Source organism: Streptomyces sp. CB01580 (assembly GCF_001905795.1).
Taxonomy (GTDB): Bacteria; Actinomycetota; Actinomycetes; order Streptomycetales; family Streptomycetaceae; genus Streptomyces.
The window spans coordinates 207,834-265,504 of record NZ_LIXJ01000002.1 but is presented as its reverse complement, the minus strand read 5'-3'; the positions used below and the strand labels follow the sequence as shown (position 1 = coordinate 265,504).

Sequence of the window (57,671 nt, the reverse complement as noted above, 5' to 3'; positions counted from 1 at the left end):
TACATGCTCGCCCTCGACCAGGGGATGATCGCCGCCGCACTGGCCCAGGCACTGCGGCCGGGTCTGCTGCAGAGGCCGTTCCGTACGGGTGGCTTCCGGTCGCGGGTGCGTCCGCTGCTCGTCAAGGAGCGCTTCTCCATCTGACCGCACGCGGGGCGGCGCCGCCCGTGACCACACGGTCGCCGGGGCGCCGTCCGCGTGGTCACGGGCGGCGTCTTCGCCCGGTCGCGGGCCGCCGACAGTGGACATAGCCTCACAAAGGTGAGATCACTCGCGAGCCGTAGCCGAATACCCTCCCGGACCGGGCGGTCCGGCCGATCCGCCCGGTGCGGACGATCCACCTGGTCCAGAGGGTCCGGACCGGGCGGAGCCCCGCTCACCGTGCTGTCGACGACGTGCTTCCCGGCCCTCCTCCGGACGGCTCACGCCGCCGTCCCCGCCGTCCCCGGGCCCGGGGACGGGACCGGGACCAGCGACTACGGCGGGGCGGGTGCCGTGGACCTGATCGTGCCGCTGGCCGTCCTCGCCGGCACCGCGGCGACCGCCGCCTTCGCTCGCGTCCGGCGCCGGCGGCGCACCGCTACCCGTACCACCCCCGGGACGACAACCCGCCGACGGCCGTACGAGGGGGCGTAGGCCCTCCTCCCGCCCGGTTCAGTACATGCTGAGCAGTTGTTCCAGCGTGGGCTCGGCAGCCGGTGCCCCGTCGGGCAGTGCCAGCTCGAACCACACGGTCTTGCCGCGCGGCGTCCGCCTGGACCCCCAGCCCGTGCTCAGCATCCCGACCAGCTGCAACCCGCGCCCGCCCTCGTCGGTGTCGCGGGCCCGCCGCCGTCGCGGCTGGACCAGGCCCGCGTCCCACACCTCGCACACGAGCGTGCGGTCGAGCAGCAGGCGGAGCCGGATCTCGCCCTCGCCGTACCGCAGGGCGTTCGTGACCAGTTCGCTGACCAGCAGTTCGGTGGTGTCCACCAGCTCTCCGAGGCCCCAGGCGAGCAGCTGTTCACGGGCCAGTTCGCGGGCGCGGCCGACGGAGCGGGGCTCGCGGGGCAGCCGCCAGTCGCCGACGGCGTCGGCCGGAAGTCCCCGGATGCGTGCCATGAGCAGGGCGATGTCGTCCTCGCCGTGCCGGGTGTCGAGCGTGGCCAGGACGTGGTCGCAGACGTCCTCCAGCGGCCGCCGCGGCACGACGAGCGCCTCGCGCAGGGCCTTGAGCCCCTCGTCGAGCGGATGGTCGCGGGACTCGACGAGACCGTCCGTGTAGAGGGCTAGCAGGGCACCCTCCTTCAGTTCGACCTCGACCTCCTCGAAGGGCTCACCGCCGACGCCGAGCGGCATCCCGGGCGGGACGTCGAGCATGACGGCCCGTTGGCCCGGTTCGACCACCGCCGGGGGGAGGTGACCGGCGTTGGCGAAGGTGCACCGCCGGGTCACCGGGTCGTAGACCGCGTACACGCACGTCGCCAGGTACACCTCGGAGAGGTCCGCCTCACGGGACTTGTGGGCGGCCCGGGAGGGCCACTGGGCTCCGCCGCCGGAACCCCCGGGGAAGGCACCGGTGGCGCGGCCGGGGGTGCCGAGCCCCCGCGCGACCTCGTCGAGCGCGGCGAGCACCTCGGCCGGCTCCAGGTCGAGCAGGGCCAGAGTCCGTACGGCGGTGCGCAGTTCGCCCATGGCCACGGCGGCGCGCAGGCCACGCCCCATCACGTCGCCGACGACGAGGGCGGTGCGATGGCCGGGGAGTTCGATCACGTCGAACCAGTCGCCGCCCACCTCGGTGGCGGTGTTGCCGGGAAGGTACCGGCAGGCGATGTCGAGACCGGCGGCCTCGGGGTCACCGGGCGGCAGCAGACTGCGCTGGAGGATCAACGCCCGCTCGTGCTCACGCCGGTAGAGACGGGCGTTGTCGATACAGACAGCGGCACGGGCGGCGAGTTCGACGGCCAGGCCACGGTCCCGTTCACCGAAGGGCTCGCTGCCCTTGGTGCGGGAGAACTGGACGAGTCCGACCACCGTGTCGTGGGCGACCATCGGCACGGCCAGGGTCGACTGGACGAAGCCGCGGTCGTCGCCGGGGACGTCCTCCACGTGCCCGGTGCGCAGCGCGATGGCGCAGGGCGAGTGGTACGGGAACCGGTGCACGGCTCCGAGCGCGGGCGGGCCGTCGCCGGGGGCGGGTGCGGTCCGGTCCGCCGATGTGGTGGGCAGGGCGTCCGACACGGCGCTGGCGAAGGCGACCCGGCGCAGTTCGGCCGAGCCGCCGACGGACACCTGGCGGAGCGAGTCCCAGCTCCCGGGCGGCGCGTCGTCACCGGTGAGCAGCCCCTGGTAGAGGTCGACGGAGGCGAGGTCGCAGAAGCCCGGCACGGCGACGTCGAGGAGTTCGCGGGCGGTGGTCTCCAGGTCGAGGGAGTTGCCGATGCGGGCGCTGGCCTCGTTGAGCAGGGCGAGGTTGCGGCGGGCACTGGCCGCCTCCCGGGCGGCGATATGGCGCCCCGTCACGTCGGTGGCCAGCCCGGCGATGCCGACGGGCCGGCCCGAACCGCTGTGGACGCGGTAGAGGTTCATGGACCAGTACCGGCGGTCCGGGTCGCCGGGGGCGTGGCCGACGAGTTGGAGGTCGGTGACGGACGTACCGGTCTCCAGCACCCGCTTCAGGGTGGCGGTGAGACGGTCCGCCTCGGTGCGGGAGAGGTAGTCGTCGACGGTGCGCCCCCGGTGGTCCTCGGCCCTGCCGCCGAAGACGGTGGCGAAGCGCTCGTTGGCACGCACCACCGCGAGGTCCGTACCGAACAGCACGAAGCCGAAAGGAGATTGGCCGAATATGGCCTGTGAAGCGGCGAGGTCCGTCTCGATGCGGCGCAGGGCGCGGACGTCCACGACGATGCAGAGCGCGGCCCGTTCCCCGGTCTTGGTCTCGCTCGGCATCACATAGAGCTCGGCGAGCCCGCGGACGCCCCGCTCCCCCGGTATCCGGAACGGGACGAGGCCCGTCCACTCCCTGCCGTCGAGGATCTCGCCGACCCGACGGTGACCGTCCCGCCGCAGCTCGGCGGGCATGAACGCCTCGACCGGGTCCATGCCCACGGCGACGTCCGCGGCGATCCCGAACAAGCCCGCGGCCCGTCGGCTCCACTGCTCGATCAGGCCATCGGCGCCGATCGAGAAGGAGGCGACCCTGATGTAGTCATAGATCGAGCCGGGCGGACTGTTCTGCCACACGATGCCGCCCGCCGTCCCAGGTATTTCGCTCACGCGACCGTCCCCTCCAGCTCACACACCGGACCGGCCCTGACCGCAGTATTCAGCACTCCGGCCCCGACCGACACGGCGTTCACGATCACAGCACGGTCTCAGTCCGTTTCGGACAGGTTCTGCTCGACCAGGTGATCGCCGTGCGCGTCGTCCCACCCCACTCCTAACCAGGCAGCGCCAGCTCGAACCACACGGTCTTGCCGGTCTTTCCACGCCTGGTCCCCCAGCGACGAGCGGAGCACGCCACCAGTTGCAGCCCCCTGCCGCCCTCGTCGTCGGGCCCCGCAGGGCGTTCGGTAGGCGGATCCGGAAGCGGATCGGAGACCTCCACGAGCAGGCCGGAGTGGGCGGAGGCCGCGTCACCGTTGGGATGGGGGCGCTGCAACCGTACCCCGATGGGACCCGATGTGTACTGCAAGGAGTTGGTGACCAACTCGCTGACCAGCAAAACCGTCACATCCCCGACAGCTGCGTCGAGCCCCCAGCCGCGCAACGCCTCGTGAACGGCGCGCCGCGCGGTGCGCACCGCGCCGGGCACAGCGGGAAAGGTCCACTCGGCGCAGTCGCCTTCGGTGTCGATCACGCCGATCACTTCCCAAGACCAGCAACGGGTACGCCCTGCTTACACGGGATAATCAGCTCATACCCGATATTCGGGGCGAACTATCGCCGGGATCGACACGTGGGGCGTACGGGTGTATGACCCCGCACGCGAACAGATGTACACAGAGAGAGGGGCGCACGGGGAGAGCACCGCGCGCCGGAACGGCGGGAACCGGCGCCGACCGCCGCCCGACTCCGCGTCAGCGGCGCACACCGTACCCACCGGCTCGCACCACTCCCGGCGCCGGTCCGCCCCCGGCGCCGTACCGGTCCCCAGGGGGCCGGGATCCGGGCCCCGGCACCGCGAGCGGCGCGACGTCAGATGTCGGCGGGGGCGCCGCCCGGCACATCGACGGGGGCGCCGTCCGGCAGGCATCGCACTGCTGCCGCGACGGCGGGCAGATCCTGATCCAGCCAGTCGACCGAGTAGATCTCGTCGGGCCCGAGCCAGCACAGTTCGTCATGGTCCTCAAGCGGCTCGGGCACACCGGACACCAGCCGCACCGTCCACACCCTGAGCACGTACCCCGGCTTCAGCGGCCACTCACCGGGAACGCGCTCCAGTGGGCGCACTTCCACGCCGAGCTCCTCCCGGAGTTCCCGTACGAGCGCCTGCTCACCGGTCTCCCCCGGCTCCAGCTTCCCGCCCGGCAGCTCCCAGCGGCCGGCCAGCTCGGGCGGGGCGCTGCGGCGCGCGGCCAGCAGGCGGCCCCGATCGAAGACGGCTCCGGCCGCCACCACACGATTGCTCATGAGCCGGAGCGTAACTCCGAGGGCCCGGACGAGGTGCGGGAAAGTGCGCCCACGGATGCCCTCGCACGACACCCCGGCCCCGCGCCGCACCCGGGCGCTCCACCGCCCTCGGCCCGGCGCCACGGTCGGCACATCACCACGGCCGGTCGGCATTCCCGGGCGGACACATCACCACGGCCGGTCGACGTCCCGGGCGGACACATCACCACGGCCGGTCGGCATTCCCGGCGGGTGCATCGCCACGGCCCGGTGCGCCCCGGCCCCGTCACGTCAGAGACCGGCGCCTTCACAGGCCCGGCATGTCACGGCCGCGTGCGCCGGTCGGCGCGCTCCACCCAATAGAGCTGCTCGTGGCCGTGGATCTCCAGCTTGTCGGCCATCTCCTGAGCCTCGCCGCGTGTGGCGTATCTGCCGACGCGATAGCGATTGCCGTTGTCGTCCTGCCGTATCACCAGCCAAGGGAGCTCGGCACCACTGTCGGTCATCGCGCCCCTCCCAAGCATCGCGCCCCTCCCCCGAACGGCTCGCACGTCTTCAACGGCTCGTTTAAGAATCCCCAGGAAACCGCGGTACGCATATGCCGGACCCTACGCCAGACCTTTACTGAACGGATACGTAATTACACAAAGAGATACCGATCCGGCCACACAAGAGGGGCGCATCCCCTCGGATGCGCCCCCACGACGACGTCGACGACGACATCGGCCGGCCGTGCGGCTCCTCGGCCGACTACCCCCACAGGCTTTCCAGGGCATGACGGGCAAGACCGGCGGCGGCCGCTCGCCGGTCAAGGAACCCGGCCCTGCGGCGGCCCGGCGAACGGCAGCATCCTCCGCGCGCCGCTCACCTGACCGGGAGGTGGTAGGCGATCCGGAAACGGTCGGCGGGCACCACCACGTCCGCCGTCTCGACGGGGCGCCCCGACGCATAGAACGTACGCTCGATCACCATCACGACATGGCCCGGAACACCGCCGAGCGCCAGGAGCTCCTCCGCCAGCCCCGGGCGCGCACCGACCTGCTCGACCACGTTGTCCACGACGACATCGATCGCGGCCATCCGCTCGACCACCCCGCAGCCGCCCAACGGCCCTTCCTCCGGCAGCATCACGGGCGTACGCCCCGTCAGCGCGAGCGGCTCCCAGGACGTGGAGAGCATCATCGGCTCCCCCGCCTCGCGGAAGGTGTAACTCGTACGCATCACACGGTCGCCGGGCTCGATGTCCAACCGCTCGGCGACGGGACCGGTCGCCTCCTCCTGCTCACTGCGAGACTCCCACGTACCTCGCGCGCCGCCCGCCGTCTGTTCCTGACGGAACGAACTGGCCCCCGAAACGGGCCGGTACCCCGAGCGGGCGATCCGGCGCGGAACCGGCCGCTCTCGCACATACGTACCGGAACCGGAGCGACCCTCGACCAGCCCCTCGGCCATCAGCACCTTGCGCGCCTCCAGCGCGACGGTGTCCGACACCCCGTACTCCTCGCGGATACGGGCCTGGGACGGCAGGCGCGTACGCGGCGGCAGCGAACCATTGACGATCTTCTCTCGCAGATCGCTCGCAACACGCAAATAGGCGGGCTGCTCACCGAAAGTCACAGGCCTCTCCCAACAGGTTGACGGTCTGCAACAGATTGACAACGGTCGGTTGCCCATCGCAAGCAAAGGCCAGAGATTCACTCGAAGTGATGATCCATTGGAGCGGCGCGCATGACGCGCTCCGCGCGCAGGGATAAACCGTACATGCGTCCGTACATCATGCATCCGCGCAAGGGGCGAGGAGCGGCCACGACGGCGGCCGTCCCTCGCCCCTCCCCGACCCTGCTCACGCCTCCGTGGCCCGACGGCCGACGGGGCATCCCGGCGAGCCGTCCGCCGACCAGGGCATCGACCGGGCCATCGAGCGAATCGTCGAACGATCCGTCGGGCGGACCACCCGGGAAGCCGCACGGTCCGCCCGACGTGACGTCATCAGAACTGCAGGCCCCAGGAGTTGATCCGCCCGGTGTCGCCCGCCGCGCTGTCGGTGACGCGCAGCTTCCAGGTGCCGTTGGCCACCTCGGACGAGGCGTTCACCGAGTAGGTGGTGACCACGTCGTCGCTGCTGCCGCCCGTTCCGCTCGCCTTCAGGTTGTAGACCGAACCATCGGGCGCGACCAGGTCGATCTTCAGGTCGCCGATCCAGGTGTGCGTGATGTCGACGGGCACACCCAGCGTGGCCGGAGCGTTCCCGCTGACACCGGAGACCGTGATGGGCGACTCGACGGTGGAGTTGTCACGGATGGTGTACGCCGTCGCGTTCTCGAACTTCGGTCCCGGCGGGGTCGTGGTGCCGCTGCCGACGTTCAGCAGCCGGTTCGGGGAGCCCGTGCCCGGGCTCGTCACCACTCCGGTGCTCGCCGCGGCGACCAGTCCGGCGGAGACCTGTGCGGGACTCTCGGCCGGGTGGTCGGCCAGGTAGAGGGCGGCCGCACCGGCGACGTGCGGGGTCGCCATCGAGGTGCCGGAGATCGTGTTGGTGGCGCTGTCACTGGTGTTCCACGCCGAGGTGATCGACGACCCCGGGGCGAAGACGTCCAGCACACTGCCGTAGTTGGAGAAGCTGGAGCGGGCATCCGTGCTGGTCGTCGAGCCGACCGTGATGGCCTCGGTGACCCGCGCGGGAGACCGGGTGGAGGCGTCGGTCGACTCGTTGCCCGCGGCCACCGCGTAGGTCACGCCGGACGCGATCGACTTGCGCACGGCGGCGTCGAGCACGGAGTCCGCCCCGCCGCCCAGGCTCATGTTGGCGACGGCCGGCTTGACGGCGTTCGCCGTCACCCAGTCGATGCCCGCGACGACTTGATCGGTCGTGCCGGAGCCGCTGTTGTCGAGGACGCGGACGCCGACGACCTTCGCCTTCTTGGCCACGCCGTACGACGAGCCGGCGACGGTGGCGGCCACGTGCGTGCCGTGACCATGGCCGTCCTGCGCGGTGTTGTCGTTGTCGATGGCGTCGTAGCCGTACGAGGCCCGGCCGCCGAAGTCGTTGTGGGTGATCCGGACACCGGTGTCGATGATGTAGGCGGTGACACCCTCACCGGCCTTGTCCGGATAGGTGTAACTCTGGTTCAGCGGAAGGTTCTTCTGGTCGATCCGGTCCAGCCCCCATGAGGGCGGCGAGGGCTGCGTGCCGGTGATCCTGAAGGTCCGGTTCTGCACGACGGACTCGACGGCCGGGTCCGCGGCGAGCTTCTTCGCCCGGTCCTCCGAGAGTTCCACCGAGTAGCCGTTGAGGGCCGCGCGGTAGGTCCGCTTGATCTTCGCGCCGTACTCCCTGGCGAGGGCCTTGCCCTTCGCCGATCCCGCGTCGGCCGCCGACTCGTCGAGCGTGACGATGTAGCTGCCGCTGATGGCGCCCGGGGCACCCGCGTTCTCGATCCGGCCTTCCGCCGCCGGACCGGCCGCGGTGGCGGGGAACGCCGCCGCGGTGGAGAGCGCGAGGGCCGCACCGGCTATGACGCTCGCGGCGGCGGCTCTTCGCCGGGCGTGGGGGGTGTGACGCATCACTGACATCCGAGGGTTCCTCCTCGATCGCGGTGCACTGGTGTGGGGTCCAGGGGTCATGGAGGTGAAGGTGGAGCGGTGCCGGGCGGGCCGAGCCGAATGAGCTCGAATAGCATGGACATGACAATCCACTGCTTCGGATTCCGCGCCGTCCAAGGCCCGGCCGACAGCGAAAGGTTGACCGATCCTTGGGATTCGCACAAGGGTGCGTTGACGCATGCCATACATTCGCCATTCAGCCGCCATACACCTGACACGCTGACGGGCATGGCTTCCTATCTCTGCCCGCGGGACGGCACCCGCGCCGACACGACCTCCCTGACCTGGTGTTGCACCCTCTGCGGCGGCCCCCGGGACCTCAACTTCGAGCCTGCCGGACCGATGTCCCTCAACTCCCTGACCGGTCGCGTCAATTCACTGTGGCGTTACGAAGAGGTGCTGCCCCTCGCCTCTCCCACGACCAGCCTCGGAGAGGGCCGCACCCCACTCGTCCCGCTCACCGACACGGTCTCGGCCAAGCTCGACTACCTGATGCCGACGCTCTCGTTCAAGGACCGCGGCGCGGTGATGCTCGCCGAACTCGCCCGGCGTCTGGCACCCGAACGGGTCGTCGCGGACAGCAGCGGCAACGCGGGCACGGCCGTCGCCGCGTACTGCGCCCGCGCCTCGCTCCCCTGCACGGTGTACGTCCCCGAGGGCACGTCACCGAAGAAGACCGAGCAGATCCGGGCGCACGGCGCCCACCTGGAGATCGTCCCCGGCGACCGCGAGACCACCGCGCGAGCGGCCCGAGCCGCCGCCGACGCCCCCGGCACCTTCTACGCCTCGCACGTCTTCAACCCGTACTTCCTGCACGGCACGAAGACCTATGTGTACGAACTGTGGGAGGACCTCGGCGGCCGTCTGCCGGACGCCATCGCCGTACCGGTCGGCAACGGCACCCTTCTCCTCGGGGCCGCCCTCGCCACCGCCGAACTCCACGCCCAGGGGCTGATCGACGAACGCCCCGCGCTGATCGCCGTCCAGGCCGAGGCCGCATCGCCGCTGGCCACCGCCTTCCACACGGGCTCCGACGACCTCCTCGGCGCCCCGACCGGCACGCCCGCGCCGACTTCGCCGACCCTCGCGGAGGGCATCGCCATCCCCTGCCCGCCGCGCGCCCGCGCCGTCCTGGCGGCGGTGCGCGCATCGGGCGGCACCTTCCTCACGGTGACCGAGGCGCAGATCCGTGCGGCCCAACTGGACCTGGCCGCACGGGGCTTCTACGTGGAGACGACGGGCGTCGCCTGCTGGGCGGCGGTCGGCGGCCGGACGGACCTCGAAATCGTCGTACCGCTGTGCGGCGCGGGCCTCAAGACGGGCCTCGCCCCCTGACACAGGAAGCCGAACACGGGGCACAGGGACAAGGAGACACGGGACACGGGACACGGGACACGGGACACGGGACACGGGACACGGGGCCAAAGCACTCACCGGAACGAAACACCACCAGGACGAAGCTCTCACCGGGACGAGGCGCCCGGCCCGGCGTTCACCCGTGCGCCGCGCGCCGTGCCCCTGTGCCCGGAGCGCACTTCCCTACGTTCGTACGGTGAGCCTCTCCCGCATCTGTCTCCTCACGTCCCTGGCATCCCTGACGTCCCTGGTCGCGGGTGTCCTGATCGCACCGCCGCCGCCCGCCTCCTACGCGGCCGTGCCCCGCTCGCCCGCGCCCACCGACTGCGACCACGACGCCGACCCCGCCTGGGCCCTGTCCTCCACACGATTCGGGGAGGCCGGCGGCTACACCCCGTACGTCGGCAACGGATACCTGGGCCACCGGGTGCCCGCCGCGGGCGCGGGATACGCGGCGACGGGCGAGAAGACCGGCTGGCCGCTGTTCACCCCGCGCTACGACGGCGCCTTCGTCTCCGGCCTGTACGGACGCGACAAGAACCTCGCCGCCGGCCGCGAGGTGATCGCCGCCCTGCCGAGCTGGACGACCCTCGACGTACGCGTCGGCGACGAGACCTACGGCTCCGACACGCCACCGGCCCGGATCTCGCGCTACCGCCAGACGCTGTTCCTCCGCTGCGGTCTGGTGCGCACGTCGCTGCGCTGGACCACGGCCGACGGACGCGCGACGGACCTCACGTACGAAGTGCTCGCCGACCGGTCCGACGCGCACACCGGCGCCGTACGGCTGCGCATGACCCCGCGCTGGAACGGCACCGCGACCGTCACCGCCCGGCTGGACCCACAGGGCGCGCGCCGCATCGACCTGGAGCCCGACGGCACGTTCCGCACCCGGGGGACCGGAACGACGGGCGCGATCGCCCAGACCCTGCGCACCTCCGGACCGGGTACGACGCACGGGTCCGGCAACCCACGGGCAGACAACCCACAGACCGGCAGCCGACAGACCGGCACCTCGCCAACCGGCGCGCACCGGACGAGCACGCGCCAGGTGCGCGCCGGGCGCACGTACACCTTCGAGAAGTACGTCGGCGTCGACACCACGCTCACCTCGTCCGACCCGCGCACCACCGCCCGCGCGGCGTCGACGCGCGCGGCCCGGCGCGGCTGGACGGACATACTCGCCGCGAACGCCGCGGTCTGGCGCAGGGCATGGGCGGCCGACATCTCCGTACCGGACAGCCCCGAGCTGCGGAAATGGCTGCGATCCGCGCAGTACGGCCTGCTCACCGCCACCCGGTCCGGCTCCCTTGACAGCATCGCCCCGACCGGGCTGACCAGCGACGACTATGCCGGCCTGATCTTCTGGGATGCCGAGATCTGGATGTACCCCGGGCTGCTCGTCACCCGTCCCGAAGCGGCCCGTTCGATCGTGGAGTACCGCTACCGCACCCGCGCAGCCGCCCGCGCCAACGCCCGCAAGCTCGGGTACCGGGGCCTGTTCTACCCGTGGACGAGCGCGAGCCGGGGCGACCTGTGGAAGGAGTGCCACAGCTGGGACCCCCCGCACTGCCTCACCCAGATCCACCTCCAGGGCGATGTCTCGCTCGCCGTCTGGCAGTACTACCTGGCGACCGGGGACCGCGCCTGGCTGTCCGGACACGGCTGGCCGCTGCTCCGAGGCATCGCCGAGTTCTGGACCTCCCGGGCCACCGCGAACGGCGACGGCAGCTATTCGCTCAAGGACGTCGCGGGCCCCGACGAGTACAGCAACGGCGTCACCGACGGGGTCTTCACCAACGCCGTCGCCGCTACCGCCCTGCGCAACGCCGCCCGCGCCGCGCGCCTGCTCGGACACCCCGCACCGGCCGAGTGGACACGGGTCGCGGACGGTCTGCGCATCCCGTACGACCCGGCGCGCAAGCTGTTCCTCCAGTACGCGGGCTACAACGGCTCGACGATCAAGCAGGCCGACACGGTGCTGCTGCTCTATCCGCTGGAATGGCCGATGGAGCCGGGCGCCGCCGCGGCCACGCTCGACTACTACGCCACCCGCACCGACCCGGACGGTCCGGCCATGACGGACTCGGTCCACGCGATCGACGCGGCCACGATCGGGGAGGCCGGCTGTGCGACGTACACCTACCTCCAGCGGTCCGTGCGCCCGTTCATGCGCGGCCCGTACGCCCTGTTCAGCGAGGCACGGGGCGCGAAGGCGGGCGCCCAGGACCCGCTGGCCGGGGCCCCCGCCGAGGACTTCCTCACCGGGAAGGGCGGTTTCCTCCAGGTCTTCACCCACGGGCTGACGGGGCTTCGGCTGCGCGAGGACGGGGTACGGCTCGACCCCCTGCTGCCCCCGCAGCTCGGCCGCGGCGTCACGCTGACAGGCCTGCGTTACCGGGGCCGCGTCTTCGACATCGCTATCGGCCCCCTGACGACCACGGTCCGTCTGACCTCCGGCACCCCGTTCACCCTCCACACCCCCACCGGCCCCCGCCTCCTCACGGGCACCCTCGCCCTCCCCACCCGCCGCCCCGACCTCGCCGCCACGACGGACGCGGCCCGCTGCCGTCCGGTGACAGCGACCTCCGAGTCCCCCGGCCTGTATGCGGTGGCCGCCGTCGACGGCAGCCCGGCCACCTCCTGGTCCCCGGACGGCGCGACGGGCTCACTGACGGTCGACCTGGGACGCGCCGCCCCGGTGACCTCCGTCCACCTGGAATGGACGGACGCGCGCTCCGTCCCGTACCGCCTGGAAACCTCGACGACCGGCACCGTCTGGCACCCGTACCACCCGGGCGCGACGGCCCGCCTGGTGCGCCTGACGGTCACCGCACCGGACCCGGAGAAGCCGGCGAGCGTACGGGAACTGACGGTCAGACAGCCCTGATCGGCGGGTGCGCGGATCCCTCCGACGGCCGTCCCGTACGTCTGGCGTACGAGGCGGCCCGGCGCACCCGAACACCTGAGTGCTGCTCACCTGAACCGAATGCTCGCGAACCGCCCGGCCGCCCGCCCCTGCCGACCTGCCGATTCACCAGGCCGGTGACATGGCGCCATCTCACCCACCACGCACTGAACCGGCGGACCTTCGCCGGCTGGACATACCTGACGCCGGAGCCGACCGGTCGGCCGATGAGACTGCGCGGATGGGACCCACCGCCCCTACCCTGCTGCGGACATCCCGGGTCGGACGGCCTTGCACCGGCCAGGTCACACGTTGGCGCGGAACGTCCTCCACAGGGCTGCGCGCACGACTGCCCGAGCCAGGCCGTGCCGAGTTGTCAGTGGCGGATGCTTGCATGGCGCCATGAGCACTGTGCACGAGACCGCCGCCCATCTCCCTGGCCCCGCCGAACTCCGCGCTCATCTGCACGCGTTGGCGCTTCTGGACGCCACGATCGGCGACGATCCGCGGTTCTGCCGCCACACCTTCGACACGGCCTGGGGCCCTGGTGAAGAGGCAGCCCTGATGAAGAACGGCTCGGGAGACGACTTCTCCGTACTCTTCACCCTGGCCGGCGTGCTCATACGCGGCTTCGACCACGAGTCGGAGATGAGCCCGTACGGGACGGACGACGAGCAGGTCTGGCCCGGCGTCATCGACGAAGTACCTGCCGCGCTGAGTCCGCTCCTGAACGAACCCGCCTTCCGCGACGAGGGTATCGACGCCCCTCGCGTCACCGCCTGTCTGTGGCGGGAAACCGGCGACACGGCCTGGCGCACCGGCTCGGCCATCGCCTTCCCGCCGGGCAGTGACGACCCGGACGGCTCCGGCTTCCTCTTTCGCCTCCTGGCCGACCGCTCCCCCGAGACCGTCCAGGCCCACTTCGAGGATTACTACGAACGTCCCATCCCCCTCGACGCCGTCCGCCACGTCCTTGCCGGAAGCCCCCTCACTCCTGCGATCGCCGCGGCCCTCAACCCGGCCGCTCTCTCGGACGCCGCCCTGCTCCGCAGGATCACCGCGCATCCCGAGGTCGCCTCCTACCTGGCCTGCGACGGCGAGTTCGACCTCGCCCGCACCGAGCCGATCGAGTCGATCGCCCTGCCCAACAGCCTGCCGGTGGAGCCCGTCGCCGGCTGTAACGCGGGGGGCACCCACTACCTCTGCGGCCCGGCCGTCTCCGACGGGCCCCGCCCCGTCCTCTACACCGACTCCGAGGGCCAGGCGTCATTGATCGCCGAGTCCCTGGCCGAGGCCCTCACCCTCGCCATCGTCCTCCCGTCCTGGCACGACGCCCTGGCCGGCTTCCGCCCTCCTGCTCTCAACTCCGACTACCTCGACGACCACCCGGACCACCCCACCGTCCGCGACCGACTGCTCGCCACCCTTCGGCTCCCCCCGGCCACCGAGCGGGAAGTCCTGGCCCGCCTCCTCGCCACTGCCGCCCGTACCGTTCCCGACGGCTTCCTCCCGTACGCCTCCGACGAGGAGGACTCCTCCTTCCAACCGATGCTCGAACCACTTGCCGACTAGTGCCGTGACCGCCAAGGTTTGCCCGGAAGGAACGGCGTCCGGTACGTGCGATCGCAAGGCGGCCGAAAGCCCTCGGATGGGGTCTCCCCTGCTCGAACGAAGTCGAGAGCTTAGGGAAGGGCTACGTGGGCTCTCGGCCAACGCCGAAGGGGGTCCCCCCTGGCCCTTAAGGCCTTGGGGGAGTGCGTGCCGGATGGTGCGACGGGGCAAACGTTGCCGGGAGCGGCACTAGGGTCTCGGAGACCTCATGGGGAGGGCCGACACACCGGGGCGGTTCCGCGTGCGCGTCCCGTCAGCCGCCAACGCCCCCTCGGCGCCGCCTTCCAGCCATGTCCAGATGACCATGCGTCAGGAAGTCCAGCACCCATCCAGCACGCAAACCGGCAAGGGGCCGACTCCCGAAAGAGTCGACCCCATCTCACCTGCATGTTTTGCCAGGCCGGCCAATGCGGTGCTGCTTCATCCGCTCACACGTTGAAGCGGAACTCCACCACGTCGCCGTCCTGCATCACGTAGTCCTTGCCCTCCATGCGGGCCTTGCCCTTGGCGCGGGCCTCGGCGACCGAGCCGGTTTCGACCAGGTCCTCGAAGGAGATGATCTCCGCCTTGATGAAGCCCTTCTGGAAGTCGGTGTGGATCACACCGGCCGCCTCGGGGGCGGTGGCGCCCTTCTTGATCGTCCAGGCCCTGGCCTCCTTGGGGCCCGCCGTCAGGTAGGTCTGGAGGCCCAGGGTGTCGAAGCCGACGCGGCCGAGGGTGGCGAGGCCGGGCTCGTCCTGGCCCATGGACTGGAGGAGTTCCAGGGCCTCGTCGTCGTCGAGCTCGATCAGCTCGGACTCGATCTTGGCGTTGAGGAAGATCGCCTCGGCGGGGGCGACCAGCGCGCGCTGCTCGTTCTTGAAGTCCTCGTCGACCAGCTCGTCCTCGTCGACGTTGAAGACGTAGAGGAAGGGCTTGGTGGTGAGCAGGTGCAGCTCGTGGAGGAGCCTGCCCTTCTCGGTGCCCGCCGTGATGCCCGCGGCGAAGAGGGTCTGGCCGGACTCCAGGATCTTCTGGGCCTCCTCGACCGCGGCGAGGACCGCGACCTTGTCCTTCTGGAGGCGGGACTCCTTCGTGAGGCGCGGGACGGCCCTCTCGATGGACTGGAGGTCGGCGAGGATCAGCTCGGTGTTGATCGTCTCGATGTCGTCCTTCGGCGAGACCTTGCCGTCGACGTGGACGACGTTCTCGTCCTTGAAGGCTCGGATGACCTGGCAGATCGCGTCCGACTCACGGATGTTCGCGAGGAACTTGTTGCCCAGACCCTCGCCCTCCGAGGCGCCGCGCACGATGCCGGCGATGTCGACGAAGTCGACCGTCGCGGGCAGCAGCCGCTGGGAGCCGAAGATCTCCGCCAGCGTGTTCAGACGCGCGTCGGGGACGCCGACGACACCGACATTGGGCTCGATCGTGGCGAACGGGTAGTTGGCCGCCAGCACGTCGTTCTTGGTCAGGGCGTTGAACAGGGTCGACTTGCCGACATTCGGCAGACCGACGATTCCGATCGTGAGCGACACGTTGGCGACTTCCTGAAGGATGGGAGGGCGGGGTGGCCTCGGCCCGGGTGGGCCGATTCTCCAGTTTACGGGCGGGGGCGAGCAGCCGGTCCGGCAACCGGGCTCCGGCAGGCACGGCCCGAGGCTCCGACGGGCCCGGCCCGGTCCCCGGGGCCCGCCGGTCACGGGTCGGCGTCCCGGCGGGCACGGACGGCCGGGCGGCCCAGGGGCCCCGCGGGCATCGACGGCCCGGGTTCCCGTGGGCGCGGCCCAGGGGTCCCGCAGGCACGGACCGCCCGGGACCTCCGGGACCTCCCGTAGGCGCGGCCCCGCGTTCCGAGGGCCGTGGAATCCGATGCGAAACCGACGGGAAGCCGGTGGGAAGTCGGCCGTTCGGGCCGGGAGCGGACCCGGCTCGGTCAGGAGTGGTTCGGTTCCCGTTCGGCCGTGTGGCATCGAACTCACCCCCGACGTCACCCAAAGGGCGTGTCCCGCACCCGCTTCCTGCCGTCCGGCGACCTACGTTGTCACGGTGGAGCAGCCCAGAACACGTCCCCCGCAGCGCCCGCAGCGCGGCCAGTCCCAGCAGGCCCCGCCGTCCCCGCAGGGCACCATCGACGAAGCCGCCACCGCCTACCGGGTGGTGGACGCGAAGCCGGGAGGCCGGTCCCGGCCGGTGCCGCCCGTCGTTCTCGCGCTCCGCAGGCTGCCCAATCCCCGGCTGACCGGCATCGGCGCGGGGCTCTTCGCCGCCGCCGTCATGTTCGTGCTGGCGTGCCTCGACTCGCTGCTGTTCGACGGCTCGGCGACCGTGTACGGCGTGCTGTTCCTGCCGGTCAGCGCGCTGACCGCGCTGTGGGTGCGGCCCGCAGACCTGGTGACGGCCCCGATCATCGTGCCGATCGCGTTCGCCGTCGGGATCATCCCGATCTCCGGCGGTGACGGAGGTTTCGCCGGTCAGACCATGGCGCTCGTCACCGCCCTCGCCGTGCACGCGGGCTGGCTGTACGGCGGCACGCTCGTCGCCGGGCTCATCACGACCGTGCGGAAGGTACGGATGATGCGCCTGCGGCAACGGCAGCGCCGGGAGATGTCCGCCGCGCAGGCGCCCCGCGACCCGAGGGAGACGCGCCGTCCCCGGCGCTGACCACGGCGGCGGCCGGTGCGGAGAGCCTCGGGCCGTTGCCGAGTCCGGGCCCTCGGGCCCCCCGAGGCCGGGGCGGAGCCCCCGAGCCGGGCTCGGGGGCTCGTTCGCAGGTCGGTGCGCGCTCCTTGCCGGGGCGTACGCACGCAGGGTGTACGTCTGCGTGGGGGCGCTTGCGTATGGCTCACGGCTCGTACACGGCCGCCCGGCGGACAGGCACTGTACGCACGCCCCCGCGGCCCTTCCGGCTTCCGCGCCTCTGCGCCCTGTCCGATCTACGCCCTGTCCGACGCCGCCATCGCCGCGCCCACGATGCCCGCGTTGTTCTGCAGCTCCGCCGGCACCATCTCGGCCCGGACGTGTTCGATCAGTGGCAGGAACTTGTCGGCCTTGCGGCTGACCCCGCCGCCGATGATGAAGAGCTCGGGCGAGAACAGCATCTCCACGTGCATCAGATACTTCTGCACCCTGCGCGCCCAGTGGTGCCAGCCGAGGCCCTCGTCCTCCTTGACCTTGGTGGAGGCGTGCGTCTCCGCGTCGCGGCCGTCCAGCTCCAAGTGGCCCAGCTCCGTGTTGGGGACGAGCCTGCCGTCGGTGAACAGGGCGCTGCCGATCCCCGTACCGAACGTCAGCATGATCACGGTTCCCCCGCGGCCCCTCCCCGCGCCGAACGCCATCTCCGCGATGCCCGCGGCGTCGGCGTCGTTCAGGAGGGTGACGGGCAGGCCGAGCCGGTCGCTCAGGATCCGGCGGGCCTCCGCGTCGATCCAGCTCTTGTCGACGTTGGCCGCGGAGCGGGTGCACCCGTCGGTGACGACGCCGGGGAACGTGATGCCCACCGGCCCCGACCAGCCGAAGTGCCCGACCACCTCGGCCACGTGGTCGGCCACGTCCTTGGGCGTGGCCGGGTGCGGTGTGAGTACTTTGTAGCGCTCCTGCGCCAGGTCTCCGCGCTCCAGGTCAACGGGAGCGCCCTTGATCCCGGATCCGCCGATGTCCACGCCGAAGATCTCCATGGAATCCACGGTACGGGCAGGCGGCCCGGCCCACTTCCCGGAGCGCGAAACCGCCACAGCCGCCGCGGTCGCCCTGCGCCTGTGGGCGGCTGTGACGGCTGTGACGGTTCCGAGCGCTTCTGCGACCCCACCCTCATCGGTGGCTCCGGCGCTTCGGCGGGTCCGACCGCATCGGTGACTCCGCCGCTTCGGTGGCTTCGTCGGCTTCGGTCGGAGCTACTTCCCCTCGACCAGTTCAGCGGCTTCGGCCCGCAGGTCGCGGCGGAGTTCCTTCGGCAGCGAGAACGTGATGGACTCCTCGGCCGCCTTCACGATCTCCACGTCCTCGAAGCCGCGCCGCGACAGCCACTCCAGGACGCCGTCGACCAGCACCTCGGGAACGGACGCGCCCGAGGTGACACCGACCGTGGAGACGCCCTCCAGCCACGCCTCGTCGATCTCATCGGCGAAGTCGACCAGGTGGGCGTCGCCGGCACCGGCGCCGAGGGCGACCTCGACCAGGCGGACCGAGTTCGAGGAGTTCTTGGAGCCGACGACGATCACGAGGTCGGCGTCCGCGCCCATCTGCTTCACCGCGGTCTGCCGGTTCTGCGTGGCGTAGCAGATGTCGTCGCTGGGCGGCGAGACCAGGAGCGGGAACTTCTCCTTGAGCGCGCCGACCGTCTCCATCGTCTCGTCGACGGAGAGCGTGGTCTGGGAGAGCCACACGACCCTCGACGGGTCGCGCACCTCGACGTTGGTGACGTCCTCGGGGCCGTCGACCAGCGTGATGTGGTCGGGGGCCTCGCCTGAGGTGCCGATGACCTCCTCGTGGCCCTCGTGGCCGATCAGGAGGATGTCGAAGTCCTGCTGCGCGAAGCGGACGGCCTCCTTGTGGACCTTGGTGACCAGGGGGCAGGTCGCATCGATCGTGGCGAGCTTCCGCTCGGCCGCCTCCTGGTGCACGGTCGGCGCGACGCCGTGCGCGGAGAACATCACGATCGAGCCCTCGGGGACCTCCGCCGTCTCCTCGACGAAGATCGCGCCCTTCTTCTCCAGGGTCTGTACGACGTACTTGTTGTGGACGATCTCGTGGCGTACGTAGACCGGGGAGCCGTACTGCTCCAGGGCCTTCTCCACGGCGATCACGGCACGGTCCACGCCCGCGCAGTAGCCACGAGGAGCGGCGAGCAGGACGCGGCGGGGTGTCGGAGCAGTCATGGGCCCCATCGTAAGGCCGCGCCGGACGGGCGGAAGATCGACGGGGTCGCCAGACTGATGCGTACGCGATCTGGTGCGTGCGCGATCGACGGAGGGCTCATGTCGGGGACCGGAGGCGGCAGCGGCGACGGCGGGGACAGCGGCGACGTGGGCACGGAGGTGAAGGGCGCGCACCAGGAGCCGGGCCGACTGCGGCGGACGCTCGGATTCCGGGATCTGGTGGTCTACGGACTCCTCTTCATCGCGCCGATGGCGCCCGTCGGGGTGTTCGGAACGCTCGACGCGAAATCGGGCGGCGCGGTCGCGCTGGTCTACGTCGCGGCGACGGTCGTGATGGCGTTCACGGCCTTCAGCTACGCCCAGATGGTGCGCGTCGCCCCGCTGGCGGGTTCGGTCTTCGCCTACGCGCGCAAGGGGCTCGGGGAGGGGGCGGGGTTCGTCGCGGGGTGGATGGCGATGCTCGACTACCTCCTGATCCCGGCCGTCGCCTACCTCTTCTCCGGGATCGCGCTGAACGCGCTCGTGCCGTCGGTGTCGCGATGGGTGTGGACGGCGCTCGCCGTCGTCGTGACTACGCTGCTCAATCTGTGGGGCGTACGGGCCGCCGCCCGGGTCGGGTTCGCGGTCCTGTTGATGGAGATCTTGGTGCTGCTGGTATTCCTGGTGTCGGCGGTGGCGGTGCTCCTACGGGGCGGGGCGCAGCGCGGCTGGTTGACCCCGTTCACGGGCGACTCCGGTTTCGCCCTGTCGGCGGTGCTGGGCGCGGTGTCGGTCGCGGTGCTGTCGTACCTGGGCTTCGACGCGATCGCCTCGTTCGCCGAGGAGGTGACGGGCGGCTCGGCGAAGGTGGCGCGGGCGGTGCTGTTCTGTCTGGTGCTCGCAGGCACGCTGTTCGTGGCGCAGGGGTACCTGGCGGCTCTGCTGGAGCCGATGACGTCGGCGGAACTGGCCACCGATCCGGCCGCGCAGGGGTCGGCGTTCTACGACACGGTGGACGCGTCGGTCGGAACCTGGCTGCACGATCTGGTGGCGGTCAGCAAGGCGGTCGGGGCGGCCTTCGCGGCGCTGGCGGGGCAGGCGGCCGCGGGACGTCTGGTGTTCGCGATGGCCAGGGAGCGCCGGTTGCCGTCGCTGCTGTCCAGGGTCGATCCGCGGTCGGGAGTACCGCGGTTCGCGATCCTGCTGGCGGCGGCGATCACGCTGGTGGCCGCCGTGTGGGCGGCCCGGCGCCCCGACGGTCTCGACCATCTGGTGTCGGTCGTCGACATCGGGGCGCTGACGGCGTTCGTGCTGCTGCACGCGTCGGTGGTCGGCTGGTTCGCCGTACGCCGGATGGCGGGGCCGCCGAGCTGGTGGCGGCATGTGCTGGTGCCGGTGGTGGGTGCGGGGGTGCTGGTCGCGGTGATCATGGCGGCGACCGCGAGCGCCCAGGTGGTGGGGGTGTGCTGGCTGGGAGTGGGGTTGGTGGTGCTGGCGGTGCAGTGGGGGCGGCGACCGGCGTGACGGAGCCGCACGCCCCGCTCCCGGCGGATGTACGTCCCGACAGCAGTGCGTCCCGACAGCTGTGCGTTCCGGCGGACGCGCGGTGCGGGAGCGAGGTGGGGGACGGCGACGGCGTGGCCGGTTCGGGGGCGGCCGATTGTCGGTGCCGGCGGATACGCTCACTCGCATGGCTCTCCAAACGTCCGCCGAAGCTCCGCTGCCCGTCGGCGAGGTGTCGCGGCTCATCGGTGGCTGGATCGACCGGCTCGGGGCGGTCTGGGTCGAAGGACAGATCACCCAGCTGTCACGGCGGCCCGGCGCCGGTGTGGTCTTCCTGACGCTGCGCGATCCCTCGCGGGACGTCTCGGTGGGCGTGACGTGCTTCCGGCAGGTCTTCGACCGGATCGCCGACGTGGTGACGGAGGGGGCGCGGGTCGTCGTCCTCGCGAAGCCCGAGTGGTACGCGCCCCGCGGGCAGCTGTCGCTGCGGGCCACGGAGATACGGCCGGTCGGCGTCGGTGAGCTGCTGGTCAGGCTCGAACAACTGAGGAAGTCGCTGGCCGCCGAGGGCGTCTTCGCGCTCGACCGGAAGAAGCCGTTGCCGTTCCTGCCCCAGCTGATCGGGCTGGTCTGCGGGCGGGCCTCGGCGGCCGAGCGCGATGTGCTGGAGAACGCCCGCCGCCGGTGGCCCGCCGTGCGGTTCGAGGTGCGGAACACGGCGGTGCAGGGGGTGCACGCGGTCAACCAGGTGATCCAGGCCGTGAAGGAGCTGGACGACCTCCCGGATGTCGACGTGATCGTCGTGGCCCGGGGCGGCGGCAGCGTGGAGGACCTGTTGCCGTTCTCGGACGAACAGCTGATCCGTACGGTCGCCGCGTGCCGTACGCCGGTGGTGTCCGCGATCGGTCATGAGCCGGATTCCCCGCTGCTCGACCTGGTCGCCGACCTGCGCGCCTCGACGCCGACGGACGCGGCGAAGAAGATCGTGCCCGATGTGGGCGAGGAGCTGGACCGGGTGCGACAGCTGCGGGACCGGGCGTTGCGGTCGGTCCGGGGGCTGCTGGATCGGGAGGAGCGGGGGCTGGCGTACGCGCTGGCCAGACCGTCGATGGAGCACCCGCAGCGGATGGTGGACGAACGGGAGTCGGAGATCGACGCCCTGGTCGGACGGAGCCGGCGGGTGCTGGGGCATCTGCTGGACCGGGCCGACTCGGAGCTCGCCCACACCCGGGCGCGTGTGGTCGCGCTGTCGCCCGCGGCGACCCTGGAGCGCGGATACGCGGTGCTGCAGCGTGCGGACGGCCATGTGGTGCGGGCTCCCGAGGACGCGGGACCGGTGGGTGAGGTGCTCCGGGCGCGGGTGTCGGGAGGCGAGTTCGCGGTGCGGGTGGCCGAGTGAGCCCCGGCCGTGCCGCGCTACGAGGGACCACGCCACGCGGGCCCGCACCACGACGGGCAGGACAGCACCGCACGCCCTCGGCGCGGTGCGCGGACGGCGGCGATGACGGACGACGAGGTCGAGGGCCCGAGGCGGGCCGGAACGTAGGGTGAGGCATATGACGGACGACGGGGCCGCGACGGCCGGTGCCACGGGCACGCTCGGATACGAGCAGGCCCGTGACGAGCTGATCGAGGTGGTACGCCGCCTGGAGGCGGGCGGTACGACGCTGGAGGAGTCCCTCGCTCTCTGGGAGCGGGGCGAGGAGCTGGCGAAGGTGTGCCGGCACTGGCTGGAGGGCGCCCGCGCGCGGCTGGACGCTGCCCTGGCCGGACCGACCGGCCCCCAGAAGGCCGACGACGCGCCCCTGCGGGACGGTGGCGGCGCGGCGGGCGACGACGACTAACTCCGGTGTCCGAGGACGTCCAGGGGCGACCGAGGACGTCCGGGGCCGCTGCGGATTCCCGGATGCCCCACGCCGACGCCGCCCTGCCCGGTCCTGACGCACTGACCCGTCCCACGGACGTTGCCTGCGTCCTGTGGAACGGATCACTCCCCTCCGGGTTTAGTTGAAAGTTAATACACCTCTGCCTTACGGTGTTCCGCGTTGCACGAACCACGCGCACAATCCGGAAGGCAGTACCGCACCATGTCCCTCGTTCTCGACCCCGCCGCGCAGGACCTCCTCTTCCGTGAGGCCCGTACCGCCAACACCTTCACCGACGAGCCGGTCACCGATGAGCAGGTCCAGGCGATCTACGACCTGGTCAAGTACGGCCCCACCGCGTTCAACCAGTCGCCGCTGCGCGTCGTCCTGGTCCGCTCCGACGACGCCCGCGCGCGCCTCGTGAAGCACATGGCCGAGGGCAACCAGCCGAAGACCTCCACCGCCCCGCTGGTCGCGATCCTGGCCACGGACAACGAGTTCCACGAGGAGCTTCCGGCCCTGCTGCCGCACTTCCCGCAGGCCAAGGACGCCTTCTTCTCCGAGCGCCCGGTCCGCGAGTCGTCCGCCGCGCTCAACGGCTCGCTGCAGGCCGCGTACTTCATCCTGGGTGTCCGCGCCGCCGGCCTGGCCGCCGGCCCGATGACCGGCTTCGACGCCGCGGGCATCGAGAAGGAGTTCCTGGACGGCGACCACAACGTGCTGATGGTCGTCAACATCGGCAAGCCGGGCGAGGACGCCTGGTTCCCGCGTCTGCCGCGCCTCTCCTACGACGAGGTCATCACGACCGTCTGATCGCGCGACGCGGACAGGAAGAAGGCCCCGGAGCAGCGCCGCTCGCTGCCGATCCGGGGCCTCTTCCATGCGCCGTGACGCGCACGGGGACCACCGCCCGAAGCGCGCCTCGGGGCACCCCGGGCGCTCCGTGCGCCGGGACGCCCCGAGGGCGACGCGCCTGAAATCCGGCGGGTCGGGAATCCTGACGGGTCGGGGATCCGGCGGGTCAGGGATCCGGCGGGTCAGGGATCCGGCGGGTCAGGATTCCTTGAGCGCGGCGGCCATCTCCGCCAGCCGTTCCGTCGGGGCGGACCCCGTCACCACCGTGGTCCCGTCCTTGCCCCGGAGCACGAGGGCGTCGTACTTGTCGCCCTTCCAGTGCTGCCACGCCTCACCGGCGACCTGCCGGGTGCGCCCGGTGTTCTTGGCGTTCTGGCTGACCTCGGTCACGTACTTCTCCGCCAGGGAGGTGGACTGCTCCACCGCGACGTACTTGCCGTCCGGGTCGAGGAAGCCCAGGTGCCAGCTGTCGCCGTTCTTGCGGTCGTAGCTGACCGAGGTCGGCTTCCAGTCCTTGGCGAGCCCGTCCGGGGCGGCCACCGGGTACGGCGCCGCGCGCCGCGCCGTCACCAGCTCCACCCGGTAGTCGATCGCCTCGACCGGGTTGGCGTTCTCGTCGTGCGGAACGAAGATGTAAACGAGCCCTGCCGTGCCGGTGGCCACCGCCATCGACAGGAACATCCCCCGCACCGTCTGCTTGCCTCGCTTGCTAGCCACGGGTCCATGGTCGCATCAGAGACGGCGGGCCCGTCGCTCGGGTCAAGCGCTCAAAAGTGACCCGGTCTGCTCATTTTATCGACCTGGCGATAGAGTCATTGCACCCTCTTCCGGTCGTCGCCGTACAGAAAGGTGCGCTCCGATGTCCGAGCATCATCTGCCGTCCCAGCTCGAGGTCTCCCCGGAGGCCCCCGACCGCAACCTCGCCCTGGAGCTGGTCCGGGTCACCGAGGCCGCCGCCATGGCGGCGGGGCGCTGGGTCGGCCGCGGAGACAAGATCGGCGCCGACGGGGCCGCCGTGAAGGCCATGCGTACCCTCGTTTCCACCGTGTCGATGAACGGCGTCGTCGTCATCGGCGAGGGCGAGAAGGACGAAGCCCCCATGCTGTTCAACGGGGAGCGCGTCGGTGACGGCACGGGCCCCGAGGTCGACATCGCGGTGGACCCGATCGACGGCACGACGCTCAACGCCAAGGGCATGCCGAACGCGATCGCCGTGCTGGCCGCCGCCGACCGCGGCGCCATGTTCGACCCGTCCGCGGTCTTCTACATGGACAAGCTGGTCACGGGACCCGAAGCAGCCGACTTCGTCGACATCAACGCGCCCGTCTCGGTGAACATCCGCCGTGTCGCGAAGGCGAAGAACTCCTCCCCCGAGGACGTCACCGTCGTCGTCCTCGACCGCCCGCGCCACGAGGGCATCGTGAAGGAGATCCGGGAGACCGGCGCCCGCATCAAGTTCATCTCCGACGGCGACGTCGCGGGCTCGATCATGGCCGCCCGCGAGGGGACCGGCGTGGACCTGCTGATGGGCATCGGCGGTACACCGGAGGGCATCATCTCGGCGTGCGCCATAAAGTGCCTCGGCGGTGTCATCCAGGGCAGGCTCTGGCCGAAGGACGAGGCCGAGCGGCAGCGCGCCCTGGACGCCGGGCACGACCTGGACCGGGTGCTGTCCACCGACGACCTGGTCAGCGGCGACAACGTGTTCTTCGTCGCGACCGGCATCACGGACGGCGAGCTGATGCGCGGCGTGCGGTACCGCGCGGAGACGGCGACCACCGAGTCGATCGTCATGCGGTCCAAGTCCGGCACCATCCGGAAGATCGACTCGACGCACCGGCTCTCGAAGCTCCGCGCCTACAGCGCGATCGACTTCGACCGCGCGAAGTAACCCCCTTCCCCGCGGACCGGTGGGTCCGGCCCGTGGGCCCGTTCCCGAGCGCAGGGGACGTATGCGAAGAGGCGCCCCTATTGTGCGGTGGGGCGCCTCTTCGCGTGCACGAGGGCGCCCGCGCGCGTGGACGGGCCCGCTCCCCGGCCGTCCGCTCGCCGGCGCTGCGCGGCCGTGTGCCCGTCAGCCCGCCGCGGCGACGCGGTTCGGCGCCCCGGTGGACGCCGCCGAGGCCTTCAGCTCCATCTCGCGCCGCCTGCGCCGGGCGAGCACCACGCGACGCTCGGCGGCGGTGAGGCCGCCCCACACGCCGTACGGCTCCGGCTGTATGAGCGCGTGCTCCTGGCACTCGACCATCACCGGGCAGCGCGCGCAGACCCGCTTCGCGGACTCCTCCCGCGCGAGCCTGGCGGCGGTCGGTTCCTTCGACGGAGCGAAGAACAGCCCGGCCTCGTCGCGGCGGCACACCGCCTCCGAGTGCCAGGGGCCGGCCTGGTCCTCCCGAGCGGGAATGCGCTGGGGAGGAACGGCGGCGACCTGCAGGGGCTGATGCGGCAGTTGCAGCACGGTCTACTCCTGACGACGGCTTCGGAGCGAGAAGACGATGCAGCAGTCCCTACCCGCTGTGCGTGCGCCTATGCACTGAGTGGCCCTCGGTTCCGGGCCCCACAAGTGCCTCTGGTCAGGGATTTGGCTGAATTTCGAAGGCGATTCGAAGGCGATTCGAAGGCGATTCGAAGGCGATTCCGGGGCGGTTCGAGGAGGGTCCGAAGTCGGTTCCGGGGCACTTCCGAAACGGCCCGGAAGCGGCTCGAAGGCGACCCGGAATCGGTTCGGGGGCGCCTTGGAAACGCCTTGCGAGCCGCTCGGAGGCAGCCCGCGATGGTTCGGAGGTGGCGCACCGACGTCCGGGAGGAGTTTCGGGAATTCCGAACGGATCCTTCCCGCACGCCCCGCGCCGCCGCCTCAGCCCAGGTGTTTGCGCATCTGCTTGCGCAGCCGGTCCTGGAGGTCCTCGATGAACTTCCCGCGCTTGGGCTTGGCGTCGACGCTGCCGAACACCGAATACCCGTTGACGACGACCACGGGCGCCTCGGGGTCGGCGGATTCCAGCGTGGAGACCTCGAAGCTGCCGAAGACACCGGTGCCGCCGCCGCGCAGCGAGATGTTCTCGGGGACCCTGATGTCGACGCTGCCGAAGACGGAGGTCGCGTTGATCACCGTGAGCCTCTGGCCGAAAAGTGCCTCCGTCAGATCGATCTCCACACTGCCGAAGAAGGCGAAGGCGTTCGTACGGCCGCCGACCCGCCAGCGCCCCCTGCGGGTCGAACTGCTGAAGATCGCCACGAGGCTCTCCGCCGGGCCGCCCGGGCCCGCCGCGTCCTCCTGGCCCTGGACGCCGGGGGCGACGGTCGGGCGGGCGCCGCCGGGCGCGGGCAGATCCCGCACCAGCGGTTCGAGTTCACCCACGGTCTTGGCGCGATAGACCGCGTCGACCCGCTCGGAGTGTTCCTCGGCGGTGAGCCGGCCCTCGGCCATGGCCTCGCGCAGGATGTCCGCGATCCGGTCACGGTCCGCGTCGGAGGCACGGATACCGGCCGGCTCGGCCGGGGCTACGGGCTTCTGGGGGTGCTTTTCGAGGTCCACCGCCCCAGCCTACCGAAACGCGATAGATCGCGACTACCCCTGGCTGCGCCCCGCCGCGTCGCGCCCGTGCCCACATCCATGAAACCCCTGGCCGGCCGCACCACGTGCGCGCCGCCCGGCGACGTCCCCGCCGGCAGCCGTTTCGCCAACACCGCGCCCGCACCCGCGCGCCCCCTCTCGGACAGACACCCGCACGAGCACCCTCGGGCAGACGTCCGGACGAACCCCTTCGGGCGGATGCCCGGACTGAGCCCTACCTCACAGCTTCGGTGTCCGTACGGGGTTCTACCCTGGTGGATGCGCTGCCCGAGGGAGGCCAGCCGCCGTCTGCCGAGTGAGGAATGGCCGTAATGCCAGAGTTTGCGTACTCCGATCTGCTCCCCCTGGGAGAGGACACCACGCCTTATCGTCTGGTGACCTCCGAGGGTGTCTCCACCTTCGAGGCCGACGGCCGTACGTTCCTCAAGGTCTCCCCGGAGGCGCTGCGCACCCTGGCCGCCGAGGCCATGCACGACATCTCGCACTACCTGCGCCCCGCCCATCTCGCGCAGCTGCGGCGGATCGTGGACGACCCCGAGGCGTCGTCGAACGACAAGTTCGTCGCGCTCGACCTGCTGAAGAACGCGAACATCGCCGCCGCGGGCGTCCTGCCGATGTGCCAGGACACCGGCACCGCGATCGTCATGGGCAAGCGCGGGCAGAACGTGCTCACCGAGGGCGGTGACGAGGAGGCGCTGTCGCGCGGCGTCTTCGACGCCTACACCAAGCTCAACCTGCGGTATTCGCAGATGGCTCCGCTCACCATGTGGGAGGAGAAGAACACCGGCTCCAACCTGCCCGCGCAGATCGAGCTGTACGCCACCGACGGCGGCGCGTACAAGTTCCTCTTCATGGCGAAGGGCGGCGGCTCGGCCAACAAGTCGTTCCTGTTCCAGGAGACGAAGGCCGTACTGAACGAGACCTCCATGATGAAGTTCCTGGAGGAGAAGATCCGTTCACTGGGCACGGCCGCCTGCCCGCCCTACCACCTGGCGATCGTCGTCGGCGGCACGTCGGCCGAGTTCGCGCTGAAGACCGCGAAGTACGCCTCCGCGCACTACCTGGACGAGCTGCCCGCCGAGGGCTCCCCCACCGGCCACGGCTTCCGGGACAAGGAGCTGGAGGAAAAGGTCTTCGAGCTGACGCAGAAGATCGGCATCGGCGCCCAGTTCGGCGGCAAGTACTTCTGCCACGACGTACGCGTCGTCCGCCTCCCCCGCCACGGCGCGTCGCTGCCGGTCGCGATCGCCGTGTCCTGCTCCGCGGACCGCCAGGCCGTCGCGAAGATCACCGCCGAGGGCGTCTTCCTGGAGGAGCTGGAGAAGGACCCGGCGCGCTTCCTGCCGGACACCACGGACGCGCACCTCGACGAGGCGGGTGCCCGCGACGAAGCCGCTGAACGGCAGAGTGTGAAGATCGACCTCAACCGGCCGATGGACGAGGTCCTCGCCGAGCTGACCAAGTACCCGGTCAAGACCCGGCTCTCGCTGACCGGTCCGCTGGTCGTGGCCCGCGACATCGCGCACGCCAAGATCAAGGAGCGGCTGGACGCGGGCGAGGAGATGCCGCAGTACCTGAAGGACCACCCGGTCTACTACGCGGGCCCGGCGAAGACCCCCGAGGGGTACGCGTCCGGCTCCTTCGGCCCGACCACAGCCGGCCGCATGGACAGCTACGTCGCACAGTTCCAGGCGGCGGGCGGCTCCAAGGTGATGCTCGCCAAGGGCAACCGCTCCAAGCAGGTCACCGACGCCTGCGAGGCGCACGGCGGCTTCTACCTCGGCTCGATCGGCGGCCCGGCGGCGCGCCTCGCGCAGGACTGCATCAAGAAGGTCGAGGTCGTCGAGTACGAGGAGCTCGGCATGGAGGCGGTGTGGCGGATCGAGGTCGAGGACTTCCCCGCGTTCATCGTCGTCGACGACAAGGGCAACGACTTCTTCACCGAGCCGGCCGCCGCGCCGACCTTCACCAGCATTCCGGTGCGGGGCCCCGGCCTCGCCTGACGCCCCGGGAAGAACACGCGCCCGGACGCGGAGGAGCACGCCCCTTCGCGCGAACGCGACATGCGAGCCCGAGTGCCACGTTCGCGCGACAGGGGCCGTCCCCGCGTGCGGGCACGGAGCCACGAAGGTACGGAAGTACGGCACACGACCGCCGCGTACCCCGGTCATGAGCGCGCACGCCCCCACGACCGGGTGCGCGGCGGCGCGCGTTCCGGGGCGCGCGGCTGCATGCGTTCCGGCGTACGCGTGTTCGGCGTGGGTTCCGGCGTACGCGTTCGGCATGCGTTCCGGCGCGCGTGTTCGGCATGCGTTACGGCGTACGCGTTCGGCATGCGTACGCCCTCCGTGGGCCCGGAGGATTCCGGGGGCCGGCCCGCGGGCCCCGGTCGCGGCCGGAACACGGCCCATGTGGCGAGAGCCCGACGGCGCGACGCCGTCCCGCACACCCCGAACCGGCCATGAGGGGTGGGCGTGACCAGCGATCACGTACGGCAAGTTTCAGCCAATTTCGCGGCGGTCCACGCGGGACCGGTCACCCGGCCCAGCACAGGGGCGCGCGTCCGGTACGCGCGCCCCCCGCCCACCTTCGGGACCCCCCTCGAACCCCCTCCGTACGGGCGCCGCGCGCCCTTGCACGCCCCGGTCCCGGACTCCCGGGAGGCCGGTCCGGCACCGCCGCTTTCACGCAGCGGAGCGTGCCGGGGACTTGCGCCGCACCGGGCCCCTGCGGTGGGTTGTCGAGGGCCCCGACGTGCTCGGCGCTCCGCGGTCGCGGGGGACCGAGAGCCCTCGCCGGGGACCCGTAGCCGGAAGAAGTCCCGGAAAACAGCAGCCCAGCCGCCACCCCCCACGCCCCGGACCGCACCCGACCCGCACCGAGCGGCCGGACGCGGCCCGGGCACTGTCACCTCACCGTCGAACACCGGAAAGGCGGACGCCGTATGACGCCGCTTCCCCACCGCAGCCACGCCGACGACCTGCTGTCCTTCATCAAGGCCAGCCCCTCCCCGTATCACGCGGTGGCCTGCGCCGCCCAGCGCCTGGAGAAGGCCGGCTTCCGAGAGCTGCACGGCACGGACGACTGGACGGGCACGACCGGTGGCTGCTTCGTCACCCGCGGCGGCGCCCTGATCGCGTGGTACGTCCCCGAGGGCGCTCCCGCCCACACCCCCTTCCGGATCGTCGGCACGCACACCGACTCGCCCAACCTGCGGGTCAAACCCACACCCGACACCGGGACGGCAGGCTGGCGGCAGGTCGCCGTGGAGGTGTACGGCGGCGTCCCGCTGAACACCTGGCTCGACCGCGATCTCGGCATCTCGGGGCGGCTGGCGCTGCGCGGGCCCGGCGGCACCGTCGAGTCCCGGCTCGTCCAGATCGACGAACCGCTGCTGCGGGTGCCCCAGCTGGCCATCCACCTGGACCGCACGGTCAACGAGGGGCTGGCCCTCGACCGGCAGCGCCATCTCGCCCCGCTGTGGGCGCTCGGGGCGCCCGAGGAGGGTGCACTGCTGCGCCGGGTCGCGCGGGCCGTGGAGGCGGACCGGGAGGACGTGCTCGGCTGGGACCTGATGCTCCACGACGTCCAGCCGCCCGGATACCTGGGCGCGGACCGGGAGTTCGTGGTGTCGGCGCGGCTGGACAACCTGGTGTCCGTGCACGCCGGTGTGACGGCGCTGGCGGCCGCGGCGACCGCCCCCGACGAGCCCGCGTACATCCCCGTCCTGGCCGCGTTCGACCACGAGGAGGTCGGCAGCGGTTCGGAGACGGGCGCGCAGAGCCCGCTGCTGGAACGGGTGCTCAACCGTTCGGTCGCCGCGCGCGGCGGCGGCTCGGAGGACTGGGCCAGGGCCCTGTCCGGCGCGTTCTGCGTGTCCTCCGACATGGCGCACGCCGTGCACCCCAACTACGCGGAACGGCACGATCCGGGTCACCAGCCGCTGCCCAACGGCGGCCCGACGGTGAAGGTCAACGTCAACCAGCGGTACGCGACCGACAGCACGGGCATGGCGGTGTTCGTGGCGGCGTGCGAGCGGGCGGGCGCGCCGTGGCAGCCGTTCGTCTCCAACAACGCGATGCCGTGCGGTACGTCCATCGGCCCGCTCACCGCGGCCCGGCTGGGCGTCACGACGGTCGACGTCGGGGTGCCCGGCCTGTCCATGCATTCGGCGCGCGAACTGTGCGGGGCCGCCGATCCCGGTCATCTGGCCGCCGTCCTGGGCGCGTTCATGGCGTCCGACTGACATCTGGCGATCGACCGCGAGGACGGCCGGCGCAGGGCCCGGCACGGGCCCGAAGGGCCTGCGGCGCCCGGTCGACGCACGGGAGGGGTGGGACGGTCCGGACCGTCCCACCCCTCCCGCCGCTGTCAGCGCGTCACGGCGTCATCGCCCCACGGCGTCACGCGAACCGCTGGTTCGCGCTCCCGTCGCAGTTCTGCAGCCGCAGCGTGTCCCTGGCCGACGCGAGCATCAGGCAGAGCCCCGTCGCGGCGGCCGGACGCAGGGTGCCCGCCTCCTCGACGAAGCGCTGGTTGGCCGCGCCCGAGCAGTTCCACAGGATGAGCCGGGCGCCCGCCTTGTAGTCGGCGGCCGGCACGTCCAGGCAGCGGTCGTGGCTCAGCTCCGTGCGCAGGGTCTTCGTACCGGAGTCGTACCACCAGCCCTGGTTGCGGCCGCCGTGGCACTCCCAGCCCGCGATCGTGGTGTCGTTGCGGGTCACCGAGGCGGGGACGTCCACGCAGGCCCCCGTGGCCTGGTTCTTGAGGGGCTCGAAGACGTCGTCCCACGCCACCGGCTGGAGCGCCGGCTTGCCGGTGCTGGCCGGGTCGGCGCAGCTCGCCTCGCGCAGACCCGAGTCGTAGAGCTGGGTCAGGCAGGAGGCGAAGGCGGCGTGGCCGCGCGCGTTCGGGTGGAAGGACTGCCGGACGGAGTTGGCGTCCGGCGGGAAGTGCCCCAGGTCGATGTACAGACCGCGGGCCCAGGTGTCCTCGCTGCACACCTCGTGGCCGTGGAACAGCCGCGAGTTGTCGAGGTAGACCGCCCCGGTGTCGGCCGCGACCTTTCGCATGCCGCGCTCGAAGGCGGGCACGGCGACGTTGCGGCCCCAGGCGGCGTCGGAGTCGTAACCCGCGCAGCCGCCGGGCAGCTTGCCGGGGAAGTTCGGGTTGTCGTAGAAGTCGGGACCGATCGGGCTCGGGTATCCCATGACCACGAGCTTGTAGTCGTTGTCGCGGTACCCGGCGCCGGACATGACGGTCCGCAGGTCGCGCACCGTCTTCTCGGCCTTGGGGACGAGTCCGTCGACGCGCTGCTGCCAGCCGCCCTCGTACGTCGGCCGGCAGGTGCCCTTGGAGAGGATCCAGCGCTCGACGCAGTCGGTCATGACCGGGCCGAACTGGAGGTCGTCGTTGGCCCCGGCGACCAGCAGGATCATCTTGATACGGGTGTTGCGGGCCTTGATGGCGAGGTTGTCGCTCTGCACGAGTTCGTCGGCGTACTGCTTCGACCCGCCGATGACGATGTTGCCCGTGTACGCGCCCGAGCAGGCGACGTTGTACGTGACGTCGGCCGCGATGCCGGTGCGGTGGATGGCGGAGTCGGGCGAGCGGTGACACCAGTTGTCGGGGCCGTTGGTACCCGACTCGTACGTGCCGACGCCCTCGCCGGAGATCTCGCTGTCGCCGAGCGAGATCAGTCCGGTCCTGCGCTCGGCGAGCGGGCGCTCGGCCGGGTCGCCGTACAGCTTGACGGCCTCGGCGGCCCGGACGGCCTCCAGTTCCGGGGAGAGGGGGGTGGATGCGGTGGTGCCGGCGGCGGACCGGTCCGCCGCGCCCGCCGGCCCCGCCGCGACGGCCAGGCCGCCGAATGCCGCTGCCATGGCCGCGGCGGTCGCGACCATGCGGCGGAGTGTGTGTCTGGTGCGCTGCACTGCGCCTCCCGGGGGTTGTTGTTACCCCCGGTATTTACTGGCCGGTAGCCGTCTTGGGAATAGACGGAACAAGATAAGTGCTCACCTTCTTCAGGAGGTTGCACTCATGGACGACGCACAGACCCCGGCACCGGACCCCGCGCGGGCGCCCGCGCAAAGCCCCGCGGAGAGGGCTGCGCAGGCCCCCGCCGACGGCACCGGCTTCCGTGTCGAGCACGACTCGATGGGCGAGGTGAGGGTGCCCGCGGACGCCAAATGGCGGGCCCAGACGCAGCGCGCGGTGGAAAACTTCCCGGTCTCCGGGCAACGCCTGGAACGGGCCCACATCGAGGCCCTGGCCCGGATCAAGGCGGCCGCCGCCGAGGTCAACGCCGAGCTGGGCGTGCTCGACCCGGACATCGCCCGGGCCGTACGGGAGGCCGCCGAGGAGGTCGCCGAGGGGCGCTGGGACGCGCATTTCCCGGTCGACGTCTTCCAGACCGGGTCCGGCACCTCGTCCAACATGAACACCAACGAGGTCGTGGCCACCCTCGCCACCGAGCGCCTGGGCCGCCCGGTCCATCCGAACGACCACGTCAACGCCTCGCAGTCGTCCAACGACGTCTTCCCCTCCTCCATCCACATCGCCGCGACCGCCGCCGTCACGCACGACCTCGTCCCGGCCCTGGACCACCTCGCCACCGCACTGGAGCGCAAGGCCGCCGAGTTCGCGACGGTCGTGAAGTCGGGGCGCACCCATCTCATGGACGCCACGCCCGTCACTCTGGGACAGGAGTTCGGCGGCTACGCGGCACAGATCCGGTACGGGATCGAACGGCTGCACGCCTCCCTCCCCCGCCTCGCCGAGCTGCCACTGGGCGGCACGGCCGTCGGCACCGGCATCAACACCCCGCCCGGCTTCTCCGCCGCCGTCATCGCCGAGGTCGCCCGCGTCACCGGGCTGCCGCTCACCGAGGCCCGCAACCACTTCGAGGCGCAGGGGGCGCGGGACGCCCTCGTGGAGACCTCGGGCCAGCTGCGCACCATCGCCGTCTCGCTCACCAAGATCTCCAACGACCTGCGCTGGATGTCCTCCGGGCCGCGCACCGGCCTCGCCGAGATCGCCCTGCCCGATCTCCAGCCGGGTTCGTCGATCATGCCGGGGAAGGTGAATCCGGTCGTCCCCGAGGCCGTCCTGATGGTCGCCGCCCAGGTGACCGGGAACGACACGACGGTCGCCGTCGCGGGCGCGGCGGGCAACTTCGAGCTGAACGTCATGCTCCCGATCATCGCGAAGAACCTGCTGGAGTCGGTCCGGCTGCTGGCCAACGCCTCGCGGCTGCTCGCGGACCGCACGGTCGACGGGATCACCGCGAACGTGGAGCGGGCCAGGGAGTACGCCGAGTCCTCGCCGTCCGTCGTCACCCCGCTCAACAAGTACATCGGCTACGAGGAGGCGGCGAAGGTCGCCAAGAAGTCCCTGGCCGAGCGCCGGACGATCCGCGAGGTGGTGCTGGAGTCGGGCTACGTCGAGCGGGGCGACCTGACGGTGGAGCAGCTCGACGAGGCCCTGGACGTACTGCGCATGACCCGTCCGTGAGGTCCGCGGCGGACGGGTCCGTCGCGCCTTCGAGAGGGGCCGGCGGCGGGCGGCACCTCTAAGATCTGCCCATGGCAGGCACCGCATACAACGAGCACTGGGCGCCGGGGGACCAGATCCTGTGGCGCTACCGCGGCAACGTCCCACCGCCGCGGGACGGGAACGGGGGCGGCGGGATGGACCGCGTCCCCGGGCCGGTCCACATCTGCCGCCCCGTCACCGTCGTGCAGGACACCGACGAACTGCTCGCGGTGTGGGTGGCGCCCGGCACCGAGTGCGTGAAGCCGGTCCTGACGGACGGCACCGACGTGCACGACGAGCCGCTCGCCACCCGCTACACCGCCCCGCGCACCACCGCGCGCTCGCCCTGGCTCGGCAATGGTGTGCTGAAACTCGCCCGTCCGGGTGAACCCTGGTCGATCTGGCTGTTCTGGGAGAGCGGCTGGCAGTTCCGCAGCTGGTACGTGAACCTGGAGGAGCCGCGCACCCGCTGGGCCGGCGGCATCGACTCCGAGGACCACTTTCTCGACATCTCCGTCTACCCGGACCGCAGCTGGGTCTGGCGCGACGAGGACGAGTTCGCCCAGGCGCAGCGGGTCGGGCTGCTGGCCCCCGGAACCGCGCGACGGGTACGGGAGGCGGGTCTGGCCGCCGTCGAGGTGATCCGGGACTGGGGCACGCCGTTCCGTGACGGCTGGGAGCACTGGCGGCCGGATCCGGGCTGGCGGGTTCCGGCCCTCCCGGATGACTGGGACCGTACCCCCACGCACATGGCGTCATGAGACCCTTGTCGCACCCCAGGGGGGCAACCGTAGGATCGTCCTCCGAAGTGCCGCACGACTCCAACCGGAGCGCGCGGCACCGGACCTGACCACAAGTCACCGCACGGGCATCACGCACTGCATGAGCTGTATGGGCCACATCAGTCGGATGAATCGTATGAGCCACTACGAGGGGGTGGAGACGTGCCCGGTGTCGCCCGCCCCGTCGCCGGAAACGTTGTCACCGGACCACTCCGCGAGTATCCGGTTTCGGCCCCTCGTTCGGGGGCATCCGGTGACAGCCGTTGTTTTCGCCGCTCTTGCCGGGGCAAAGTAGCGCCCCACGAGGTAATTGCCTCATACAACCGGCCCGGACGGACGGAATCCCACGCGTGACGGAGCATCCCACCTCCCACGAAGGCCGGCAGCCTCTCGCCGCACGGCCGCAGGAACGCACCCGGCCGCGGCAGCAGGACGCCGCGCCGGCCGCTTCCCATGCCTCCGCCGCGATCCCCGGCCCGGCCGGCGCACCGGGCGCGGCCGGGAATCCGGTGGCCGCCGCGGCGGCCGGACCCGACCCGCAGGCCGCCGCCCGCCGCGAGGGCGACCGGTTGCGTTTCGTCGGGGCCGCCACCCGGCGGATCGCCCGCGGCATCGATCTCGACGAGATCGTGCTGGGACTGTGCCGGGCCAGCGTGCCGACGTTCTCCGACGCCATACTGGTCTACCTCCGCGACCCGCTGCCGGTCGGTGACGAGCGGCCGGTCTCCCCGTTCGTGCTGCGGCTGCGCCGCTCGGACCGGCTGCGGCTGCACGAGGACGAGACCGACACCCCGTCCGAGATCGAGCGGCTGCGCCTGCCGGTCGTCGACCCGCACGGCGATCTGCCGCCCGCGGCCGAGCTGTGCGAGGTCCGCTCGGGCGGCGCGCTGGCCGAGGTGCTGCGCGGGGTGCGGCCGGTCTTCGGGGACTCCGCGGCGGCCCGCGCGGCGCTTCCCGAGCTGCTGGGTGCCGACCGGTCCGTACCCACCGGACATCGCGCGATCCTGGCCCCGCTGCGCGGCCGGCGGCGGGTGATCGGCGCCGCCGTCTTCCTGCGCGGCGCGGAACGGCCGGCCTTCGAGTCCAACGACCTGCTGGTCGCGGCCCAGCTCGCCACGCACACCGCGCTCGGCATCGACAAGGCCGTGCTGTACGGGCGCGAGGCGTACATCGCCGACGAGCTCCAGCGCACCATGCTGCCCGACTCGCTGCCGCAGCCGACCGGTGTCCGCCTCGCCTCCCGCTATCTCCCGGCCGCCGAGACGGCCCGGGTCGGCGGCGACTGGTACGACGCGATCCCGCTGCCCGGCAGCAGGGTCGCCCTGGTCGTCGGCGACGTCATGGGCCATTCCATGACCTCCGCGGCGATCATGGGGCAGCTGCGCACCACCGCGCAGACCCTGGCCCAGCTCGACCTGCCGCCGCAGGAGGTGCTGCACCACCTCGACGAACAGGCGCAGCGCCTCGGCAGCGACCGCATGGCCACCTGCATGTACGCGGTGTACGACCCCGTCGCGCACCGCATCACCATCGCCAACGCCGGGCACCCGCCGCCCGTCCTGCTGCACCTGGGCGGCCGTGCCGAGGTGCTGAAGGTGCCGCCCGGCGCCCCGATCGGCGTCGGCGGAGTGGACTTCGAGGCGGTCGAACTGGACGCCCCGGCGGGTGCCACCTTGCTCCTGTACACGGACGGTCTGGTGGAGTCCCGACTGCGGGACGTCTGGACCGGCATCGAGATGCTGCGCGAACGGCTCGCCGCCACCGCCCGGCTGACCGGCCCGGACCACTCGCCGCCGCTGGAGGCGCTGTGCGACGACGTCCTGGACATGCTCGGTCCCGGTGACCGGGACGACGACATCGCGCTGCTCGCCGCCCGGTTCGACGGCATCGCGCCCAGCGACGTCGCCTACTGGCACCTGGAACCGGAGGAGACCGCCCCGGGACGAGCCCGCAGGCTGGCCCGGCGGGCGCTGAGCCGGTGGGGGCTCGACGAGCTGTCCGAGTCGGTGGAGCTGCTGGTCAGCGAGGTGGTCACCAACGCGGTCCGTTACGCGGAGCGACCGGTGACCCTGCGGCTGCTGCGCACCGACTTCCTGCGCTGCGAGGTCGGGGACGACGCCCCGCAGCTGCCCCGGCAGCGCCGGGCCCGGGACATGGACGAGGGCGGGCGCGGCCTGTTCCTGGTGAACCGGCTGGCCAGGCGGTGGGGAGCGACTCGGCTGTCGACCGGCAAGGTGGTCTGGTTCGAGATGCCGGCCCGGAACCACCCGTAGGACGCGGTCCGGAACCGCGGGCCGCGCGGCCCGCGGTTCCGGGCGGACTGCCGGGCGCGGAGAGCCCTGCACGGACGGTAGCGAAATGTTGCCGACCTCCTGTCGGCAGAGTTGACTTCAGTCGTGGACAAGGCGACCTGAACGAAGCCCCCACCGACGGGAGGACGCTCGTGTCCGACGAAACAAAGACCAGGAACACTCCCTACACCACGAACAACGCCGGAATCCCGGTGGAGAGCGACGAGCATTCGCTCACCGTGGGCTCCGACGGTCCGATCCTGCTGCAGGACCACTACCTCATCGAGAAGATGGCCCAGTTCAACCGGGAACGGGTCCCCGAGCGAGTGGTCCACGCCAAGGGCTCCGGCGCCTACGGCTTCTTCGAGGTGACCAACGACATCAGCCAGTTCACCAAGGCCGACCTCTTCCAACCGGGCAAGCGGACCGCGATGCTCGCCCGCTTCTCCACGGTCGCCGGTGAGCAGGGCTCCCCGGACACATGGCGCGACCCGCGCGGGTTCGCCCTGAAGTTCTACACGGAGCAGGGCAACTACGACATGGTCGGCAACAACACGCCGATCTTCTTCGTACGCGATCCGATGAAGTTCCAGGACTTCATCCGCTCGCAGAAGCGCCGCCCGGACAGCGCGGTGCGCGATCACGACATGCAGTGGGACTTCTGGACGCTCTCCCCCGAGTCCGCGCACATGGTGACGTGGCTGATGGGCGACCGGGGCATCCCGAAGACCTACCGCCAGATGAACGGCTACAGCTCGCACACCTATATGTGGGTGAACGCGGGCGGCGAGCGGTTCTGGGTCAAGTACCGCTTCAAGACCGACCAGGGCATCGACTTCTACACGCAGGACGAGGCCGACCGGATGGCCGGGGTCGACGGCGACGTCCACCGCCGCGACCTGTACGAGTCGATCAAGCGCGGTGACCACCCGAGCTGGACGCTGTACGTCCAGATCATGCCGTTCGACGACGCCCCGGACTACCGGTTCAACCCGTTCGACCTGACGAAGGTGTGGCCGCACGCGGACTACCCGGAGATCGAGGTCGGCCGGATGACGCTGAACGAGAACCCGGAGGACTTCTTCGTCCACATCGAGCAGGCGTCCTTCGAGCCGTCGAACCTGGTGCCGGGCATCGGTCCGTCGCCCGACAAGATGCTGCTCGGCCGACTGTTCTCGTACCCGGACACGCACCGCTACCGGATCGGCCCGAACTACGCGCAACTGCCCCCGAACCGCCCCCGGTTCGGCCGCAACTCCTACGCGAAGGACGGCCCCATGCGGTACGAGCCCGCGCGCACCGGAGCGGTCTACGCGCCGAACTCGTACGGCGGTCCGGCCGCGGACACCGAGCGCTTCGGCGACCCGGCGGGCTGGGCCACGGCGGGCGAGATGGTGCACGAGGCGTACAAGCTGCACAGCGAGGACGACGACTGGGGCCAGGCGGGCACGATGGTGCGCAAGGTCCTGGACGACGCCGCCCGCGACCGGCTGGTGTCCAACATCTCCGGCCATCTGCTGGAGGGAGTGAGCGCCCCGGTCCTGGAGCGCGCGCTCCAGTACTGGCGCAATGTGGACAAGGATCTCGGCGACCGGGTGGCCAAGAAGGTCAACGGCGGCTGATTCCTCGGCCCGCCGGACGAAGGAGCACGGCGCGAGAAAGGCATGGGGCGGGGGCGGCACCATCGGGTGCCGCCCCCGACCCATGCCGTCATGGCCGGTTCACCCGCTCACCGGGCGGCGGGGTTGTTGCCGACGACGTTGTTGGCGCCGTTGTCACCCGGCCGGCCCGGGTCCGTGCCGTCGCCGCCCGGCAGGCCCGGGGTCTCGCTCGGCGGGCCCTCCGGCGACTGGCTCGACGACGGTACGTCGGGCGTCTCGGCCGGCGGCGGCTCCTGCGTCCGGCTCGGGCTCTGCTCCGGCGGGTTCGGGTCCCGGGTCGACGACTGCGTCGGGCTCTCCGGCGCCGACGGCGTGTTCGACGGGGTCTGCCGCACGGTCGACTCGCCCTGTTCGACGTCCTCCAGGTCGAACTTCGCGTCGGAGCCGCCGTTCAGCGCGGCCAGCGTGTAGTCCGCCCAGATCTGCGCGGGGAAGCCGCCACCGTTGGCCCGGCCGGCGTTGGCGGTGCCGGTGAGGCTGACCTGGGCACCGCCCTGCGGGTTCTCGCCGAACAGCGCGACGACCGTGGTGAGCTCGGGGGTGTAGCCCGCGAACAGGGCGGCCTTGTTCTCCTCCGCGGTACCCGTCTTGCCCGCCGCGTCGTAGGCCGTGGTGTTGGCCTCGTGACCGGAGCCCTCGTCCACGACGCCCCGCAGGACCGAGGTCACGGTGTCGGCGGACTTGCGGCTGATCGCCTGCTCGCCGATGCCCTCGACCGGCTCGTACGTCCGGCTGCTGTGCTTGGCGGACTTCACGATGAAGGGGTTGACCTTCTTGCCGTGGTTGTCGAGCGTGGCGTAGACGCCCGCCATGTCCCAGGTGGAGGCGTTCATCGTGCCGAGCGTGATGGCGGGGCGCTCGGGGAAGTTCTTGTCGGGCACACCGAGCGCCAGCGCGGTCTTCTTCACCTCCGCCGGGCCGACGTCCACGACCATCTGCGCGAAGACCGAGTTGATCGACTTGTTCATGGCCTTCTGCACGCTGACGTCGCCGTAGCTGACGTCGTCCTCGTTCTGCGGGGCGAACGGGGTGCTGCTGCCCACGACGGGCCGCTTGCTGGTGCCGTCGTACCGGGTGTTGACGCCGATCAGGTCGCCGTTCTGGGTCTTCGCCCCGTTCTCCAGCGCGGAGGCGAACACCAGCGGCTTGAACGTGGAGGCGGGCTGGTAGTCCTGGCGGGTGGCGTTGGACCGGTAGTGCTTGACGTAGTCCACGCCGCCGTAGAGGGCGACGACCGCGCCGGACTTCGGATCGACGGAGGTCGCGCCCGCCTGGACGGTCGCGTCGACCTTGTTGCCCTTGCGGTCGAGCTTGGACTCCAGCCGCTGGTCGACGGCCTTCTCCAGCTCCTTCTGGCGCTTCTTGTCGATGTTGAGGGTGAAGGTCCAGCCGCCGGCCTGCCGCACCTCCGCCGTGATCCCCTGCCTGTCGAGCTCCTGGTTGGCGGCCTCGACAAGATAGCCGGTCTGGCCCTCCATGCCGGGGGCGGGCTTGGGCTTCATCGGGACGGGGAACTTCAGGGTGTCGCGCTTCGCCTTGTCGAGCCAGTGCATCTCGACCATGTTGTCGAGCGTGTAGTCCCAGCGTTCCCGGACGAGCTTCCTGCCGGTCGGCGTGGCGGTCGCCCAGTCGTACTGACTGGGGGCCTGCAGCAGTGAGGCCAGGTAGGCGCCCTGGGCGACGTTCAGGTCCTTGGCGTCGACCCCGTAGTACGCCTGCGCCGCGGCCTGGACGCCACTGGCGCCGCGCCCGTAGAAGGCGGTGTTGATGTACCCGGCGAGGATGCCCTTCTTGTCCATCTTCTGGTCGATCTTGATGGCGATGACCAGTTCCTGGAGCTTGCGGCTGACCGTCGGTTCCTGCGACAGGTAGTAGTTCTTCACGTACTGCTGGGTGATGGTCGAGCCGCCCTGCTTGCCCTTGCCCATGAGCGTCTTCAGGATGCCGCGGGTGGTGCCCTTCAGGTCGATGCCCTGGTCGTCGTAGAACGTCTTGTTCTCGGCGGCGACGAACGTGTGCTGCACGTCCAGGGGAACCTCGGAGAGGTCCACGTTCTGACGGTTGACCCCGTCGCCGGTACGGGTCAGCAGGCTGCCGTCGCTGTAGCGGTAGACGTTGCTCTGCCGCTCCGCCAGAGCATTGGCCTTGGGTATGTCCACGTACAGGTAGAGCCCCACGCAGGCGCCTATGACCAGCAGGCAGAGCCCGAAAAAGGCGCCCAGCATCTTCCGCCAGGTGAAGAGTCCGCGTATGCCGCCCCTCTTCGGCGCCCGCCGCGCTCCGCGCCGCTGGGCTCGTCGCGCATCCGCTCGACCCATCGCTGTTCCGCTCCTGTTTCTCCGCTCGACCGGACAGGTCGGCTCGACTCAGCTAACACCGTCCATGCGGACGGAAAGCAAGCGATGCGGACCTTTCCGGACGTGACAATCAGCACGCGCCCTCTAGGGAACCGACTCACGAGAGGCGCCCAGGGTTGCGAAAGCAGAAAATGTGTTATCACATTGATTACACGTTGAATGCCTAGCACACGGGGGGACCCCATGACCGACCGAAGCACCGGACACACGATGTCCGCGCCGGCCGCCGACCTCGCGCCGGACGCTCCGCAGTTGCCCGATCCGCAGGTGAGGGAGGCGACCGCGCACAGCATCCCCGGCGGGCTCGGCCTGCTGCTGACCGTGCTGGGGGTGTTCGCCGGCATCGCCCTCGTGATCGCCGGCGTCGTCGTCGGCTCGAACGGGAGCAACGCCGCGGGGGCCCTGATCATCGTCCTCGGGCTCCTGCTCGCCATCGCCTCGTTCTTCTGCATGACGGGTGTGAAGATGGTCGCACCGGGCGAGGCGAGGGTCATCCAGCTGTTCGGCCGGTACGTCGGCACGATCCGCACCGACGGACTGCGCTGGATCAACCCGCTCACCAGCAGCCAGAAGATCTCCACCCGGGTGCGCAACCACGAGACCGCGGTCCTGAAGGTCAACGACGCCTACGGCAATCCGATCGAGCTCGCCGCGATCGTCGTCTGGAAGGTCGAGGACACCGCGCAGGCACTGTTCGAGGTCGACGACTTCCTGGAGTTCGTCGCCACCCAGACCGAGGCGGCCGTGCGGCACATCGCGATCGAATACCCGTACGACGCGCACGAGGAGGACGGCCTCTCGCTGCGGGGCAACGCCGAGGAGATCACCGAGAAGCTGGCCGCGGAGCTCACCGCCCGGGTGCGGGCCGCCGGCGTGCGGATCATCGAGTCGCGCTTCAGCCATCTCGCGTACGCGCCCGAGATCGCCTCCGCGATGCTCCAGCGCCAGCAGGCGGGCGCGGTCGTCGCCGCCCGGCAGCAGATCGTGGAGGGCGCCGTCGGCATGGTCGAGATGGCGCTGACCCGCATCGCCGAACAGGACATCGTCGAGCTGGACTCGGAGCGGAAGGCGGCCATGGTCAGCAATCTGATGGTGGTGCTGTGCGGCGACCGGGCCGCACAGCCGGTCCTCAACACGGGCACCCTCTACCAGTGACGGACGAGACCCCCGGACCTCCGGAGCCCAGGGAGCCGCCCGGCCCCCCGGGACCGGCCGGCTCCCTGGGGCCTCCGGAGCGGTCTTCGAATCCGTCCGGGACCTCCGGCTCCCCGGCACGCCGGACACCGCCGCGGCGCAAGCAGACGCTGCTGCGGCTGGACCCCGCGGTGCACGACGCGCTGGCCCGCTGGGCCTCCGACGAACTGCGCAGCGCGAACGCCCAGATCGAGTTCCTGTTGCGCAAGGCGCTGGCGGAGGCAGGCCGCCTGCCGGGCACGGCCCGCCCGATCCCGCGCCGGGGACGCCCGCCCAAGCCCCCGGAGCAGGAGCGGGAGTAACGACCTCGCCCACGATGGGCAGTGGACGCCGCTGACCATCGTGGGCGAGGTCGTAAGGGCATCGCACCCCATCGACGGCGGGGCCCGGAGCGGACGGAACCCGCTCCGGGCCCCGCCGTCGGCCGTCCCCCTCCCCTTCGCCCTCCGCTCTCGCCTCCACCCACGTATAAACCCGATGTATACACACCGTGTACAGTGCTCCGCATGTCTATCGGCCACACCCTGCTGGGACTCCTGGAGTCCGGCCCCCGCCATGGCTACGACCTCAAGCGCGCGTTCGACGAGAGGTTCGGCCACGACCGCCCCCTGCACTACGGGCAGGTCTACTCGACCATGTCCCGGCTGCTGAAGCACGGCCTCGTCGAGGTCGACGGCGTCGAGAGCGGCAGCGGTCCCGAGCGCAAGCGCTACGCCATCACCGAGGCCGGGATCACCGACGTCACCACCTGGCTCGCCGAGCCGGAGAAGCCCGAGCCGTACCTCCAGTCGATGCTCTACACCAAGGTCGTCCTGGCCCTGCTCACCGGCCGCAGCGCCGAGGCCGTGCTGGACACCCAGCGCGCCGAGCACCTGCGTCTCATGCGCGCCCTCACCGAGCGCAAGCGCAGCGGCGACCTCGCGGACCAGCTGATCTGCGACCACGCGCTCTTCCACCTCGAAGCCGATCTGCGCTGGCTCGAAGTCACCGCCGCCCGGCTGGACCGGCTGGCCGCGGAGGTGACCGCGTGATCCCCGATGGTTCCCTGCTCGGCGCCGACGGCCTGCACAAGTCCTACGGCTCCACCCCGGCGCTCGACGGCGCCTCCTTCTCCATCCACCCCGGCGAGGTCGTCGCCGTGCTCGGCCCGTCCGGCTCCGGCAAGTCGACCCTGCTGCACTGCCTCGCCGGAATCGTCACCCCCGACCGGGGCACGATCACCTACGCGGGCCGCGAGCTCTCCGCGATGTCCGACGCCGAGCGCAGCGCCCTGCGCCGTTCCGACTTCGGCTTCGTCTTCCAGTTCGGCCAGCTCGTCCCGGAGCTGACCTGCGTGGAGAACGTCGCCCTGCCGCTCCGGCTGAACGGCGTCCCGCGCAAGACCGCCGAAGGCACCGCCCGGCACTGGCTGGAGCGCCTGGAGGTCGAGGGCGTCGCCGGCCAGCGCCCGGGCGAGGTCTCCGGCGGCCAGGGCCAGCGGGTCGCGGTCGCCCGCGCGCTGGCCGCGTCGCCGAAGGTGATCTTCGCGGACGAACCGACCGGCGCGCTGGACTCCCTCAACGGCGAGCGGGTCATGGAGCTGCTGACCGAGGCGGCCCGGTCCGACAACGTCGCCGTGGTGCTGGTGACCCACGAGGCCCGGGTCGCCGCGTACTCGGACCGCGACATCACCGTCCGCGACGGCCGGGTCCGCGATCTGGAGCACCCGGCATGACCGCACCCGTCCACGAGAAGGCCCCCGTCGGGGCCCGGCCCCGCCCCAACGGCTCCGCCTCCTGGGCCCGCGACCTCGCCCTGGGCGTCCGGTTCGCCGCCGCGGGCGGCCGCGAGGGCTGGATCCGCACCCTGCTGACCGCCGTCGGCGTCGGCCTCGGCGTGGCGCTGCTGCTCGCGGCCGCCTCCGCGCCGCACCTGCTGGAGGAGCGTTCCGCGCGCAGCCAGGCGCGCTCCGAGAGCTCGTCCGACTCGCCGGACGACCTGGTGAAGAAGTCGGACACCACGGTGGTCCGGGTCAGCGCGGAGACGGAGTACCGCAGCCGCGACGTCGGGGGCTACCTGATGCGCCCGGACGGGGCCCGCCCCGTCCTGCCGCCGGGCGTGGAGCGCTTCCCCGGCGGGGGCGACATGGTGGTCTCCCCCGCGCTGAAGGAGCTGCTGGGCTCCCCGGAGGGCGGGCTGCTCAAGGAACGGCTGCCCTACCGGATCACCGGCACGGTCGCCGACCCGGGCCTGGTCTCCCCGGGCGAACTGCTCTTCTACGCGGGCAGCTCCACCCTGACCACCGACAACGGCGGCTACCGGATCGCCGGTTACGGCGACCCGAAGGCGGCCGAGCCCATGCCGCCGATCCTCGTCATCCTGATCATCCTGATCTGCGTCGTCCTGCTGATGCCGGTCGCGATCTTCATCGCGACCTCGGTGCGCTTCGGCGGCGACCGGCGCGACCGCAGGCTCGCCGCGCTGCGCCTGGTCGGCGCGGACGTCCGGACGACCCGCCGGATCGCGGCCGGCGAGGCGCTCTTCGGGGCGGTGCTCGGCCTGCTGGCCGGTGTGGCGTTCTTCCTGGTGGGGCGGCACTTCACGGGCACGGTCGTGGTGTGGGGCGTCAGCGCCTTCCCGGCCGACCTGGTCCCGGCCCCGTGGCTCGCGGCGCTGGTCGTGGTCGCGGTGCCGGTGGCGGCGGTGCTCGTCACGCTGCTCGCCATGCGGTCGGTGGCGGTCGAGCCCCTCGGCGTCATGCGGAGCGACCGCGGTCGCGGACGCCGGCTCTGGTGGCGGCTGCTGATCCCGGTCGCGGGTCTGGCAGTGCTGGTGCTGACCGGCAAGGTGGACATGCACGGCGACGTGAACCCGTATCCGATCGCGGGCGGCGCCGTGCTGGTGCTGGTCGGGCTCGCCCTGCTGCTGCCCTGGCTGATAGACGCGTGCGTGAACCGGCTGCGCGGCGGCCCGGTGCCCTGGCAGCTCGCCACCCGGCGGCTCCAGCTCAGCAGCGGCGCGGCCTCCCGCGCGGTCAGCGGCATCACGGTCGCGGTGGCGGGGGCGGTGGCCCTGCAGATGCTGTTCGTGGCGGTGGGCGACGAGTTCAACCGGCTCACCGGGCAGGACACGCAGCGGGCCCAGTTCTACACGTTCTCCGCCGTCGCCACCGGTGACACGGCCGCCCGGACCATCGAGCAGTTCCGGGCCACCAAGGGCGTCACCGACGTCATCGGCATGGTCGAGGCGTACGCGATGAAGCCCGGCAAGTACAAGGAGGACGACGCCCAACCCACCACCTCGCTGACCATCGGCGACTGCACGACCCTGCGCGAGATCGCCCGGCTCCGCTCCTGCTCGGACGGCGACGTCTTCGTCGTCCACTCCAAGGACAAGGAGTCGGCCGACTGGGTGGACCAGACGGCCCGCAAGGGCAAGCCGGTCGAGCTCAACTACCTGGCGGGCCAGCAGCCCGGCGAGAAGTCGATGCTGTGGACCCTGCCCGCCGACGCCCCGACCGTCGCCGCCCGTCTCGACCCGATGGGCCAGGAGCACACGGGCATCGTGGCCACGCCCGGCGCGATCGACCCGGGCGCCCTGCCGCACGCCCAGACCAACGCGCAGCTCCGGGTGGACCGGAGTGTGAAGGACGTCTCGGAGTACGTGCGGAACACGGCGGCCCGGCTCGACCCCGCCATGCGGGTCGTCGCCCTGACCTCGACGGTCCGTGACGAGCAGTACGCCACCGTGCAGCGGGGCCTTCAGGTCGGCGGGACGGCGACGCTGGTGCTGATCGCCGCCGCGATGCTGGTCTCGCAGCTGGAGCAGCTACGGGAGCGCAAGCGCCTGCTGTCGGTGCTGGTCGCCTTCGGCACGCGGCGGTCGACGCTGGGCTGGTCGGTGCTCTGGCAGACCGCCGTCCCGGTACTCATCGGCCTGGTGGTCGCGGTCGCCGGCGGCATCGGCCTGGGGGCCGTGATGATCCGCATGATCGACAAGACCGTGACCGACTGGTGGCTGTTCCTGCCGATGGCCGGGGCGGGCGCGGCGATGATCCTGCTCGTCACCCTGCTGTCGCTGCCGCCGCTGTGGCGCATGATGCGCCCGGACGGCCTGCGTACGGAGTGACGGTCGTCCCGGCTGATCAGGGGTGCGGTTCCCAGAGTTCCCGGGAACCGCACCCCTTTCGTTCTCCTCACGCTCCTCGGCCTCGTCGTCCTCTTCGTTCTCGTCCCCGCTCCGGCGCTACTCCCCCGCCGTCACCCGCACCGGAAGCGTCCGCATCGCCTCGCGCAGCGCGACCGCGAACTCCTCGAACTCCTCGTGCCGCGCGGCGCCCGTACGCATCCCCAGCGCCACCCGGCGCGAGGGCGCGGGCTCCGCGAAGTACCCGGTGGCCAGCGCGTCGTTGCGGCCGGTCTCGACCGTCACCGCGGTACGCGGCAGCAGCGTCACCCCGAGGCCGCCGGCCACCAGCTGCACCAGCGTGGAGAGCCCGGCCGCGGACGTGGTGACCGCCGCACCCTCCGCGCGCCCCGCCTCCCGGCATATGTCGAGCGCCTGGTCACGCAGGCAGTGCCCCTCGTCGAGCAGCAGCAGCGGCAGCTCGCGCAGCGCCTCGCGCGGAATGTCGGCGCGCCCGCCCAGCCAGTGGTCCCGCTCCATGACCAGCACGAAGTCCTCGTCGAAGAGCGGGAGTTCGCTCACCCCCGGCACCCCGAGCGGCACGGCGAGCAGCAGCAGGTCCAGCCGTCCGGCGGCCAGCCCCTCCAACAGCGAGGAGGTCTGCTCCTCGTGCACCTGGAGGTCGAGCTCGGGATAGCGGTCGTGGACCAGGCGCAGCACGGTCGGCAGCAGATACGGGGCGACGGTGGGGATCACGCCGAGCCTGAGCACTCCGGTGAAGGGGGCCCGGACCGCCTCGGCCTCCTCCATCAGCTCGCCGACCGCGTCCAGCACCGCCCGCGCCCGGACCGCGAGCCGCTCCCCCGCCGACGAGAGCAGCACCTTGCGCGTCGTACGCTCGATGAGCTGCACACCCAGCGCGTCCTCCAGCGCCGACACGGCCCCGGAGAGCGCCGGCTGGCTCATCCCGATGGCCGCCGCGGCGTCCCTGAAGTGCAGATGCTCCGCGACGGCCGTGAAGGCCCGCAGCTGTGACAGGCTGGGCTGCTTCGTCCGGTGCCCCTGGCCGCCGTGATTACCTCGCGCCACTGATAGGCACCTCCGATCATCACGACCGATTGTAGCTATTTCCGCTATCAATGCACTCTGTGCCATGGTGGTGATCGTCCAACCCTCAGGAACTCCCCCGACCCGGGAGTTCCACGCTGCAAGGAGAGCGCGTGCTCACTGTCGGTGACAAGTTCCCCGAGTTCGACCTGACCGCCTGTGTCTCGCTGGAGAAGGGCAAGGAGTTCGAGCAGATCAACCACAAGACCTACGAGGGCAAGTGGAAGATCGTCTTCGCGTGGCCGAAGGACTTCACCTTCGTGTGCCCCACCGAGATCGCCGCCTTCGGCAAGCTGAACGACGAGTTCGCCGACCGTGACGCCCAGGTCCTCGGCTTCTCCGGTGACTCCGAGTTCGTGCACCACGCCTGGCGCAAGGACCACCCGGACCTGACCGACCTGCCCTTCCCGATGCTGGCCGACTCGAAGCACGAGCTCATGCGCGCGCTCGGCATCGAGGGCGAGGACGGCTTCGCCCAGCGCGCCGTCTTCATCGTCGACCAGAACAACGAGATCCAGTTCACGATGGTGACCGCCGGGTCCGTGGGCCGTAACCCCAAGGAGGTCCTGCGGGTCCTCGACGCCCTGCAGACCGACGAGCTGTGCCCGTGCAACTGGTCCAAGGGCGACGACACCCTCGACCCGGTCGCGCTCCTCGCGGGCGAGTGAGCTGACAGCGCCATGGCACTCGACGAACTGAAGGCCGCCGTACCGGACTTCGCCAAGGACCTGAAGCTGAACCTCGGTTCGGTCATCGGGAACAGTGGTCTCCCGCAGCAGCAGCTGTGGGGCACCGTCCTCGCCTGCGCGATCGCCTCGCGCTCGCCGAGGGTGCTGCGCGAGCTGGAGCCGGAGGCGAAGGCCAACCTCTCCGCGGAGGCGTACTCCGCCGCGAAGTCGGCCGCCGCCATCATGGCGATGAACAACGTCTTCTACCGGACCCGGCACCTGCTGTCGGACCCCGAGTACGGGACGCTGCGCGCGGGTCTGCGGATGAACGTCATCGGCAACCCCGGTGTCGAGAAGACCGACTTCGAACTGTGGTCGCTCGCCGTCTCCGCGATCAACGGCTGCGGTCAGTGCCTGGACTCCCACGAGCAGGTGCTGCGCAAGGCCGGCGTGGACCGTGAGACGATCCAGGAAGCCTTCAAGATCGCTTCGGTGATCCAGGCGGTCGGCGTGACCCTCGATGCCGAGGCCGTGCTCGCCGAGTAGGACCGGCACCGCACCCGGCACGGGAAGAGCCCCGAGGACGACCGACCGTCCCCGGGGCTCTTCCCGTGCGTCACGCGCCGCTCCCCCTGCTGCCTCGCTTCCCGCTCTCCGCTTCGCGTTTCCCGCAAGAGGTTCCCCGGCACCAATCGCCGCCGGTCACGGCCCGTCGGCGCCGTGCTTCCCGCCACCGCCGTTCCCCGCGTCGCCGTCCCGGACCTCGGGCGGTGAGCCCGGCACGGGTGTGGGAGCGATGTCCAGCGCGGTCGCCCCGCGCGGCGGCGGGGAGTGCCGCAGGGCCTCCTCCTGCCCGTAGGCGCGCAGGTAGCCGACCACCGTGTTGGTGACCGCGACCAGCGGCACCGCGACGACCGCTCCCCCGATGCCCGCGACCATGCCGCCCGCCGCGACGGACAGGACGACGGCGAGCGGATGCACGCGCACCGCGCGCCCCAGGATGAACGGCTGCAGTACGTGGCCCTCGATCTGTTGCACCGCGAGCACCACGGCCAGCACCATCAGCGCCGTGAACACGCCCTCGGTGACCAGCGCCACGACCACGGCGAGCGCCCCGGAGATCACCGCGCCGACCAGCGGGATGAAGGCGAAGAGGAAGATGAACACGGCGATCGGCACCGCCATCGGCACATTGAGGAACCAGATCCCCAGCCCGATGAAGATCGCGTCGATCATGGCCACTATGACCGTGCCCCGCACATAGGCGGTCAGCGTCCGCCAGGCCCGCGGCCCGGCCCCGGCGAAGCCCGGACGGGCCTGGGCGGGCACCAGCTTGAGCACCCACTGCCAGATGCGCTTCCCGTCGTACAGCAGGAAGAGCGTCGAGAACATCGCCAGCAGCGCCCCGGTCAAGAACTCCACCATCACGGTGACGCCCTGCAGTCCGGCGGAGGTGATCTCCTCGGTGTTGGTGCCGATGGTGTCGCTGAGGTTCTTCGCGACATCGTTGATCTGCTGCTCGGTGACGTGGAACGGACTGTCGAGCAGCCAGTGCTTCAGTTCCTCGATCCCCGCCCGCACCTTGTCGGAGAGGGTGTCGAGGTTGTCCATCACCTGCCAGACCACGAACCAGCCGACCAGGCCGATGATGACGAAGCCCAGGACCGCGGTGACCGCGGTGGCGAGACCACGCGGCAGCCCGCGCCGCTTCAGCCAGGCGACGGTGGGCTGAAGCATCGCGGTGACGAGCAGCGCGGCGACGAACGCCAGCACCACCAGCTGCACGGTGCTGATCACCTGCGCCAGCACCCAGAGCGTGCCCGCCAGGACGAGCAGTCGCCAGCCCGCCTCGGCGGCGACCCGCATGCTCCAGGGGATCGCCTCGACCGGATCGGGCCGGGCGGCGACCGACGGGGCGTACGTGGGCGGGGGCGGCACATGATCGGCGGGTTCGCGCCGGACCGCGTCGTCCGGTACGGACGTGCTCGTCATCGGCGGCCCGACCGGCGCGCCCTCGTCAGCCATGGCACCCTCGCCCCCCTCGGCCCCGGCCGTGCGCCGTTCCAGCCGCTCGCCCAGTGCGGTCAGTTCCGTGCCAAGGCGACCGAGCCACCCCGGAAGTCTCGACATGATCGTTTCTCTTCCCCCGCTCCCGCTCCCCGCCACGCGCCGCGCGCCGCGCTCCCGCGCCCGCCCGGCCGTCCGGACCCGACCGTACACGCGCGAAGCCCCCCACCGTAGGACGGTGAGGGGCTTCGCGAGGTTGAGATCCCGGTACCGGAACTCAGTACCAGTGGTTGGCCTGCCAGAACGACCAGGCGCCGCAGGGGCTGCCGTAACGGCCGTCCATGTAGCTGAGACCCCACTTGATCTGGGTGGCCGGGTTGGTCTGCCAGTCGGCACCGGCGGAGGACATCTTCGAGCCGGGCAGCGCCTGCACGAGACCGTAGGCGCCGGAGGACGGGTTGCTCGCCCGGTAGTTCCAGGTGGACTCGTGGTTCACGATGTTACTGAAGCACTGGAACTGGTCGGCGGGCACGATCTGCCGCGCGATCGCCTGGACCTGGGCCACGGTGTACGAGCTCTGCTGGGCGAACGTGGCCGTGCTGCGCACCTCGGAACGGCTGGCGCGCTCGGCTTCCTTCGCCTTCTTCGCCTGGCGTTCCTGCTCCAGCTTCGCCTCGGCCGCCCGCTTCTTCGTCTTGGCGTCCTTGGCGGCCTGGATACGGGCCGCTTCCTCCGCGGACTTCTTCGCCGCCGCGTCGGCCGCGGACGCCTGGGCGTCGGCCTGCTGCGTGAGCGAGGCGGTCTGCACCTGGGCCTGCTGACCGGCGGGGATGTCTGCGAGCAGCGTGGTGTCGGCTGCGGTCGCCTCGAAGTTGTTGTCGTCGGCAGCGGGAGTGCTGCCCGAGGCAACGCCTACGACGGCGCCGACGGTGGTGACCGCGGTGGCCGATGCCACTGCGAACCCCCGGACCGAGATCCGGCTCACACGGTTTCCTTCCAGCACCGCCCGCTTAGGTGACCTCGCGGGCGCAATCGTGCCCCTGGCACTGGCCTCCCTACTGCTTGGGTCACGGGAGGCACGGGCCCGGTGGGCGCCCCCGGAGGGGGAGCGCCGCGTGGTACTCGCGGGCGGCATACGGCGGACGGTTGTTGAGTTGTGTGGTGCATGGCACCTCTGGAGGTGCGGGTGTGCCGTATGCGGGGCCTGACGGAAGCAAGACTCTGCCGGAACGTCACGCCAGGACGCAATTCTCCGTTGCGTGTGAAAGCTCACACCTCGTTTGGAGCAAGTGATTCACGGAAATGCCACCGCAGCACGATGCCGCCCGGCTAAGCTGCTGCGCTCGCCGGGCGGCACCAACTGTCGTATCCCGTATCAGATCTGGCCTTCCTCCAGCATTTCGGTCACCAGTGCGGCGATCGGGGAACGCTCGGAACGGGTGAGCGTGACATGCGCGAAGAGCGGATGCCCCTTCAGCTTCTCGACCACGGCGACGACTCCGTCGTACCGGCCGACCCTCAGGTTGTCCCGCTGGGCCACGTCGTGCGTGAGGACCACGCGGGAATTCGCCCCGATCCGTGACAGCACGGTCAGAAGGACGTTCCGCTCCAGGGACTGCGCCTCGTCGACGATCACGAAGGAGTCGTGCAGCGAGCGGCCCCTGATGTGGGTGAGCGGCAGGATCTCCAGCATCCCCCGCCCCAGCACCTCCTCGATCACCGCGCGCCCGGCGACCGCGGACAGGGTGTCGAAGACGGCCTGCGCCCAGGGGCTCATCTTCTCGGCCTCGGTGCCGGGGAGATAGCCCAGTTCCTGCCCGCCGACCGCGTACAGCGGGCGGAAGACCATCACCTTCTGGTGCTGCCTGCGTTCCAGCACGGCTTCGAGACCGGCGCAGAGCGCCAGTGCCGACTTGCCGGTGCCGGCCCGGCCGCCCAGCGACACGATGCCGACGTCCTGGTCGAGGAGGAGGTCGAGCGCGATGCGCTGCTCGGCGCTGCGGCCGTGGATGCCGAAGACCTCGCGGTCGCCGCGCACCAGGCGGATGTTCCCGTCGGCGGTGACCCGGCCGAGGGCCTTGCCGCGCTCGGACTGGAGGACCAGCCCGGTGTGCACCGGCAGGTCCGCCGCCTCGGGGACGTACAGCGTCTCCTCCCCGTAGAGCAGGTCCACCTGCTCGGCGGCCAGCGGCAGGTCCGACATGCCCGTCCACCCGGAGTCGGTGATGGCCAGCTCGGCGCGGTACTCCTCGGCGAGGAGCCCGACCGAGGACGCCTTGATGCGCAGCGGCAGGTCCTTCGACACGACCGTGACGTCGTACCCCTCGGCCTGGAGGTTGCGCGCGACCGCGAGGATCCGTGAATCGTTGTCGCCCAACCGGTAACCGGCGGGCAGCACGCCGGGATCGGAGTGGTTGAGCTCGACGCGCAGCGTCCCGCCCAGGTCCCCCAGCGGGATGGGGTCGTCCAGGCGGCCGTACCGGGTCCGCAGGTCGTCCAGCCGGCGCAGGGCCTGCCGGGCGAAGTACCCCAGCTCCGGGTGGTGCCTCTTGGCCTCCAGTTCCGTGACCACCACGATCGGGAGCACGACCTCGTGCTCGTCGAACCGGGCCATGGCGTTGGGATCGGCCAGCAGGACGCTGGTGTCGAGAACGTAGGTGCGCCTGTCGGACATGCGGCGCTTTGTGCTGGTCACCACGGAAGGACGTACCCCCTCGGACGAGGTTGGGGTGGACGGCGTCGCGGAACATCCCTATGGGAGAGGACGGACCGGGCTGCGGCCCCGATGCACGGGCCGAGCACCGGCCCTCCGCGTCGGACGCACTGTGTACGGTCCTTCGTGTGCAAAGGGCCTCCCGGGCGAGCGGACTCCATGCCGCTCACTTGGACACGACGTCCGCCTTGCCTGCGACCGGACGTCGACCTGCCAGAGGTATGCCCTCGAACACGCGAAGCCATGCCGCGCCGTGGGCGCGAGCGGGCCGGGTGAGGTGTCCCGGGCATGTGACGGCCCGGTTGTGCGGTGCGGCTGTCCGGGGCATATGACGTCCCGGCAGGTGCTGTCTTGGTGAGTGCCGTCCCCCGCAGATGATGTCCCCCGCTCGGGTGACGTCTTTACCGGGTGCCGTTCCCCGCAGGCGGTGTTCCGGGCGCGGCGGTGCCCGCGCCGTGCGGTGTCAGCCGCCGAAGCGGCGGTGGCGGGCCGCGTAGTCGCGCAGGGCGCGCAGGAAGTCGACGCGGCGGAAGGCCGGCCAGAAGACCTCGCAGAAGTAGTACTCCGAGTGGGCGCTCTGCCAGAGCATGAAGCCGGACAGCCGCTGCTCGCCGCTGGTGCGGATGACCAGGTCGGGGTCGGGCTGGCCCCGGGTGTAGAGGTGCTCGGAGATCAGGTCGGTGGAGACGATCTCCGCGAGCTCCTCGAAGGACGTGCCCTTGGCCGAGTGCTCCAGCAGCAGCGAGCGGACCGCGTCCGCGATCTCCTGGCGCCCGCCGTAGCCGACGGCGACGTTGACCAGTATTCCGTCGACGCCGAGGGTGGCCTGTTCGGCCTCTTTGAGGACGGTCTGGGTGTGCGCGGGCAGCAGGTCGAGCGTGCCGACGTGGTGGACGCGCCAGCGGCCGTCCGCGGCGAGGTTGCGCACGGTGTTCTCGATGATGCGAAGGAGCGGGGTCAGCTCGGACTCGGGCCGGTCGAAGTTGTCCGTGGACAGGAGCCAGAGAGTGACGACCTCCACATCGGTCTCGCTGCACCAGCCGAGCAGTTCCTGGATCTTGTCGGCCCCGGCCTGGTGCCCCTGCGCGGCCGTGCCGCCGGACGCCTTCGCCCAGCGCCGGTTGCCGTCGAGGATGACGCCGATGTGCTTGGGCACCTGGGTGTGGTCGAGGCGGGCCTCCACCCGGCGCGCATAGAGCCTGTACACCAGGTCGCGCAAGTTCACTGAGTTCACCTCTCGGTTCCATGCGGGCCCGCCCGCCCCGTCGACCGGGGTCCGGGGTCGCCTCTCTGGGGATCGCCGCACCGCCCCGCAAAGTCCATCGCTCCGCGCGTGCCCTCGCTGTCCCCGGGACCGCAACATTACTGCGCGGGCGGCAGACGGGCCCAACCCGGCCTGTCACAAGTCCGTGATAAGGAGGGAAACGTGACTGATTCTCCTCTCTTCTACCAAGCTGCCGCTTCGCGCTACGACTCCATGGAATACCGCCGCACCGGACGCAGCGGGCTCAAGCTCCCCGCCGTCTCCCTCGGCCTCTGGCACAACTTCGGCGACGACCGCACGCTCGACTCCCAGCGGGCGATCCTGCGCCGCGCCTTCGATCTCGGTGTGACCCACTTCGACCTGGCGAACAACTACGGGCCTCCGCCGGGCTCCGCCGAGCTCAATTTCGGCAAGATATTCCGGCAGGACTTCGCCCCGTACCGGGACGAGCTGATCGTCTCCACCAAGGCCGGTTACGAGATGCACCCCGGCCCGTACGGGGAGTGGGGCTCCCGCAAGTACCTGCTGTCGTCGCTGGACGCCTCGCTGCGGCGGACGGGGCTCGACTACGTCGACATCTTCTACTCGCACCGCTTCGACCCGGACACCCCGCTGGAGGAGACGATGGGGGCGCTGGCCTCCGCGGTCCAGCAGGGCAAGGCCCTGTACGTGGGTGTGTCCTCGTACGACGCGGAGCAGACCGCCGAGGCCGCCCGGTTGCTGAGGGAGATGGGCGTACCGGCCCTGATCCATCAGCCGTCCTACTCGATGATCAACCGCTGGATCGAGGACGACGGGCTGCTCGACACCCTGGAGGCGGCCGGCATGGGCTGCATCTCCTTCGTGCCGCTGGCCCAGGGCCTGCTCACGAACAAGTACCTGTCGGGCATCCCGGAGGGCTCGCGCGCCACCCAGGGCAAGTCGCTGGACCCCGGGCTGCTCTCCCAGGAGGTGGTCCGCCGGTTGAACGGGCTGAACGACATCGCGGCCCGGCGCGGCCAGTCGCTGGCCCAGCTGGCGCTGAACTGGGTGCTGCGGGACGGCCGTATGACCTCGGCGCTGATCGGCGCGTCGAACGTGCGGCAGCTGGAGGAGAACGTCGCGGCGCTCGCCGGTGCGCCGCTGTCCGCCGAGGAGCTGCGGGAGATCGACGCCTTCGCCGTGGACACCGAGGGCACCAACATCTGGGCCGGACGCGGCTGACGGACGGGGCCGGGGACCGGAGCCGGGGACGGGGGGACGGGCCGGGCTCGGGAGGCGGATGGCCTTCGGGGTGCGGCCTTGACGATCCGCGTTGACGGCCCCGCCCGGCCGGGGCGCCCTCACCGGGCAGACGGGCGGTCCTCCCCCGGACGGGTGCCGCGCGGAGGGCGGTGGCACAGGGTTCGGCGCGGATACGGCGCCTGGACACCGAGCCCGGATCCGGCGCAAAAAACGGGCCGGTCCGTGGGGGGGGGGGGGTTACGGACCGGCCCGAGGGGGGGTTTCCACCATAACCCTTCGTAAGTGGTGCTGCGTGCCACGCCACTCCGCAATTACTCTGCGGACTCGCAGGACTCCGATGCGCTCCCGGCCCCGGAGCGGCGCGTCACGGGCCGGGTGGGCTCAGGCGGTGGCCGGTGCGCCGTGGTGGTCGCGAGTGAAACGGACCGCCAGGGTCTCGCCGCCGATGACGACGAAACGCCCGTCCTCGCACCGGATGACGGCCTCGCACACCTCGCCCCGCCCATCCCTGCGCTCCTCGGTACGGGTGACGGTCCAGCCGCCCGCGGGGGGCCGCGGCAGGTTCGGCACGGCGGCGAACTCCCACTGCCCGGACGGCACGCACCAGGTGGGCAGCCGTGGCCACGAACCGGGACCGACCCGCAGGGTCCAGTCGGAGGCGCAGGTCAGCAGCACCGATTGCCCGTCGGCCAGCAGGAACTCGACGGCCTCGGGCTCCCCCATCAGACCCTCCGGCCGGTAGCGGACGCCGTACACCCCGACGATGCGCGCTCCCCTGAGCCAGTCCGCCCTGCCCTGCCGCGGTACCCGCGGCGCTCCTTGTTCGTCGCCCGTCCTCATGGCCAGTTCCCTCCCACGTACTCTCCGTACAGGGTCGCACCCCTGTCCGTGAGCAGAGACCGCGGCCTACCCGGGTTTGCGTGCCTCGATCAGGTACCGGGTGGTGTGGGCGACGAACGGACCCCCGGTCTCGATCCGGTGGTGCAGTTCGGCGAGTCGCGGGCGGTACTTCTCGACGGTGAAGCCCGGCACCATCCAGATCACCTTCCGCAGGAAGTAGACGACGGCGCCGATGTCGAAGAACTCGGTACGCAGCTTCTCCATCCGCAGATCGACGACGTCGAGCCCGGCCGCCTCGGCCTCGGCCCGGGCCCGTTCCGGGGCACGGGCTCCGCGCACCTCGGGCGGCTGCGGGCCGAGGAAGTACTCGACCAGTTCGAAGACGCTGGCCGGGCCGACCTGCTGCGAGAAGTACGTGCCCCCGGGGGCGAGCACCCGTGCGATCTCCGGCCACCAGGTGGTCACCGGATGCCGGCTGACCACCAGGTCGAAGGCGCCGTCCCCGAACGGCAGCGGCGGCTCGTCCGTGTCGGCGACCACGGCCACGCCGAGCGGGTGCAACACGGCGGTGGCGCGGGCGACGTTCGGCGGCCACGCCTCGGTGGCCACGACGAGGGGCGGCAGCCTCGGTACGGAGGCGAGGACCTCGCCCCCGCCGGTCTGGATGTCGAGCGCCGCCCCGGCGCGGCCCATCCGGTCGGCCATGGCGCGGGCGTAACCCCAGGAGGGGCGCTGTTCGGTGGCCCGGCCGTCGAGCCAGGAGAAGTCCCAGCCGTCGACGGGGGCGGTGGCCGCCTCGGCGACGAGGGCGTCGAAGCGTGCGCGTTCCGACGCCGTTCGCGCCCCTCTCGCCCCTGTCGCCGCTCCCGTCGCTTCTGCCGCCGGTCCTGGCTCTGGTCGTGGTGCTTCTGCGGGTGTCCCGGGCATACGGGGATCGTGCCAGCCGGGGCACGGCGGGCGCGACCGCTATTCGGCGGGCGGGGTCAGGCGGCCAGGCCGCCGAGGAGGATGCCGAGCAGCGCGCCCGTGATCATGAAGGGGCCGAACGGGATGCCCGTCTTGCGCCCGGCCCGCTTCAGAACCATCAGCCCGAACCCGTACAACGCGCCGAGCAGGAAGCCCGCGAAACCGCCGACGAACAGGACCGTCCAGCCGTACCAGCCGAGGGCCACGCCCAGGGACAGGGCGAGCTTGACGTCCCCGAAGCCCATTCCGTTCGGGTT

At 71.3% G+C, this 57,671-nt stretch carries 46 protein-coding genes and 1 pseudogene (1 of these 47 only partly in view); 25 read left to right on the top strand and 22 right to left on the bottom strand.

Annotation, left to right across the window (positions count from 1 at the left end; genetic code table 11):
- On the top strand, positions 1-144 hold the 3' portion of the coding sequence (locus AMK22_RS03690) for a glucoamylase family protein (RefSeq protein ID WP_073781759.1). It extends 1,392 nt beyond the left edge of the window; only the last 144 of its 1,536 coding nucleotides appear in the window; its start codon lies beyond the left edge, outside the window; it ends in the stop codon at positions 142-144.
- Between the two features lie 237 nt (positions 145-381).
- A complete protein-coding gene (locus AMK22_RS03685; RefSeq protein ID WP_073781758.1) occupies positions 382-636 on the top strand; it encodes a hypothetical protein in 255 nt (84 codons plus the stop codon).
- A gap of 18 nt (positions 637-654) precedes the next feature.
- Here AMK22_RS03685 and AMK22_RS03680 read toward each other — a convergent pair whose 3' ends face one another.
- From AMK22_RS03680 to AMK22_RS03655, 6 genes are all read right to left on the bottom strand, one after another.
- A complete protein-coding gene (locus AMK22_RS03680) occupies positions 655-3,222 on the bottom strand; it encodes a SpoIIE family protein phosphatase (protein ID WP_199883126.1) in 2,568 nt (855 codons plus the stop codon).
- 196 nt (positions 3,223-3,418) lie between these two features.
- Positions 3,419-3,847 carry an ATP-binding protein gene (locus tag AMK22_RS03675; protein ID WP_073781756.1) on the bottom strand — a complete coding sequence of 143 codons (429 nt, stop codon included), beginning with the start codon at positions 3,845-3,847 and terminating at the stop codon, positions 3,419-3,421.
- 329 nt (positions 3,848-4,176) lie between these two features.
- Complete coding sequence (locus AMK22_RS03670; RefSeq protein WP_073781755.1) at positions 4,177-4,611, bottom strand: (deoxy)nucleoside triphosphate pyrophosphohydrolase; 435 nt, start codon at positions 4,609-4,611, stop codon at positions 4,177-4,179.
- 302 nt (positions 4,612-4,913) lie between these two features.
- A complete protein-coding gene (locus AMK22_RS03665) occupies positions 4,914-5,096 on the bottom strand; it encodes an SPOR domain-containing protein (RefSeq protein WP_384414372.1) in 183 nt (60 codons plus the stop codon).
- A 358-nt stretch (positions 5,097-5,454) separates the two neighbouring features.
- A complete protein-coding gene (locus tag AMK22_RS03660) occupies positions 5,455-6,207 on the bottom strand; it encodes a GntR family transcriptional regulator (protein ID WP_073781753.1) in 753 nt (250 codons plus the stop codon).
- A gap of 372 nt (positions 6,208-6,579) precedes the next feature.
- Positions 6,580-8,163 carry a S8 family peptidase gene (locus AMK22_RS03655; protein ID WP_073781752.1) on the bottom strand — a complete coding sequence of 528 codons (1,584 nt, stop codon included), beginning with the start codon at positions 8,161-8,163 and terminating at the stop codon, positions 6,580-6,582.
- A 258-nt stretch (positions 8,164-8,421) separates the two neighbouring features.
- On the opposite strand from AMK22_RS03655, the gene AMK22_RS03650 reads away from it, so the two are divergent.
- The 3 genes from AMK22_RS03650 to AMK22_RS03640 all read left to right on the top strand — a co-directional run bounded on the left by AMK22_RS03650 (position 8,422) and on the right by AMK22_RS03640 (position 14,029).
- Positions 8,422-9,528, top strand: a complete 1,107-nt coding sequence (locus tag AMK22_RS03650; protein WP_073781751.1) for a threonine synthase — start codon at positions 8,422-8,424, stop codon at positions 9,526-9,528.
- Between the two features lie 217 nt (positions 9,529-9,745).
- Positions 9,746-12,439, top strand: a complete 2,694-nt coding sequence (locus tag AMK22_RS03645) for a discoidin domain-containing protein (RefSeq protein WP_073781750.1) — start codon at positions 9,746-9,748, stop codon at positions 12,437-12,439.
- Positions 12,440-12,859: 420 nt separating this feature from the next.
- On the top strand, positions 12,860-14,029 hold the full coding sequence (locus AMK22_RS03640; RefSeq protein WP_073781749.1) for a hypothetical protein: 1,170 nt from the start codon (positions 12,860-12,862) through the stop codon (positions 14,027-14,029).
- A gap of 467 nt (positions 14,030-14,496) precedes the next feature.
- On the opposite strand, the gene ychF is transcribed toward AMK22_RS03640, so the two are convergent.
- On the bottom strand, positions 14,497-15,585 hold the full coding sequence (ychF, locus tag AMK22_RS03635; RefSeq protein WP_073781748.1) for a redox-regulated ATPase YchF: 1,089 nt from the start codon (positions 15,583-15,585) through the stop codon (positions 14,497-14,499).
- 511 nt (positions 15,586-16,096) lie between these two features.
- On the opposite strand from ychF, the gene AMK22_RS03630 reads away from it, so the two are divergent.
- Positions 16,097-16,711: a DUF6542 domain-containing protein gene (locus tag AMK22_RS03630; protein ID WP_073781747.1), complete on the top strand. Its 615-nt coding sequence runs from the start codon at positions 16,097-16,099 to the stop codon at positions 16,709-16,711.
- 272 nt (positions 16,712-16,983) lie between these two features.
- Here AMK22_RS03630 and ppgK read toward each other — a convergent pair whose 3' ends face one another.
- A complete protein-coding gene (gene ppgK / locus AMK22_RS03625) occupies positions 16,984-17,724 on the bottom strand; it encodes a polyphosphate--glucose phosphotransferase (RefSeq protein WP_073781746.1) in 741 nt (246 codons plus the stop codon).
- Between the two features lie 216 nt (positions 17,725-17,940).
- Positions 17,941-18,933 (bottom strand): 4-hydroxy-3-methylbut-2-enyl diphosphate reductase, encoded by a 993-nt coding sequence (locus tag AMK22_RS03620; RefSeq protein WP_073781745.1) that lies wholly within the window; start codon positions 18,931-18,933, stop codon positions 17,941-17,943.
- A gap of 90 nt (positions 18,934-19,023) precedes the next feature.
- On the opposite strand from AMK22_RS03620, the gene AMK22_RS03615 reads away from it, so the two are divergent.
- The 4 genes from AMK22_RS03615 to AMK22_RS03600 all read left to right on the top strand — a co-directional run bounded on the left by AMK22_RS03615 (position 19,024) and on the right by AMK22_RS03600 (position 23,084).
- Positions 19,024-20,427: an APC family permease gene (locus AMK22_RS03615; RefSeq protein WP_079185904.1), complete on the top strand. Its 1,404-nt coding sequence runs from the start codon at positions 19,024-19,026 to the stop codon at positions 20,425-20,427.
- Between the two features lie 166 nt (positions 20,428-20,593).
- Positions 20,594-21,805: an exodeoxyribonuclease VII large subunit gene (gene xseA, locus AMK22_RS03610; protein WP_073781744.1), complete on the top strand. Its 1,212-nt coding sequence runs from the start codon at positions 20,594-20,596 to the stop codon at positions 21,803-21,805.
- Positions 21,806-21,962: 157 nt separating this feature from the next.
- Positions 21,963-22,250: an exodeoxyribonuclease VII small subunit gene (locus AMK22_RS03605; RefSeq protein ID WP_073781743.1), complete on the top strand. Its 288-nt coding sequence runs from the start codon at positions 21,963-21,965 to the stop codon at positions 22,248-22,250.
- A gap of 243 nt (positions 22,251-22,493) precedes the next feature.
- Positions 22,494-23,084 carry a malonic semialdehyde reductase gene (locus AMK22_RS03600; RefSeq protein WP_073781742.1) on the top strand — a complete coding sequence of 197 codons (591 nt, stop codon included), beginning with the start codon at positions 22,494-22,496 and terminating at the stop codon, positions 23,082-23,084.
- Between the two features lie 240 nt (positions 23,085-23,324).
- Here AMK22_RS03600 and AMK22_RS03595 read toward each other — a convergent pair whose 3' ends face one another.
- The gene (locus AMK22_RS03595) at positions 23,325-23,843 is read right to left on the bottom strand and encodes a DUF4245 domain-containing protein (RefSeq protein WP_073781741.1); all 519 of its coding nucleotides are present in this window, start codon (positions 23,841-23,843) and stop codon (positions 23,325-23,327) included.
- Positions 23,844-23,985: 142 nt separating this feature from the next.
- Here AMK22_RS03595 and glpX point away from each other — a divergent pair, with 142 nt between their 5' ends.
- Complete coding sequence (gene glpX / locus AMK22_RS03590; RefSeq protein WP_073781740.1) at positions 23,986-25,017, top strand: class II fructose-bisphosphatase; 1,032 nt, start codon at positions 23,986-23,988, stop codon at positions 25,015-25,017.
- A 183-nt stretch (positions 25,018-25,200) separates the two neighbouring features.
- Here the strand turns inward: glpX and AMK22_RS03585 are convergent, their stop codons facing one another.
- Both AMK22_RS03585 and AMK22_RS03580 read right to left on the bottom strand, forming a co-directional pair.
- Positions 25,201-25,584, bottom strand: coding sequence for a WhiB family transcriptional regulator (locus AMK22_RS03585; RefSeq protein WP_073781739.1), 384 nt, complete (start codon positions 25,582-25,584; stop codon positions 25,201-25,203).
- A gap of 399 nt (positions 25,585-25,983) precedes the next feature.
- Positions 25,984-26,664: a DUF1707 SHOCT-like domain-containing protein gene (locus AMK22_RS03580; protein WP_073781738.1), complete on the bottom strand. Its 681-nt coding sequence runs from the start codon at positions 26,662-26,664 to the stop codon at positions 25,984-25,986.
- Positions 26,665-27,014: 350 nt separating this feature from the next.
- Here AMK22_RS03580 and AMK22_RS03575 point away from each other — a divergent pair, with 350 nt between their 5' ends.
- Both AMK22_RS03575 and AMK22_RS03570 read left to right on the top strand, forming a co-directional pair.
- On the top strand, positions 27,015-28,706 hold the full coding sequence (locus AMK22_RS03575; protein ID WP_073781737.1) for a fumarate hydratase: 1,692 nt from the start codon (positions 27,015-27,017) through the stop codon (positions 28,704-28,706).
- 941 nt (positions 28,707-29,647) lie between these two features.
- Positions 29,648-30,949: a M18 family aminopeptidase gene (locus tag AMK22_RS03570; protein WP_073781736.1), complete on the top strand. Its 1,302-nt coding sequence runs from the start codon at positions 29,648-29,650 to the stop codon at positions 30,947-30,949.
- Positions 30,950-31,106: 157 nt separating this feature from the next.
- On the opposite strand, the gene AMK22_RS03565 is transcribed toward AMK22_RS03570, so the two are convergent.
- The gene (locus AMK22_RS03565) at positions 31,107-32,606 is read right to left on the bottom strand and encodes a ricin-type beta-trefoil lectin domain protein (RefSeq protein WP_199883107.1); all 1,500 of its coding nucleotides are present in this window, start codon (positions 32,604-32,606) and stop codon (positions 31,107-31,109) included.
- A gap of 136 nt (positions 32,607-32,742) precedes the next feature.
- On the opposite strand from AMK22_RS03565, the gene AMK22_RS03560 reads away from it, so the two are divergent.
- From AMK22_RS03560 to AMK22_RS03545, 4 genes are all read left to right on the top strand, one after another.
- On the top strand, positions 32,743-34,215 hold the full coding sequence (locus AMK22_RS03560) for a class II fumarate hydratase (protein ID WP_073781734.1): 1,473 nt from the start codon (positions 32,743-32,745) through the stop codon (positions 34,213-34,215).
- A 71-nt stretch (positions 34,216-34,286) separates the two neighbouring features.
- The gene (fomD, locus tag AMK22_RS03555; RefSeq protein WP_073781733.1) at positions 34,287-34,997 is read left to right on the top strand and encodes a cytidylyl-2-hydroxypropylphosphonate hydrolase; all 711 of its coding nucleotides are present in this window, start codon (positions 34,287-34,289) and stop codon (positions 34,995-34,997) included.
- A 371-nt stretch (positions 34,998-35,368) separates the two neighbouring features.
- Positions 35,369-37,291, top strand: coding sequence for a SpoIIE family protein phosphatase (locus AMK22_RS03550; protein ID WP_073781732.1), 1,923 nt, complete (start codon positions 35,369-35,371; stop codon positions 37,289-37,291).
- A gap of 170 nt (positions 37,292-37,461) precedes the next feature.
- Positions 37,462-38,931 (top strand): catalase, encoded by a 1,470-nt coding sequence (locus AMK22_RS03545; protein ID WP_073781731.1) that lies wholly within the window; start codon positions 37,462-37,464, stop codon positions 38,929-38,931.
- A gap of 107 nt (positions 38,932-39,038) precedes the next feature.
- Here AMK22_RS03545 and AMK22_RS03540 read toward each other — a convergent pair whose 3' ends face one another.
- Positions 39,039-41,288 carry a transglycosylase domain-containing protein gene (locus AMK22_RS03540; RefSeq protein WP_073781730.1) on the bottom strand — a complete coding sequence of 750 codons (2,250 nt, stop codon included), beginning with the start codon at positions 41,286-41,288 and terminating at the stop codon, positions 39,039-39,041.
- 222 nt (positions 41,289-41,510) lie between these two features.
- Between AMK22_RS03540 and AMK22_RS03535 the strand changes: the two genes are divergently transcribed.
- The 5 genes from AMK22_RS03535 to AMK22_RS03515 all read left to right on the top strand — a co-directional run bounded on the left by AMK22_RS03535 (position 41,511) and on the right by AMK22_RS03515 (position 46,628).
- A complete protein-coding gene (locus AMK22_RS03535) occupies positions 41,511-42,482 on the top strand; it encodes an SPFH domain-containing protein (RefSeq protein ID WP_073781729.1) in 972 nt (323 codons plus the stop codon).
- A 65-nt stretch (positions 42,483-42,547) separates the two neighbouring features.
- Positions 42,548-42,823, top strand: a complete 276-nt coding sequence (locus tag AMK22_RS03530) for a hypothetical protein (protein ID WP_073781980.1) — start codon at positions 42,548-42,550, stop codon at positions 42,821-42,823.
- 204 nt (positions 42,824-43,027) lie between these two features.
- Positions 43,028-43,552, top strand: coding sequence for a PadR family transcriptional regulator (locus AMK22_RS03525; RefSeq protein ID WP_073781728.1), 525 nt, complete (start codon positions 43,028-43,030; stop codon positions 43,550-43,552).
- Positions 43,549-44,235, top strand: coding sequence for an ABC transporter ATP-binding protein (locus AMK22_RS03520; RefSeq protein WP_073781727.1), 687 nt, complete (start codon positions 43,549-43,551; stop codon positions 44,233-44,235). The genes AMK22_RS03525 and AMK22_RS03520 overlap by 4 nt, the downstream gene beginning before the upstream one ends.
- A complete protein-coding gene (locus AMK22_RS03515) occupies positions 44,232-46,628 on the top strand; it encodes an ABC transporter permease (RefSeq protein ID WP_073781726.1) in 2,397 nt (798 codons plus the stop codon). The genes AMK22_RS03520 and AMK22_RS03515 overlap by 4 nt, the downstream gene beginning before the upstream one ends.
- Positions 46,629-46,745: 117 nt before the next feature.
- Here the strand turns inward: AMK22_RS03515 and AMK22_RS03510 are convergent, their stop codons facing one another.
- A complete protein-coding gene (locus tag AMK22_RS03510) occupies positions 46,746-47,714 on the bottom strand; it encodes a hydrogen peroxide-inducible genes activator (protein WP_073781725.1) in 969 nt (322 codons plus the stop codon).
- Between the two features lie 131 nt (positions 47,715-47,845).
- Between AMK22_RS03510 and AMK22_RS03505 the strand changes: the two genes are divergently transcribed.
- Both AMK22_RS03505 and AMK22_RS03500 read left to right on the top strand, forming a co-directional pair.
- Positions 47,846-48,400 (top strand): peroxiredoxin, encoded by a 555-nt coding sequence (locus AMK22_RS03505; RefSeq protein ID WP_073781724.1) that lies wholly within the window; start codon positions 47,846-47,848, stop codon positions 48,398-48,400.
- A gap of 12 nt (positions 48,401-48,412) precedes the next feature.
- A complete protein-coding gene (locus AMK22_RS03500; RefSeq protein ID WP_073781723.1) occupies positions 48,413-48,946 on the top strand; it encodes an alkyl hydroperoxide reductase in 534 nt (177 codons plus the stop codon).
- Positions 48,947-49,102: 156 nt separating this feature from the next.
- Here the strand turns inward: AMK22_RS03500 and AMK22_RS03495 are convergent, their stop codons facing one another.
- From AMK22_RS03495 to AMK22_RS03480, 4 genes are all read right to left on the bottom strand, one after another.
- On the bottom strand, positions 49,103-50,530 hold the full coding sequence (locus tag AMK22_RS03495; protein WP_073781722.1) for an AI-2E family transporter: 1,428 nt from the start codon (positions 50,528-50,530) through the stop codon (positions 49,103-49,105).
- 154 nt (positions 50,531-50,684) lie between these two features.
- Complete coding sequence (locus AMK22_RS03490; RefSeq protein ID WP_073781721.1) at positions 50,685-51,392, bottom strand: transglycosylase domain-containing protein; 708 nt, start codon at positions 51,390-51,392, stop codon at positions 50,685-50,687.
- 390 nt (positions 51,393-51,782) lie between these two features.
- Positions 51,783-53,105, bottom strand: a complete 1,323-nt coding sequence (locus AMK22_RS03485) for a PhoH family protein (RefSeq protein ID WP_073781720.1) — start codon at positions 53,103-53,105, stop codon at positions 51,783-51,785.
- Positions 53,106-53,583: 478 nt separating this feature from the next.
- Positions 53,584-54,345: an isoprenyl transferase gene (locus tag AMK22_RS03480; protein WP_073781979.1), complete on the bottom strand. Its 762-nt coding sequence runs from the start codon at positions 54,343-54,345 to the stop codon at positions 53,584-53,586.
- A 201-nt stretch (positions 54,346-54,546) separates the two neighbouring features.
- Here AMK22_RS03480 and mgrA point away from each other — a divergent pair, with 201 nt between their 5' ends.
- The gene (mgrA, locus tag AMK22_RS03475; protein WP_073781719.1) at positions 54,547-55,587 is read left to right on the top strand and encodes an L-glyceraldehyde 3-phosphate reductase; all 1,041 of its coding nucleotides are present in this window, start codon (positions 54,547-54,549) and stop codon (positions 55,585-55,587) included.
- A 402-nt stretch (positions 55,588-55,989) separates the two neighbouring features.
- Here the strand turns inward: mgrA and AMK22_RS03470 are convergent, their stop codons facing one another.
- The 3 genes and pseudogenes from AMK22_RS03470 to AMK22_RS40520 all read right to left on the bottom strand — a co-directional run.
- Entirely contained in the window at positions 55,990-56,448 is a 459-nt protein-coding gene (locus AMK22_RS03470; protein ID WP_073781718.1) for a hypothetical protein, read from the bottom strand.
- 66 nt (positions 56,449-56,514) lie between these two features.
- Positions 56,515-57,375, bottom strand: a complete 861-nt coding sequence (locus AMK22_RS03465) for a class I SAM-dependent methyltransferase (protein ID WP_073781717.1) — start codon at positions 57,373-57,375, stop codon at positions 56,515-56,517.
- A gap of 56 nt (positions 57,376-57,431) precedes the next feature.
- Positions 57,432-57,671: pseudogene (locus AMK22_RS40520) on the bottom strand (prepilin peptidase); the annotation flags it as partial.

Excerpts from the sequence above, each read along its gene's own strand:
- AMK22_RS03655 (WP_073781752.1), bottom strand. The coding sequence starts at position 8,163 with ATGTCAGTGATGCGTCACACCCCCCACGCCCGGCGAAGAGCCGCCGCC.
- fomD (WP_073781733.1), top strand. The coding sequence starts at position 34,287 with ATGGCAGGCACCGCATACAACGAGCACTGGGCGCCGGGGGACCAGATC.
- AMK22_RS03565 (WP_199883107.1), bottom strand. The coding sequence starts at position 32,606 with ATGGTCGCGACCGCCGCGGCCATGGCAGCGGCATTCGGCGGCCTGGCC.
- AMK22_RS03525 (WP_073781728.1), top strand. The coding sequence starts at position 43,028 with ATGTCTATCGGCCACACCCTGCTGGGACTCCTGGAGTCCGGCCCCCGC.
- ppgK (WP_073781746.1), bottom strand. The coding sequence starts at position 17,724 with ATGGAGATCTTCGGCGTGGACATCGGCGGATCCGGGATCAAGGGCGCT.
- AMK22_RS03605 (WP_073781743.1), top strand. The coding sequence starts at position 21,963 with ATGACGGACGACGGGGCCGCGACGGCCGGTGCCACGGGCACGCTCGGA.
- AMK22_RS03640 (WP_073781749.1), top strand. The coding sequence starts at position 12,860 with ATGAGCACTGTGCACGAGACCGCCGCCCATCTCCCTGGCCCCGCCGAA.
- AMK22_RS03650 (WP_073781751.1), top strand. The coding sequence starts at position 8,422 with ATGGCTTCCTATCTCTGCCCGCGGGACGGCACCCGCGCCGACACGACC.
- AMK22_RS03540 (WP_073781730.1), bottom strand. The coding sequence starts at position 41,288 with ATGGGTCGAGCGGATGCGCGACGAGCCCAGCGGCGCGGAGCGCGGCGG.
- AMK22_RS03500 (WP_073781723.1), top strand. The coding sequence starts at position 48,413 with ATGGCACTCGACGAACTGAAGGCCGCCGTACCGGACTTCGCCAAGGAC.
- AMK22_RS03575 (WP_073781737.1), top strand. The coding sequence starts at position 27,015 with ATGCCAGAGTTTGCGTACTCCGATCTGCTCCCCCTGGGAGAGGACACC.
- AMK22_RS03570 (WP_073781736.1), top strand. The coding sequence starts at position 29,648 with ATGACGCCGCTTCCCCACCGCAGCCACGCCGACGACCTGCTGTCCTTC.
- AMK22_RS03465 (WP_073781717.1), bottom strand. The coding sequence starts at position 57,375 with ATGCCCGGGACACCCGCAGAAGCACCACGACCAGAGCCAGGACCGGCG.
- AMK22_RS03665 (WP_384414372.1), bottom strand. The coding sequence starts at position 5,096 with ATGACCGACAGTGGTGCCGAGCTCCCTTGGCTGGTGATACGGCAGGAC.
- AMK22_RS03495 (WP_073781722.1), bottom strand. The coding sequence starts at position 50,530 with ATGTCGAGACTTCCGGGGTGGCTCGGTCGCCTTGGCACGGAACTGACC.
- AMK22_RS03620 (WP_073781745.1), bottom strand. The coding sequence starts at position 18,933 with ATGGGGCCCATGACTGCTCCGACACCCCGCCGCGTCCTGCTCGCCGCT.
- AMK22_RS03560 (WP_073781734.1), top strand. The coding sequence starts at position 32,743 with ATGGACGACGCACAGACCCCGGCACCGGACCCCGCGCGGGCGCCCGCG.
- xseA (WP_073781744.1), top strand. The coding sequence starts at position 20,594 with ATGGCTCTCCAAACGTCCGCCGAAGCTCCGCTGCCCGTCGGCGAGGTG.
- AMK22_RS03535 (WP_073781729.1), top strand. The coding sequence starts at position 41,511 with ATGACCGACCGAAGCACCGGACACACGATGTCCGCGCCGGCCGCCGAC.
- AMK22_RS03670 (WP_073781755.1), bottom strand. The coding sequence starts at position 4,611 with ATGAGCAATCGTGTGGTGGCGGCCGGAGCCGTCTTCGATCGGGGCCGC.
- AMK22_RS03470 (WP_073781718.1), bottom strand. The coding sequence starts at position 56,448 with ATGAGGACGGGCGACGAACAAGGAGCGCCGCGGGTACCGCGGCAGGGC.
- AMK22_RS03515 (WP_073781726.1), top strand. The coding sequence starts at position 44,232 with ATGACCGCACCCGTCCACGAGAAGGCCCCCGTCGGGGCCCGGCCCCGC.
- AMK22_RS03600 (WP_073781742.1), top strand. The coding sequence starts at position 22,494 with ATGTCCCTCGTTCTCGACCCCGCCGCGCAGGACCTCCTCTTCCGTGAG.
- glpX (WP_073781740.1), top strand. The coding sequence starts at position 23,986 with ATGTCCGAGCATCATCTGCCGTCCCAGCTCGAGGTCTCCCCGGAGGCC.
- AMK22_RS03615 (WP_079185904.1), top strand. The coding sequence starts at position 19,024 with ATGTCGGGGACCGGAGGCGGCAGCGGCGACGGCGGGGACAGCGGCGAC.